The 50,216-nt window shown below is 64.2% G+C and carries 44 protein-coding genes, 1 tRNA gene and 1 pseudogene; 29 read left to right on the top strand and 17 right to left on the bottom strand.

Features of this window, described 5'->3' with window-relative positions; genetic code table 11:
- Positions 1-157 precede the first annotated feature (157 nt).
- The 3 genes from rplI to rpsF are packed head-to-tail and all read right to left on the bottom strand — an operon-like array spanning position 158 to position 1,428.
- Complete coding sequence (rplI, locus tag BV95_RS15140) at positions 158-754, bottom strand: 50S ribosomal protein L9 (protein ID WP_037453621.1); 597 nt, start codon at positions 752-754, stop codon at positions 158-160.
- A gap of 13 nt (positions 755-767) precedes the next feature.
- Positions 768-992, bottom strand: coding sequence for a 30S ribosomal protein S18 (rpsR, locus tag BV95_RS15135; protein WP_004212076.1), 225 nt, complete (start codon positions 990-992; stop codon positions 768-770).
- A gap of 13 nt (positions 993-1,005) precedes the next feature.
- Positions 1,006-1,428, bottom strand: coding sequence for a 30S ribosomal protein S6 (rpsF, locus tag BV95_RS15130; RefSeq protein WP_037453617.1), 423 nt, complete (start codon positions 1,426-1,428; stop codon positions 1,006-1,008).
- 342 nt (positions 1,429-1,770) lie between these two features.
- Between rpsF and BV95_RS15125 the strand changes: the two genes are divergently transcribed.
- Complete coding sequence (locus BV95_RS15125) at positions 1,771-3,174, top strand: GntP family permease (RefSeq protein WP_037453615.1); 1,404 nt, start codon at positions 1,771-1,773, stop codon at positions 3,172-3,174.
- 39 nt (positions 3,175-3,213) lie between these two features.
- Here BV95_RS15125 and BV95_RS15120 read toward each other — a convergent pair whose 3' ends face one another.
- On the bottom strand, positions 3,214-3,576 hold the full coding sequence (locus BV95_RS15120) for an RcnB family protein (RefSeq protein ID WP_037453646.1): 363 nt from the start codon (positions 3,574-3,576) through the stop codon (positions 3,214-3,216).
- Positions 3,577-3,795: 219 nt separating this feature from the next.
- Here BV95_RS15120 and fabD point away from each other — a divergent pair, with 219 nt between their 5' ends.
- The 6 genes from fabD (at position 3,796) to mltG (ending at position 9,267) form a co-directional block, all read left to right on the top strand.
- Complete coding sequence (fabD, locus tag BV95_RS15115) at positions 3,796-4,731, top strand: ACP S-malonyltransferase (RefSeq protein WP_037453642.1); 936 nt, start codon at positions 3,796-3,798, stop codon at positions 4,729-4,731.
- Between the two features lie 8 nt (positions 4,732-4,739).
- Positions 4,740-5,546: a crotonase/enoyl-CoA hydratase family protein gene (locus BV95_RS15110; RefSeq protein WP_037453639.1), complete on the top strand. Its 807-nt coding sequence runs from the start codon at positions 4,740-4,742 to the stop codon at positions 5,544-5,546.
- Between the two features lies 1 nt (position 5,547).
- Positions 5,548-6,288, top strand: a complete 741-nt coding sequence (fabG, locus tag BV95_RS15105) for a 3-oxoacyl-[acyl-carrier-protein] reductase (RefSeq protein ID WP_037453612.1) — start codon at positions 5,548-5,550, stop codon at positions 6,286-6,288.
- Positions 6,289-6,612: 324 nt separating this feature from the next.
- Positions 6,613-6,846, top strand: coding sequence for an acyl carrier protein (locus tag BV95_RS15100; RefSeq protein ID WP_007689016.1), 234 nt, complete (start codon positions 6,613-6,615; stop codon positions 6,844-6,846).
- 179 nt (positions 6,847-7,025) lie between these two features.
- Entirely contained in the window at positions 7,026-8,285 is a 1,260-nt protein-coding gene (gene fabF, locus BV95_RS15095) for a beta-ketoacyl-ACP synthase II (RefSeq protein WP_037453610.1), read from the top strand.
- 10 nt (positions 8,286-8,295) lie between these two features.
- The gene (mltG, locus tag BV95_RS15090; protein WP_037453607.1) at positions 8,296-9,267 is read left to right on the top strand and encodes an endolytic transglycosylase MltG; all 972 of its coding nucleotides are present in this window, start codon (positions 8,296-8,298) and stop codon (positions 9,265-9,267) included.
- A 170-nt stretch (positions 9,268-9,437) separates the two neighbouring features.
- Here the strand turns inward: mltG and BV95_RS15085 are convergent, their stop codons facing one another.
- Positions 9,438-9,857 carry a hypothetical protein gene (locus tag BV95_RS15085; protein WP_037453636.1) on the bottom strand — a complete coding sequence of 140 codons (420 nt, stop codon included), beginning with the start codon at positions 9,855-9,857 and terminating at the stop codon, positions 9,438-9,440.
- Positions 9,858-9,946: 89 nt separating this feature from the next.
- On the opposite strand from BV95_RS15085, the gene BV95_RS15080 reads away from it, so the two are divergent.
- Entirely contained in the window at positions 9,947-10,450 is a 504-nt protein-coding gene (locus tag BV95_RS15080) for a 2'-5' RNA ligase family protein (RefSeq protein ID WP_037453605.1), read from the top strand.
- A gap of 29 nt (positions 10,451-10,479) precedes the next feature.
- On the opposite strand, the gene BV95_RS15075 is transcribed toward BV95_RS15080, so the two are convergent.
- The 4 genes from BV95_RS15075 to BV95_RS15060 form a co-directional block, all read right to left on the bottom strand.
- Positions 10,480-11,706, bottom strand: coding sequence for an NAD(P)/FAD-dependent oxidoreductase (locus BV95_RS15075; protein WP_037453602.1), 1,227 nt, complete (start codon positions 11,704-11,706; stop codon positions 10,480-10,482).
- Between the two features lie 104 nt (positions 11,707-11,810).
- Positions 11,811-13,691, bottom strand: a complete 1,881-nt coding sequence (gene htpG, locus BV95_RS15070) for a molecular chaperone HtpG (protein ID WP_037453599.1) — start codon at positions 13,689-13,691, stop codon at positions 11,811-11,813.
- A 73-nt stretch (positions 13,692-13,764) separates the two neighbouring features.
- A complete protein-coding gene (gene chrA / locus BV95_RS15065; RefSeq protein ID WP_037453596.1) occupies positions 13,765-15,129 on the bottom strand; it encodes a chromate efflux transporter in 1,365 nt (454 codons plus the stop codon).
- A complete protein-coding gene (locus BV95_RS15060; protein ID WP_081873401.1) occupies positions 15,126-16,076 on the bottom strand; it encodes a chromate resistance protein ChrB domain-containing protein in 951 nt (316 codons plus the stop codon). Before BV95_RS15060 ends, chrA begins: the two co-directional genes overlap by 4 nt.
- A gap of 304 nt (positions 16,077-16,380) precedes the next feature.
- Between BV95_RS15060 and BV95_RS15055 the strand changes: the two genes are divergently transcribed.
- The 6 genes from BV95_RS15055 to BV95_RS15030 all read left to right on the top strand — a co-directional run bounded on the left by BV95_RS15055 (position 16,381) and on the right by BV95_RS15030 (position 24,429).
- Positions 16,381-18,798: a TonB-dependent receptor gene (locus BV95_RS15055; protein WP_037453593.1), complete on the top strand. Its 2,418-nt coding sequence runs from the start codon at positions 16,381-16,383 to the stop codon at positions 18,796-18,798.
- Positions 18,798-20,021 (top strand): dipeptidase, encoded by a 1,224-nt coding sequence (locus tag BV95_RS15050; RefSeq protein ID WP_037453590.1) that lies wholly within the window; start codon positions 18,798-18,800, stop codon positions 20,019-20,021. Before BV95_RS15055 ends, BV95_RS15050 begins: the two co-directional genes overlap by 1 nt.
- Positions 20,022-20,366: 345 nt before the next feature.
- Positions 20,367-20,813 (top strand): Csu type fimbrial protein, encoded by a 447-nt coding sequence (locus tag BV95_RS15045; protein ID WP_234703203.1) that lies wholly within the window; start codon positions 20,367-20,369, stop codon positions 20,811-20,813.
- A 25-nt stretch (positions 20,814-20,838) separates the two neighbouring features.
- Positions 20,839-21,567: a fimbrial biogenesis chaperone gene (locus tag BV95_RS15040; RefSeq protein WP_081873400.1), complete on the top strand. Its 729-nt coding sequence runs from the start codon at positions 20,839-20,841 to the stop codon at positions 21,565-21,567.
- Between the two features lie 82 nt (positions 21,568-21,649).
- Entirely contained in the window at positions 21,650-23,959 is a 2,310-nt protein-coding gene (locus BV95_RS15035) for a fimbria/pilus outer membrane usher protein (RefSeq protein ID WP_051749805.1), read from the top strand.
- Positions 23,956-24,429 carry a Csu type fimbrial protein gene (locus BV95_RS15030; RefSeq protein WP_037453581.1) on the top strand — a complete coding sequence of 158 codons (474 nt, stop codon included), beginning with the start codon at positions 23,956-23,958 and terminating at the stop codon, positions 24,427-24,429. The genes BV95_RS15035 and BV95_RS15030 overlap by 4 nt, the downstream gene beginning before the upstream one ends.
- Here BV95_RS15030 and BV95_RS15025 read toward each other — a convergent pair.
- The gene (locus BV95_RS15025) at positions 24,423-25,379 is read right to left on the bottom strand and encodes a PAS domain-containing protein (RefSeq protein WP_037453578.1); all 957 of its coding nucleotides are present in this window, start codon (positions 25,377-25,379) and stop codon (positions 24,423-24,425) included. The genes BV95_RS15030 and BV95_RS15025 overlap by 7 nt on opposite strands.
- 292 nt (positions 25,380-25,671) lie before the next feature.
- Between BV95_RS15025 and BV95_RS15020 the strand changes: the two genes are divergently transcribed.
- Entirely contained in the window at positions 25,672-28,131 is a 2,460-nt protein-coding gene (locus BV95_RS15020) for a YadA family autotransporter adhesin (RefSeq protein ID WP_062792000.1), read from the top strand.
- Positions 28,106-28,906, top strand: a complete 801-nt coding sequence (locus BV95_RS15015) for an OmpA family protein (protein ID WP_037453572.1) — start codon at positions 28,106-28,108, stop codon at positions 28,904-28,906. Before BV95_RS15020 ends, BV95_RS15015 begins: the two co-directional genes overlap by 26 nt.
- A gap of 85 nt (positions 28,907-28,991) precedes the next feature.
- On the opposite strand, the gene BV95_RS15010 is transcribed toward BV95_RS15015, so the two are convergent.
- From BV95_RS15010 to BV95_RS14985, 6 genes and pseudogenes are all read right to left on the bottom strand, one after another.
- Positions 28,992-31,220, bottom strand: a complete 2,229-nt coding sequence (locus BV95_RS15010) for a TonB-dependent receptor (RefSeq protein WP_037453568.1) — start codon at positions 31,218-31,220, stop codon at positions 28,992-28,994.
- A gap of 67 nt (positions 31,221-31,287) precedes the next feature.
- Entirely contained in the window at positions 31,288-31,572 is a 285-nt protein-coding gene (locus tag BV95_RS15005) for a hypothetical protein (RefSeq protein WP_051749804.1), read from the bottom strand.
- 2 nt (positions 31,573-31,574) lie between these two features.
- A pseudogene (locus BV95_RS15000) lies at positions 31,575-31,757 on the bottom strand (nitronate monooxygenase); the annotation flags it as partial.
- 369 nt (positions 31,758-32,126) lie between these two features.
- Positions 32,127-32,201 (bottom strand) — tRNA-Glu (locus BV95_RS14995).
- A 291-nt stretch (positions 32,202-32,492) separates the two neighbouring features.
- The gene (locus BV95_RS14990; protein WP_013846304.1) at positions 32,493-33,281 is read right to left on the bottom strand and encodes a SapC family protein; all 789 of its coding nucleotides are present in this window, start codon (positions 33,279-33,281) and stop codon (positions 32,493-32,495) included.
- 132 nt (positions 33,282-33,413) lie between these two features.
- Positions 33,414-34,853, bottom strand: coding sequence for an FAD-binding oxidoreductase (locus BV95_RS14985; RefSeq protein WP_037453563.1), 1,440 nt, complete (start codon positions 34,851-34,853; stop codon positions 33,414-33,416).
- Positions 34,854-34,931: 78 nt separating this feature from the next.
- Here BV95_RS14985 and BV95_RS14980 point away from each other — a divergent pair, with 78 nt between their 5' ends.
- Positions 34,932-35,366 carry a hypothetical protein gene (locus BV95_RS14980; RefSeq protein ID WP_037453560.1) on the top strand — a complete coding sequence of 145 codons (435 nt, stop codon included), beginning with the start codon at positions 34,932-34,934 and terminating at the stop codon, positions 35,364-35,366.
- Positions 35,367-35,477: 111 nt separating this feature from the next.
- Positions 35,478-36,842, top strand: a complete 1,365-nt coding sequence (locus BV95_RS14975; protein WP_037453555.1) for a DEAD/DEAH box helicase — start codon at positions 35,478-35,480, stop codon at positions 36,840-36,842.
- 117 nt (positions 36,843-36,959) lie between these two features.
- Here BV95_RS14975 and radC read toward each other — a convergent pair whose 3' ends face one another.
- On the bottom strand, positions 36,960-37,655 hold the full coding sequence (gene radC, locus BV95_RS14970; RefSeq protein WP_037453552.1) for a RadC family protein: 696 nt from the start codon (positions 37,653-37,655) through the stop codon (positions 36,960-36,962).
- 140 nt (positions 37,656-37,795) lie between these two features.
- On the opposite strand from radC, the gene BV95_RS14965 reads away from it, so the two are divergent.
- The 11 genes from BV95_RS14965 (at position 37,796) to BV95_RS14915 (ending at position 49,567) form a co-directional block, all read left to right on the top strand.
- The gene (locus BV95_RS14965; protein WP_037453550.1) at positions 37,796-41,032 is read left to right on the top strand and encodes an intermembrane phospholipid transport protein YdbH family protein; all 3,237 of its coding nucleotides are present in this window, start codon (positions 37,796-37,798) and stop codon (positions 41,030-41,032) included.
- Positions 41,029-41,217 carry a YnbE family lipoprotein gene (locus BV95_RS14960; RefSeq protein ID WP_013846310.1) on the top strand — a complete coding sequence of 63 codons (189 nt, stop codon included), beginning with the start codon at positions 41,029-41,031 and terminating at the stop codon, positions 41,215-41,217. The genes BV95_RS14965 and BV95_RS14960 overlap by 4 nt, the downstream gene beginning before the upstream one ends.
- On the top strand, positions 41,214-41,615 hold the full coding sequence (locus BV95_RS14955) for a YdbL family probable chaperone protein (protein WP_037453548.1): 402 nt from the start codon (positions 41,214-41,216) through the stop codon (positions 41,613-41,615). The genes BV95_RS14960 and BV95_RS14955 overlap by 4 nt, the downstream gene beginning before the upstream one ends.
- Before the next feature lie 178 nt (positions 41,616-41,793).
- A complete protein-coding gene (locus BV95_RS14950) occupies positions 41,794-42,117 on the top strand; it encodes an AtpZ/AtpI family protein (protein ID WP_013846312.1) in 324 nt (107 codons plus the stop codon).
- A 48-nt stretch (positions 42,118-42,165) separates the two neighbouring features.
- Positions 42,166-42,951 carry a F0F1 ATP synthase subunit A gene (locus BV95_RS14945; RefSeq protein WP_013846313.1) on the top strand — a complete coding sequence of 262 codons (786 nt, stop codon included), beginning with the start codon at positions 42,166-42,168 and terminating at the stop codon, positions 42,949-42,951.
- A gap of 56 nt (positions 42,952-43,007) precedes the next feature.
- Complete coding sequence (locus tag BV95_RS14940; RefSeq protein WP_004207392.1) at positions 43,008-43,235, top strand: F0F1 ATP synthase subunit C; 228 nt, start codon at positions 43,008-43,010, stop codon at positions 43,233-43,235.
- A gap of 88 nt (positions 43,236-43,323) precedes the next feature.
- Positions 43,324-43,818, top strand: coding sequence for a F0F1 ATP synthase subunit B family protein (locus tag BV95_RS14935; protein WP_037453544.1), 495 nt, complete (start codon positions 43,324-43,326; stop codon positions 43,816-43,818).
- Positions 43,811-44,437 (top strand): F0F1 ATP synthase subunit B family protein, encoded by a 627-nt coding sequence (locus tag BV95_RS14930; RefSeq protein WP_037453541.1) that lies wholly within the window; start codon positions 43,811-43,813, stop codon positions 44,435-44,437. The genes BV95_RS14935 and BV95_RS14930 overlap by 8 nt, the downstream gene beginning before the upstream one ends.
- A gap of 329 nt (positions 44,438-44,766) precedes the next feature.
- Complete coding sequence (uvrC, locus tag BV95_RS14925) at positions 44,767-46,680, top strand: excinuclease ABC subunit UvrC (RefSeq protein WP_037453624.1); 1,914 nt, start codon at positions 44,767-44,769, stop codon at positions 46,678-46,680.
- Positions 46,681-46,887: 207 nt separating this feature from the next.
- Positions 46,888-48,498: a sensor histidine kinase gene (locus BV95_RS14920; RefSeq protein ID WP_234703202.1), complete on the top strand. Its 1,611-nt coding sequence runs from the start codon at positions 46,888-46,890 to the stop codon at positions 48,496-48,498.
- A gap of 283 nt (positions 48,499-48,781) precedes the next feature.
- On the top strand, positions 48,782-49,567 hold the full coding sequence (locus BV95_RS14915) for a hypothetical protein (protein WP_037453534.1): 786 nt from the start codon (positions 48,782-48,784) through the stop codon (positions 49,565-49,567).
- Positions 49,568-50,216 lie beyond the last annotated feature (649 nt).

The raw sequence follows: 50,216 nt of genomic DNA, 5'->3' as shown, positions 1-50,216 counted from the left end.
GACCTGCGTATCTTCCCCTCCACCACCGCTTTCAGCGGCGGTCCCCCTCCCCATCTATCGATGGGGAGGAATAGGATAGGTCTGCCTTTCCCCCTTCGGACACAAAAAAGCCGCCCGGTGAGGGGCGGCTTTTTCTATTTGGTCCGGTTTACGAAACTCAGGCTTCTTCGGCCGGGGCTTCTTCGGCTTCCATGGCGATTTCGCCGGGTTCCGCGTTCGGATCATAATCTTCGGTGAAGCCGCTCTCGTCCTTTTCGAACAGGTCGGCCATCACGTCCACGCCCTGCGACTGAAGCTCTGCTTCTTCCGGCGAGCGGGCGACGTTCACCGTGATGGTGACGGCGACTTCGGGATGCAGCGCGACCTTGACGTCGAACACGCCCAGCGTCTTGATCGCGCGTTCCAGCACGACCATCGCCTTGGTGACGTTGGTGATGCCTTCAGCGTGCAGCGCTTCGACGACGTCGCGGACGGCGACCGAACCGTAGAGGTGGCCGGCGTTGGACGACTGGCGGATCAGAACGATCTGCTTGCCGTTGACGCCTTCGGCAGCCTTTTCGGCGTCCGAGCGGCGGGCGGCGTTGTCCGCCTCGATCTTCGCGCGGTTGGCTTCGAAGACCTTCTTGTTGGCGGCGTTGGAACGCAGAGCCTTCTTGTTGGGCAGCAGGAAGTTACGGGCGTAACCGTCCTTCACGGTGACGACGTCGCCGATGGCGCCCAGCTTCTCGATCCGTTCGAGGAGAATGATTTCCATGAGTCTTACTCCCTCACTTCACGATGTAGGGCAGCAGGCCCAGGTGACGGGCGCGCTTGATGGCCTGGGCCAGCTCGCGCTGCTTCTTGGCGGACACAGCCGTGATGCGGCTGGGGACGATCTTGCCGCGCTCGGACACGAAGCCCTGGAGCAGACGGACGTCCTTGTAATCGATCTTCGGCGCATCCTTGGCGGCGAAGGGGCAGCTCTTGCGGCGGCGGAAAAACGGGCGTGCCATTGTTCAGATCTCCTTATTCGCCAGCCGGGGCTTCTTCGCGGTCGCGGCGCGGGCCACGATCTTCGCGAGGACCACGGTCGCCACGATCACCGCGCGGACCGCGCTCGGCACGTTCCTGCTTGCGCATCATGACCGACGGACCGGATTCCAGCTCATCGACCTTGATGGTCATGTAGCGGATGATGTCTTCGTTGATCTGGGTCTGACGCTCCAGTTCCGCGACGACGCCGGCGGGGGCGTCGATGTTCAGCATCACATAGTGCGCCTTGCGGTTCTTGGCGATCTTGTACGCGAGCGAACGCAGGCCCCAGGTTTCCACCTTGGTCACCTTGCCGGCATTTTCCTCGACGATCTTGGTGGCGGTTTCCGCCAGCGCGTCCACCTGCGCCTGTGCCAGATCCTGGCGCGCAAGGAACACATGCTCGTAAAGAGCCATGGGTATTGCCTCATCTGTTGGCCGATCGCTGACGCCCACCCCATGTGGAACGCCCCTCCGGCTGTCGTCTAAAAGCATTCTTCCACGCGACCGCGAGTTGCCCCGGAGTCGTGCGAAGCGGCGCCTATGACGGAAATGGGTGGGAAAGGCAAGGGTGGTTGGGATTTCGATCCTCCGTTCGGGCTGAGCGAAGTCGAAGCCCTTGCCTGAGCGAAGCGAAGGCGCTTCATTATGGTCAGCGAAGGGCTTCGACTTGCCAGAGGCAAGTTTATCCTGAGCGCCTGCCTTGGCAGGCAGGCGAAGGGCTCAGCCCGAACGGTTTGGGATAAGGGGGAGTATCTTATGGCGGTCGGGATCGCGGCCTTGTCGCTGATATTGCTGATGGTCGCGGCCTATCGCGGGATGAGCGTCATATTGATGGCGCCGTTGCTGGCGATGCTGGCGGTGTTCCTGACCGATCCGGCCGCCGTGCCTGCCGTCTTTTCGGGACTCTTCATGGAGAAGGTGGGGAGTTTCCTGAAACTCTATTTCCCGGTGTTCCTGCTGGGCGCGCTGTTCGGGAAGCTGATCGAGATTTCGGGCTTTTCCCGCTCCATCGTGACGGCGGTGATCGGGCTGGTGGGCGCGCAGAGGGCGATCCCGGCGATCATGCTGGTGACGGCGCTGCTGACCTATGGCGGGGTTTCGGTGTTCGTGGCGGTGTTCGCCGTCTATCCCTTCGCGGCCGAGATGTTCCGCCAGGGGGATATTCCCAAGCGGCTGGTGCCCGCGACCATCGGTCTGGGGGCGATCACCTTCACCATGGACGCGATGCCGGGGACGCCGCAGATCCAGAATATCATTCCCACCAGTTTCTTCGGGACGACCACCTGGGCGGCGCCGGTGCTGGGGCTGATCGGATCGGTGTGCATCATGGGGATGGGGCTGGCCTATCTCGGCTGGCGGCGCAGGGCGATGCAGGCGGCGGGCGAGGGTTATGGCGCGCCGGAGACGCTGGTGAACGAGCCGGACGCGGAGGAGGGCGGCGGGAAATGCGCGCATCCGCTGATTGCGCTGTTGCCGTTGCTGGTCGTCGGGCTGGGGAATCTGGCGCTGACCATGATCATTCCGCGCATGGTGGCGGGAGAAGAGGTGAGCGTGTCGCTGGCGGGCCTGACTGATCCGGTGGCGGTGAAGGTGGCGCAGGTCTCGGCGCTTTGGGCGGTGGAGGGCGCTTTGCTGGCGGGGATCGGGACGATCCTGCTGTTCGCCTTTCGGCCAGTGGCGCGGCGGTTTGCCGACGGATCGCGGGCGGCGGTGGGCGGGGCTTTGCTGGCGGGGATGAATACGGCGGTCGAATATGGATTCGGCGCGGTGATTGCGGCACTGCCGGGCTTTCTCGTGGTGAAGGAGGCGTTGAAGGCCGTGCCCAATCCGCTGGTCAATGAGGCGATCACCGTGACGTCGCTGGCCGGGATCACCGGATCGGCTTCGGGCGGGCTGTCGATCGCGCTGGCGGCGATGGCGGAGCAGTTCGCGGCGGCGGGCGATGCGGCGGGCATTCCTCGCGAGGTGCTGCACCGGGTGGCGTCGATGGCGAGCGGCGGGATGGACAGCCTGCCGCATAATGGCGCGGTCATCACGCTGCTGGCGGTGACGGGGCTGACCCATCGGCAGGCCTATAAGGATATTTTCGCGCTGACCCTGATCAAGACCTTCACCGTCTTCGTGGTGATCGCGGTCTATTATCTGACGGGGTGGGTGTAGGGAAACGCCCCGGAGGAGTGGCTACGGGGCGTTCCTGGCTTAATGGATGGCGCCGGCGACGACCGCGCCGATGATGCCGCTGGTGATCGCGATCAGCAGCGCGTCATTGCCGGAGCGGACCCAGTGATAGCCGCGCGGCGGGGCGTTCAGGCGGTAGCCGCGATAATTGTCGATCACCCGATAATGGTTCGCATAGCGGCGGTCGAAGCGCTGGCCCTTGGCCCAGCGGCGGTGATCGTCCTTGCGGATGACTGTCCGGTGCTTGACCACCGTGCGGCCGTGCGGGCCGTATTTGACGATGCGGCTGTCCTCCCGATGCGGGGCGGCCTGGGCCTGGGTGGCGATCATCGGGCTGGCGACCATGGTGGTTGCGGCCAGGGCCATCAGAAACTTCTTCATCATGTCGTTGCTCCTCATTCGAATTCCGCGCCGCTGTCCGGCGTTGAAAACAGATTTAGGAGGAGCTTGTCGCAGGGATGTGTCGCGGCGCCGGGGACTTTGTCGGAAATTGTAACGGAGGGCGATGCGATATCGCACCTTTTCCTTATACCCCGTCCTCGTTAAAGGCGGACCTTCGATGGGAAGCGCCGTTCAGGGCGCGCATGGGTCAGAAGGTGGATGATGAGGGCATTTCTTTTTCCGGGGCAGGGCAGCCAGTCGGTCGGCATGGGCAAGGCGCTGGCCGATGCCAGCCCGGCCGCGAAGGAGCTGTTTCAGGAAGTCGACGACGCCCTGTCGCAGCATCTGTTCCGCATCATGGTGGAGGGGCCGGAAAGCGACCTGACGCTGACGGAGAATGCCCAGCCTGCGATCATGGCCAATGCGCTGGCGACTTTGCGGGTGATGCAGAGGGAAGGCGGTTTCTCGCTGGCGGAAAAGGGTGATTTCGTCGCTGGGCACTCGTTGGGCGAATATAGCGCGCTGTGCGCGGCGGAGGCGTTCGATATCGGCACCACGGCGAAGCTGCTGAAGCTGCGCGGGCGGGCGATGCAGGCCGCCGTGCCGGTGGGCGAAGGCGCGATGGCGGCTCTGCTGGGCGCGGATATCGAGAAGGCGCAGGCCTTGGCCGATGCGGCTGCCGAGGGCGAGGTGTGCACCGTCGCCAACGACAATGACCCGACGCAGGTGGTGATTTCCGGGCATCGCGGGGCGATTGAGCGGGCGGTGGCGCTGGTGAAGGATCATGGCATCAAGCGCGGCGTGCTGCTGCCGGTGTCGGCACCTTTCCACTGCCCGCTGATGCAGCCTGCCGCCGAGGCGATGGAAGAGGCGCTGGGCAAGGCGGCGATCGATACGCCGCTGCTGCCGGTCTATGCCAATGTGCTGGCGAGCGCGATTGCCGATCCGGAAGAGATCAAGCGGCGGCTGGTGGAGCAGGTGACGGGCCGGGTGCGCTGGCGCGAATCCGTCGCGGCCATGTGGGACGCGGGCGTGACCGAGTTCGTGGAACTGGGCGGCAAGGTGCTGGGGCCGATGGTCAAGCGCATCGCGCCCGACGCCACCGTGCGCAGCATCGTGACGATGGACGATATAGAGGCCGCCCTGGGGGGGCTATGAGCAGCGACATGAGCGCCGATCCCGTCCTGACCAGCCGCGACGGGGCCGTGTTGACGGTCATGCTCAACATGCCGGACCGGCGCAATCCGATTTCCGATCCGGCGATGGTCGATGCGCTTTGCGCCGTGTTCGAGGAGGCGGAGCGGGATTTGTCGATCCGTGTCGCGATCCTGACGGGGGCGGGGAGCGCCTTTTCGTCGGGCGGCGACCTGAATGCGATGCGGCCCGATGCGGGCGGGTTGCGGGCGGGTCTGCCCGCGCAGACGCGGCGCAATTACCGGGCGGGAATCCAGCGGTTGCCGTTGCTGTTTCAGGCGCTTGAACTGCCGGTCGTGGCGGCGGTCAATGGGCCTGCCATCGGCGCGGGCTGCGACCTGACTTTGATGTGCGATGTCAGGATCGCGGCAGAATCGGCCAAATTCGCCGAATCTTTCGTGAAGCTGGGGATCATTTCGGGCGATGGCGGGGCTTGGTTGCTGCCGCGCATCATCGGCTTTTCGAAGGCGACCGAACTGGCGCTGACCGGGGAGACCATCGATGCGCGGGAGGCTCTGCGGATCGGGCTGGTGAGCGAGGTGGTGCCGGACGCTGATCTGCTGGCGGCGGCGCGGGCCGTGGCGGACAAGATCGCCGCCAATCCGCCCCATGCTACACGGATGACCAAGAGGCTGCTGCGCGCGGCGCAGACGGCGGAATTGAACCAGATCATGGAAATGGCGGGCGCGATGCAGGCGCTGGCCCATGCGACGGCGGATCATGACGAGGCGATAGACGCCTTTTTCGAGCGCCGGACGCCGAATTTCAAAGGAGATTAGAATGTTCGATCTGACAGGCATGACCGCGCTGGTGACGGGCGCTTCGGGGGGCATCGGGTCCGCCATCGCCAAGGCTTTGGCCGCGCAGGGCGCCACGCTGGCCCTTTCGGGCAGCAATGAGGAGAAGCTGAAGGCCTTCGCCGCCGAACTGGGCGGGGATCACAAGATTCTGGTCTGCAACCTTGGCGATCCGGCGGCGGTCGACGCGCTGATCCCGCAGGCGGTCGAAGCGCTGGGCGGGAAGATCGACATCCTGATCAACAATGCGGGCATCACCCGCGACAACCTGATCCTGCGCATGAAGGATGAGGAATGGTCGGACGTGATCTCGGTCAATCTGGAGGCGGCCTTCCGTCTCGCCCGCGCCGCGGCCAAGCCGATGATGAAGGCGCGCTTCGGGCGGATTATCTCCATCACGTCTGTGGTGGGCGTGACCGGCAATCCGGGACAGGCCAATTATGCCGCGTCGAAGGCGGGCATCATCGGCATGTCCAAATCGCTGGGCCAGGAACTGGCGAGCCGGGGCATCACCGTGAACTGCGTCGCGCCGGGCTTTATCCGTTCGGCCATGACCGACGCGCTGAACGACGCGCAGAAGGGCGCGATCCTGACGAAGATTCCGGCGGGCGACCTGGGCGCGGGCGAGGATATCGGCGCGGCCGTCGTGTACCTTGCCAGCAGGGAAGCCGGTTACGTCACCGGCCAGACGTTGCACGTCAACGGCGGCATGGCGATGATCTGAAGGGCCAATCGACATTCGCCCAGACGGGCCTGCAAAGCGCGATTTTTTGCGCTCCGGTGCTCGAAAATCCCACTTTTCGGCTCCGTCTGAACTAAATGTCGATCGGCCCGGATAGACCGTTGCGGCGGGCCTGTTCCGCCACGCCGGGAAATTTTGGGCATTTGCAAAGCCGCCGCCTTGTGCCATCGGGGCTGGAGAGCCGAACGCAGGTGGGCGATGCCACCCGATTGTCTCTTGCCTCTTGCCTCTCGTTGGGCTTGCCTCTAGGGCATGCCTTAACAGATATTCAGAACCATCAACGATACCCAGTAAGAAGGACCACTCATGAGTGAGACCGCGGATCGCGTAAAGAAAATCGTCGTCGAGCATCTGGGCGTCGAAGCCGAAAAGGTGACCGAGGATGCGAGCTTCATCGACGATCTGGGCGCTGACAGCCTGGACATCGTCGAGCTGGTGATGGCGTTCGAGGAAGAATTCGGCGTCGAAATCCCCGACGACGCGGCGGAAAAGATCGCCACCGTCAAGGACGCCATCGATTATATCGACAGCAAGCAGTAAGGGCGCCTAGCGGCCTGCCTAAAAACGGGTGGCCGCCGCGTTTGAAAAGGAAAAGGCTCCTCCTGTCCGGCGAAACCGGGTCTTGGGGAGCCTTTTCGCATCTGGTCCCCGTTCACAATCGCCTTTCGAATGGCTAGATGGGCGGCGTTGAGCCAAAGAGATTTTTTCGGAGCAAGCATATGCGTCGTGTTGTCGTAACCGGCCTTGGCATGGTCAGCCCGCTCGGCGGGAATGTGGAAACGACCTGGAAGAACATCATCGCGTCCAGATCCGGCGCGGCGACGATCACGCGCTTCGACGCCAGCGAATATAAGTGCCGCATCGCCTGCGAAGTGAAGCCTGCCGATCACGAATATGGCTATGACGCCGGGCTGGACGTCGACCACAAGATCCAGCGGCAGGTCGACCCGTTCATCGTTTACGGCATTTCCGCAGCCAGCCAGGCGCTGCGCGACGCGGGCCTGGACAATATGAGCGAGGAGGAGCGGCTGCGCGCCGGTTGCTCCATCGGTTCGGGCATTGGCGGCCTGCCGGGCATCGAAAGCGAATCGCTGGTGCTGGCGAACCGGGGACCGGGCCGGGTCAGCCCGCACTTCGTCCATGGCCGCCTGATCAACCTGATCTCCGGCCAGGTTTCGATCAAATATGGCCTGATGGGTCCGAACCATGCCGTCGTCACGGCCTGTTCGACCGGTGCGCACTCGATTGGCGACGCCGCCCGCATGATCGCGCTGGACGATGCCGACGTGATGCTGGCCGGTGGCGCGGAAAGCGCGATCTGCCCGATCGGCATTGCCGGTTTCGCCCAGGCGCGCGCTCTGTCGACTGCCTTCGACGACAGCCCGGAAAAGGCTTCGCGGCCCTATGACGTCAATCGCGACGGCTTCGTCATGGGCGAGGGCGCGGGCGTGGTCGTGCTGGAGGAATATGAGCGGGCCAAGGCGCGGGGTGCGAAAATCTATGCCGAAGTGGTCGGATACGGCCTGTCGGGCGACGCCTATCACGTCACCGCCCCGCATCCGGAGGGCAATGGCGCCTATCGTTCGATGGAAATGGCGCTCAAAAAGTCCGGCCTGGGCCTGGGCGACATCGATTATGTGAACGCGCATGGCACCTCGACTCCGCTGGGCGACGAGTTGGAACTGGGCGCTGTGAAGCGGCTGTTCGGCGATCACCTCGGCACCATGTCGATGAGTTCGACCAAGTCGGCCATCGGTCACTTGCTGGGCGGCGCAGGCGCGGTGGAGAGCATCTTCTGCATCCTGGCGCTGCGCGACCAGATCGTGCCGCCGACGCTGAACCTCGACGAGCCGAGCGAAAGCTGCAAGGGCGTCGATCTGGTCCCGCATGTCGCCAAGGAGCGCAAGGTGCGGGCCGTGCTGAACAATTCGTTCGGTTTCGGCGGGACCAACGCCTCGCTGATCATGAAGGCGGTCTGAGAAAAGACCCATGCGGCGGCTTGGCTATGGCATATTGCTGATCGGCCTGGCCGTCGCGGCCTTCGTGGCGTTCCGTTTCGTCTATGGCTGGACCGAGAAGGGACCGGCGACCGCCGATATCACGGTCGTCGTGCCCGATGGCGCGACCATCGCGGACGCCGCCGTGCTGCTCAAGCAAAAGGGCGCGGTGCGTTCCGCCGACGCCTTTCTGACCCGCGCCAAGGTCTTCGGGCGGGGCAAGTCGATCAAGGCTGGCGAATTCCTGATCCCCAAGGGGGCAAGCAACAGCGACATCTTCCGGATATTGGGCGGCGGGAAGACGCTGACCCGGCTTGTCACCATACCGGAGGGGATGCCCTCCATCCTGGTCTATGAACGGTTGAAGGCGAACGGGGAACTGACCGGCGATATCGCCGTGCCGGAGGAGGGCAGCGTGCTGCCCGACAGCTATGCCTTCGACAAGGGGGAGAGCCGGGCGGCGGTGTTGAAGCGCATGCAGTCCGCCATGGACAAGGCGCTGGAAGAATTATGGGCGGAGCGGGCGCCCGATACCGTCGCCCGGACGCCGCAAGAGGCGGTTATCCTTGCCAGCATCGTGGAGAAGGAAACCGGCGTGCCTTCGGAGCGGCCGATGGTGGCGGGGGTCTATGGCAACCGGCTGAAGGCCCGCATGATGTTGCAGGCGGACCCGACAATCATCTATCCGATCACCAAGGGGAAACCGCTGGGACGCCGGATCAGGAAATCGGAGATCGCGGCGGTCAACGATTATAACACATATGCGATGACGGGCCTGCCCAAGGGGCCCATCGCCAATCCGGGGCGGTTGTCCATCCTGGCCGTGCTGCATCCGGCGGAGACGAAGGCGCTCTATTTCGTCGCGGACGGCAAGGGCGGGCATATCTTCGCCGACACGCTGCAAGAGCATAATGAGAATGTGCGGAAATGGTTCGAAATCCGGCGGGCTCGCGGGGAGCTTTGAGCGACGAGTCTGCGGGTTTGGGCTTTCTAATTCCTCCCCATCGGGAGATGGGGAGGGGGACTAGCCGCAGGCTGGTGGAGGGGAAGGGCACGACCTGCGCATTTCCCCTCCACCATCGGCTGCGCCGACGGTCCCCCTCCCCACGCTGCGCGTAGGGAGGATTTGCGCACTCAGCGCAGGACGCCTTTCGCGATTAGGCGGCGGGCATAGCGCCATTGGAAGAGGGCGATGAACAGGATCACGGCCGGGAAGATCGCGGCGGTGAAGCCCTTTACCGCCAGCAGGTCGGTGCGGAGGAAGCTGTAGCCGAACTGTATGATCACGGCGACGATGGAGAGCAGGAACAGGGGCGCGGCGGCGGCCTTTCGGAGGAGCAGCAGGATCGCCCCCAGCGTCCCTGCGCCGACCGCAACCGCATAGGTCGCCCAGACCCAGTCGGGCATGGCGGCGAAGATGCGGGCGGTATAGGGATCGGTCTTCGTCAATTGGCTGAGGTCGGCGCTATATTGCATGATGAAGGCGGCCACCCCGATCAGGTTCCAGAGCAGCAAAAGGATGCCGATGGTTCGAAAGGATCGTCTTGCGGTCATGGTGTTGGCCCCTCCATCGGCGGCTTGCCTGATGGGGCCGCCGGGGTGGATCATAGCGGTTGAGGGGTTTTCGGGAAAGGAGAGAGGATTTGGCGGCGCCGATCATCGTGACGGCTTTGTTGGGAGCGGCGGATTTCGGCTGGGCCGACGGCTTGCGGCGCGCACATTTTCCGGAGGAGCGCAATCTGGTGCCGGCGCATGTCACGTTGTTCCATCATCTGCCGCCATCGGTGCTGGAGGAAGTAGCAGCGCGGTTGAAGCGGCTCTGCGCGGGGTCGCCGCCCGCCGCACGACTGGCGGAGGTGATGCTGTTGGGGCGGGGAGTCGCCTATCGGGTGGAAAGTCCGGGTCTGATGGCGATGCGGGAGGAATTGGTGGAGGCCTTTGCAGGCTTGCTGACGCCGCAGGACCAGGGGCGGCCGCGTTTCCATATTACGGTACAGAATAAGGTCGATCCCGCAGAGGCGAAGGCGCTGGCGGCCGAGTTGCGTCGGGGCTTTGGTCCAAGGCCGCTCGCCATTGCCGGGCTTGCGGCATGGCATTATCGTGGCGGTCCTTGGGAGTTGGCGATGAAGGCCAGCTTTCGGGGCTGACCTTCATCCACCGGTCAGGCATCCACCGGTCAGGAGAGGCCGACTTCCTTGAGGGGGACGGTTGCGTCGGCCAACTGCGCCTGATCCAGCACCGCGCCGGAAACGACATGGGCGCGGCCCTGCACATAATCCTTGACCGCATTGACGCAGTCGAGCGCGATCAGCTTGCCGCCCTTGAGGTACAGGACGGAAAAGCTGCGGGTCGCCGGATCGCCGCGCAATATGGTCTGGTCGTGGCCAGTCGACAGGCCCACGGTCTGGAGCTTCAGATCATATTGGTTCGACCAGAACCAGGGCACGGCATGATAGGCCTCTTCCTTGCCCATGATATGGGCCACGGCCGTCTTCGCCTGGTCATTGGCGTTTTGCACAGATTCAAGGCGGATCTGCGCGCCCCGCGCGAAGCTGTTGGCATGGGCCGCGCAATCGCCGACCGCATAGATGTCGGGCAGGCTGGTGCGGCAAAATTCGTCCACGTCGACGCCGTTGCCGCCCGCAGCGCCCGCCGCGATCAGCGGGCCGGTTTCGGGGATGATGCCGATGCCGACGATCACCATGTCGGTCGCGATCCGCTCGCCATCCTGCATCAGCACGGCGGTGGCCTTGCCATCCGTGACTTCGATGCAGTCCATCCGCGCGCCGGTGCGCAGGTCGACGCCATGGGCGCGATGCTCCGCCTCGTAGAAGCGCGACAGTTCCTCGCCCGCGACGCGGGCCAGCACGCGGTCCAGCGCTTCCAGCAGCACGACCTTCTTGCCGAATTTCGACAGGACGGCCGCCGCCTCCAGCCCGATATAGCCGCCGCCGATCACGGTGACATGATTGATCTGGTCGATCTTCGCCATCATCGCGTCGACATCGTCGCGGCGGCGGACGGCGTGGACGCCGGAGGCATCGGCGCCGTTGCAGGTCAGCATGCGCGGGGAGCCGCCGGTCGCCCAGATCAGCTTGCCATAGCCGATTTCCCGGTCGCCCGCCGTCACGAACTTGCCCACCGGGTCGACCGACTTCACGCGCAGGCCGAGCAGCATGTCGATCTTGCGCTCTTCCCAGAAACTGGCCGGGCGGATCAGGATGCGGTCGAAGCTCTTGTCGCCCGCGAAATATTCCTTCGACAGCGGCGGACGTTCATAGGGCGGGTCTTTTTCATCGCCCACCATCGCGATCGAGCCTTCGAAACCGAGTTGGCGCAGCGAAATGCCCGCCTGCGCCCCGGCATGTCCGGCGCCCACGATCAGAACGTCATAATAGCTCATCGACGCGCTACCCTCTCATTTTTCCTGTTGCCGGGTGATTGGCCCGCTTTCGCGGGGCTGGCAAGCGGATATTGGCGGCCGGATTCAGACCGGCCGCCGTTGCTTCATTGGATCGCGCCGCCGATCATGCGGGCGAGGCGGGCGGAAAAGGCGCGGGGGTCGGCGGGAAGCTCTCCATCCGCGATGCGCGCTTCGTCCAGCAGCAGGTGTGCCGCATCCTCGCGCAGGGCGCTGTCTTCCGCCAGCGTGCCGAGTTTGGCGATCAGGTCGTGGCGGGGATTGATTTCCAGCACGGGTTTCGCCGCGCTGTCGATCCGCCCGGCCCCGGCCAGCAGCTTTTCAAGCTGGCGGTCCATCGCATTGTCGGGCGCGACGAGGCAGACGGCGCTTTCCGTCAGCCGTTCCGATGCGCGGACGTCGGACACTTGCTCGCCCAGCACGGTCTTCACATAGGCGATGAAGCCGTCGACCTCCGCCGACGCCTGCGCGGCGGGCGCTTCGCCCTCTGCTGGCGGGATCAGGCTGAGGTCGGCCAGGCCCTGGGTCACCGACTTGAACGGCTTGCCCTGATAGTCGACCCCGGCCGTGACCCAGAAGCTGTCGACCTGATCGGTGAGCAGCAGCACTTCGATGCCGCGGGCGCGGAAACCCTCCAGTTGCGGGGAGGAGGCGAGGCGATCTAGATCGGGGCCGGTGGCGTAGTAGATCGCGGTCTGATTGTCCTTGATCGCCTCGATATAATCCTTGAGCGAGCGCCAGCCTTCGCCGGTGGTGGATTTGAAGCGGGCGAGGCCCAGCAGCGTCTCGCGACGGGAGAAATCCTCGTACAGGCCTTCTTTCAGGACGGCGCCGAAATTGTTCCAGAATGTGAGATAGGCTTCGCTATCCTTCTCGGCCAGCTTGTCCAGTTCGGAAAGGATGCGGTTGGCGACCCCCTTCTGGATGGCGGCGAGGACCGGGCTTTCCTGGATCATCTCCCGCGAGACGTTGAGCGGCAGGTCGTTGCTGTCGACCAGCCCGCGTACGAAGCGCAGGTAGCGCGGCAATATCTGCGCCTCGTCGGTGATGAAGACGCGGCGGACATAGAGTTTCATCCGCCCGGCGCGATCCGGATCGAACAGGTCGAACGGACGCATGGAGGGCAGGAAGGCGAGGACCGAATATTCGTGCAGCCCCTCTGCGCGATAATGCAGCGTCAGCGCGGGTTCGTCGAACTGACCGGCGGTGCTGCGGTAGAAGTCGGTATATTCCTCCGCCGTGATGTCCGATTTCGGGCGGGTCCAGAGCGCCGCGCCGTCCGCGATCTGCTTTTCCTCCGCATCCGGCTTTTCCTTGAGGAAGATGGGGACTGGGACATGGCCCGACTGGGCGGTGACGATGCGCTGGGTGGTGAAGGGTTCGGTATAGCTGGCGGCGTCTTCCTTCAGGTGGAGGACGATGCGGGTGCCGCGTGTCGGGGCCTGCGCGGGGTCGACTAGCTGGATGGTGTAGCTGCCCAAGCCGTCGGAAGCCCAGTGCGACGCGGTGTCGGACCCGGCGCGGCGGGAGAAGACGTCCACCCTGTCCGCGACCATGAAGGCGGAATAGAAGCCGACGCCGAACTGGCCGATCAGTTGCGCGCCTTCTCCTTCCTTGGCCGCCGTGACCCGTTCCATGAAGGCGCGGGTGCCGGATCGGGCGATGGTGCCCAGCGCTTCGGCCAGTTCGACCTCGCTCATGCCGATGCCGTTATCCTCGACGATCAACTGGCGGGCGTCGGGATCGAGCGTGACGGTGATGCGCGGCTGGCCATCGTCGCCCGCGAGCGCGGGATCGCTCAGCAGTTCGTAGCGCAGCTTTTCGCAGGCGTCGGCCGCGTTCGAGATCAACTCGCGCAGGAAGACGTCCTTGTCCGAATAGACGGAGTGCACCATCATGTGCAGCAGCCGGGCGACGTCGGCCTCGAAGGAACGGGTTTCGGGTGCGGTGTCGGTCGTGCTGGTCATGGCGGTAACGAAATCTCTCCCCAATGGAAATCGAGCCGTCAAATGGCGGGAGCGGGGGCGGCTTTCAAGTCCCTCAGGCGATCAGAATATAGGCGGCGCCCAGGGCGGCGCAGGCGGCCAGCACCGGCAGCATGCCGACCTTGAACCGGAACATCGCGACCATCGCGCCGATCGACAGCAGCAGGGCGGGGATGTTGACGCTGGACAGCAGCGGCAGGTCGACGCCGCCGATACGCTGCACCTTCCCGAACAGGGTGTGGATGGCGAACCAGATGGCCAGGTTCAGGATCACGCCCACGACGGCGGCGGTGATTGCCTTCAGCGCGCCTGAAAGCGCCGGATTGCCGCGCAGCCGCTCGATGAAAGGCGCGCCCGCGAAGATCCAGAGGAAGCAGGGGACGAAAGTGACCCAGGTGGTGAGGATCGCCCCCAGCGTCGCGGCGAGCAGCGGATGCAGCACGCCGGAATCGCGGAAGGCGGCCAGGAAGCCGACGAACTGCGTCACCATGATCAGCGGCCCCGGCGTCGTTTCCGCCATGCCCAGACCGTCGAGCATCTCGCCCGGCCGCAGCCAGCCGAAAGTCCCCACCGCCTCCTGCGCGACATAGGCGAGCACGGCATAGGCGCCGCCGAAGGTGACGACCGCCATCTGGCTGAAGAAGCTGGCGATATGGGTGAATATATTGTCCGGTCCCAGCGTCAGGAACAGCGCCAGCACCGGTCCCAGCCAGAGCAGCAGAAGCACCGCCGATATGCGCAGCGACCAGCGCAGATGGGGGCGGGCATGTTCGGGCAATTGTTCGCCCAGCGCGGTGTCGCGGTCATGGACGACATCGCCGCCCGCCGGGCCATGGCCGCCGCCGCCCTGAAACGCCGAAAGGCCGCTGCGTCCGCCGATGAATCCCGCCAGCCCCGCCGCCAGCACGATCAGCGGGAAGGGTGCGCCAAGGAAGAAGATCGCCACGAAGGCGGCGGCGGCGATCCCGCGCATGACGTTGTTCTTCAATGCCCGTGATCCGACCCGGACCACCGCCTGCATCACGATGGCCAGCACCGCCGCTTTCAGGCCGAAGAACAGCCCTTCGATCAGGGGCACATGGCCCAGCAGGACATAGATGTAGCTGAGGCCCAATATGGCGAGGAATCCGGGCAGCACGAACAATATGCCCGCGATCAGCCCGCCCTTCGTCCTGTGCAGCAGCCAGCCGATATAGATGGCGAGCTGCTGCGCCTCCGGTCCCGGCAGCAGCATGCAATAGTTGAGCGCGTGGAGGAAGCGTTCCTCCCCGATCCAGCGTTTCTCCTCCACCAGCAGGCGGTGCATTACGGCGATCTGCCCCGCCGGGCCGCCGAAGCTGAGCGCCGCGATCCGCGCCCAGACGCGGGTCGCTTCGCTGAGCGGAATATTGTGATGGCCGTCCGCTGCGCTGGCCTTCATCGGTCCGTCTTCCTGTTGCTGAAAAAGGCGTGGAACTGGTTGAGCGCGTCGCTCGCCATGGCGATGCGCTGGAGGTCGTCGTCGGTCGAGGCGCAGACGCCCGACAATATGGCGCTGAGGCCGGGCGTTTCGGGGCGGGCGAACTTGCCGTCGCCAATGTCGAGATCATGGATGATCTGCCCGATGGCGACCAGCGCGGGATCGTCCAGCAGCTTTGCCCGCAGCAGTAATGTTTCGAAGCTGCACCGGTCGCCTTCATGGGTGAATTCGGCGTCCGCCATGTCGAAGCGCAGTTCGCCGTCCGCCGGGTCGTGATGGCGGCTGTCGACGAAACGGAAGCGGGCGTCGGGGTCGATGAAGCGGCGAATCAGCCAGGCGCAGGCGATGCGGTCGACATGCACGCCGCTGCGCGTGACCCAGATTCGGTTGGCCAGATCGATCGTTTCGCTTTGGTCCGCGGGATCGGCGCGGCTGACGTCCGGATGCCGGTAGCGCTGGCTGTCGAGTATTGCGAGCGCGGCCTCCGCCTCCTGACGTCCATGGGCGCCGAAGAAATCGAGACTGCCGATATCCTCCATCCGCTTGCGCAGCCGGGCAATGTCCGGGCCGCTGGCGGGGCCGGTTTCCAGGAGGCGGCGGGCCGCCTGCGCGACCTCTTCATAATCAGCGTTGCGGGCGGCGTCGAACAGAGCGCGGACTTCGCTGTCCGATTGACCGGCCAGCAGGTGCGCCTCGATCAGGGTGGCTTCGCCGCCATTGGCGGTGATTTCCGCCATGAGGTCGCGGAAAGCGGCCGCACCCTCCGCCGAATGGGGCAGGACATGGACGGCGTTCTTGAGCGGGACCGCGCCGATCCCTTGCAGCCGCCGCCATATCTTCACCCGCAAATAGGGCGGTTTGGCGGGAAGTTGGTGCAGCAGGGCCAGCCAAAGAGGAGTATTGGTCATGATGCATGTGTATCAATAGGGGGGAAGTGTAGAAATAGGAATATCATGGCGCGGCCCGTTTTTTGCAGCATGGGCTTTGGGTCGACCGGCATCCCGGCGAATTTCGTTACGGATTGAGAATTACTCATTTGCCGGTAGCGGATTTCCACCATCATTTCGTTTCACAAGAAAACCGAGAAAATCGGCTGGTCGCAGCGATGCGTCGGCTTGCTTGCTACATGGAGAGATGCAGCGCCCACGCCATGCGCGGGGCGCAGCCTGGACGGCCCATAACTGCCCGAAAAGGGCCGAAAGGGAGCCATTTATGCAGAAGTTCTTGTCCGTTCGCCGTGCCGCCCTGCTGCTGTCATGCTGCGCCGCCACCATATCGCCCCATGCCTGGGCGCAGGAGCCGGATGCCGAAGATGCGGGGACGATCACCGTCACCGGCCGCCGCATCTCCCAATCGGCGGAGGCCATCGGCGAGGACAAGGTGAGCAATGTCGTGGCGGTCACGCGTGAGGCCCTGCTCTCGGCACCGTCGGGCATTTCGGGGTTGAAGATGCTGGAGCAACTGCCCGGCTTCAACGTGCAGACCGACGGCGCGCTCGGCCTCTATGAATTCGGCAACAGCGTCCAGACCCGCGCCTTCAACCTTGACCAGATCGGCTTCGTGGTCGATGGCATCCCGACCGGGCGCAGCGACGCTTTCGGCGGCAGTCCGGTGTTCCGCTATGTCGACAACGAAAATCTCGGCGTGGTGGAAGCCGCCATCGGCGCGGGCGATGTGGGCCTGCCCAGCTATTCGACACTGGGACCGGTGGTGCAATATAACAGCATCGCGCCGCAGGATGATATGGGCCTGTTCGTATCGCAGAGCTTCGGCGATTTCGATATGAAGCGCACTTTCATCCGCTTCAGCACCGGCAAGGTGGGGCCGTTCAAGGCCTATGTCAGCCGCACCAAGCTGGACAGCGACCTGTGGCGCGGCCCCGGATCGGTCGACCGCGAACATTGGGAAGGGCAGATTCACGCCGATCTGGGTGGCGATAGCTGGGCGCGGTTCAAATTCGTGTCGAACGACTTCTTCGATTATGACTCGCCTACCATTTCGCGGGGGCAATATAATTGCGCGGCGCCAAATCCCTTGGGCCAGTGTGGGCGAGATTTCGCTAATATTGAAAATGTACCCAATACTACTGTAGTCAACGGCAGGACGCCATTCGCGCCAACCGTCGCGGGAATTTATTATTCCAATTCTAACTATACGAGCGTTTATAATCTAGCCATCAACGTGCGTAAGGACAAACTTTACGGGGCGACCTTCCACGCTGGCATCGCTGATGGGGTTTGGGCCGAATCAACTCTTTATTATGAGGATAAGGACGGTTACGGCGTGTCACCCGACTCCTATGGTAGCATTACGCGGGGCGCGACGCCTGGCAGCTATCTGCGCTATCTTTATCAGTCGGAGGCTGGCCTTCCGGTCGTAGCGCCCAAGGGCGTACAATATGGCTTGTCGGGCGTAGGTGGGGATCGCTACGGCATCACCAGCAAGCTGCATTGGGAAATCGGCAGCAATAGTGTGGAAGCGGGAGTCTGGGCCGAAACTGACAAATATCACCGTACCCAGGCTCGCTACAATACGGTCGATGGTGCGCCCAATAGTGCGCCTAATCTGAACGAACTAGTCTATCTGCGCCGCGATTACCGGTCCAAGCGCGACATATTGCAGGTGTTCGTGAAGGATACGCTGAAACTCGCGGACGAGCGGCTGATCCTCGACCTCGGTTTCAAGGGGCTGTCGATGGACTATGTCCAGCGCGGCTATCGCGACTTTGACGATTATTACCGCACCCGGACGATTGGCGGCGTCCTCAGGGGCATTCCGGGGTGGGGTCCGCAGGCCAACACCGCGCATTATACGGATATGTTCCTGCCCATGGCGGGCCTACTCTACAAATTTGACGGACGGACGCAGGTCTTCGCCTCCTATGCGGAGAATATGGCTCTGCCCAAGGGTATGGACGACATCTATTCGGTGACGCGTCCCGGCACGTCGGCACTGGTGCCGCAGCCCGCGCCTGAACGGTCGAAGAATATGGAACTGGGCATCCGCACCAACCAGGGACAGCTCTATGCGTCGTTGGCGGCCTTCTACACGAAGTTCGAAAATCGCATCCAGTCGATCACCAGCTTCGTGCAGGGCGGTGGCTCGTCGACGGAAACCTTCTACCAGAATGTCGGCCGGGTGCGTTCTTATGGCGTGGAATTTGCCGGCACCTACAAACCGTCCTTCCTGGACGGCCTCGCTTACGGCAACCTGAACGCCACCTACAACAACGCGAAGTTCAAGGACAACATTATCGGCTCGACCGTCATCCCCCTCGCTGGCAAGTTCCTGCCGGATAGCGCCAAGTGGATCGTCAGCGGCGGTGTGACGGTGGAACCGGCGAGCTGGCTGGTCGCCAACTTCTCCGGCAAATATACCAGCAAGCGCTGGTCGACCTTCGTCAATACGCCGGGGTCGAGCGTGCCGGGCTACACTGTCTTCAGCGCCTATGTCGACATTGGGGACGGCCTCAGCTTCGGGCCGGTCAAGGGAATCAAAGCGCGGTTCAACGTCGACAATATCTTTGACAAGGACACGCTTTCCTACATATCTGCCCAGCCATCGGGCGACGGCTTCTTCCGGCCGCTTTCTCCCCGCACTTTCCAGTTCACCATTTCGGGTGAGATTTGATGCTGAAAAGGATGATGGCGGGGGCGGCGCTGATGGCGCTGCTCCCGTTCGGGGCGCAGGCGCAGGAGGTGCCTAAGAAGGTCTATCAACTCCATCAGCGGCTGCTGACGCTCGACAGCCATCTCGATACGCCCGCCTCGCTCGACCTGCCCGGCTGGTCGATTGAGGAGGAGCATGGCGTGCTCAGCGACTATACCCAGGTCGACCTGCCGCGCATGAAGAAGGGCGGCCTGGATGGTGGTTTCTTCGCGATCTACACGCCGCAGGGGCCGTTGACGGAGGAAGGATTCCGCAGGGCGAGGGACTTCGCGATCATGCGCGGCGTATCGATCCGCCAGATGGTGGCGGCGGACCCAGCGAATTTCACGCTGGCGCTGGAGGCGAAGGATGCCGCGCCCATCGCGGCGTCGGGCAAGCGGGTCGTCTTCATGTCGATCGAGAACGCCTATCCGCTGGGCGAGGATGTGTCCTTGCTCAAGACCTTCTACGATATGGGCGTGCGGGTCGTTGGCTTCGCGCATTTCGCGCATAATCAGTTTGCCGACAGCTCCACCGATCCGTCGAAGAAGCCGCGCTTTGGCGGTCTCAGCCCGTTGGGGAAGGATTTGCTGAAGGAGATGAACCGGCTGGGCGTGGTGCCGGACGCGTCGCACAGCAGCGATCAGGTGCTGGACGATCTGCTGGCGCTATCCACTACGCCGGTCCTGCTGACCCATTCGGGCTGCAAGGCGGTCTATGACCATCCGCGCAATATCGACGACGCGCATCTGAAGGCGCTGGCGGACAAGGGCGGCGTGATCCAGATGAACGCCTTTGGCGCCTATCTGCGCGCTTCCAAGCCCAATCCGGCGCGGCAGGAGGCGTTGAAGGCGCTGTTCGGCCAGTTGCGCGAGGATGCGAAGCTGTCGCCGGAGAAGCGGGCCGAACTGCTGGCGAAACGGCAGGAGATCGACCGGCTCTATCCCGAAACGGACCGGGCGACCTTCGATGATTTCATGGCGCATATGCTCCACGCGCTGAAGGTGGCGGGGCCGGATCATGTCGGCATCGGCCTGGACTGGGACGGCGGCGGCGGGGTCGTCGGCCTGGAGGATGTGCTCGACCTGCCCAGGATCACCGCCGCCTTGCTCAAGGCGGGATATAGCGAGGCGGATGTCCAGAAGATCTGGTCGGGCAATGTCCTGAGGGTTCTGGCCGCGGCCGAGGCGGCGAAGGGGTCTTGAACCGTCCGTCAGGCGGCCTGTCCTGATCCGGGCAGGCCGCTTGGGCAAATTCGGAATGTCGGGAAATGGCGTGACCTGCGTATTTTCCCCTCCACCAGCCGGCTGCTGATCCCCCTCCCCATCTCTCAATGGGGAGGAATAGGATAGGTCCGCCATCCATCCAAAATCGCTCAGTCCGGCGAGCCTTGAATTGGTTCACGCTGCCTGGCCAATTCGTTGCGAAAACGGAACGGTAACGCTTCACTAACCTTTTTCGATCAAAACTTGCGCTGGATAAGACGTATCAACTTTAGGTTGGGGGATGGCGTCATGCGCAAGATAGGCGCGTTAATCGTTTTGATCCTGGTGCCCGGGACAGCGAAGGCGGCGGATGCCACGACGACCATGGGGGTGTCGGCGACGGTATTGAATGTCTGCCTGGTGTCCGCCACCAACATGGCCTTTGGCACCTACGATCCCACCTCTTCGGTTCCGACCGACGCGACCAGCAGCGTCAGCGTGACATGCACGCCGGGAACGCTTTTCAACGTCGGATTGAACGCAGGAGCCACTGGGGGCGCGACAGTCACCACGCGGCAGATGCTGAAAGGCGCCAGTCCGCTCAACTATTCCCTCTACAGCAACGCCGGGCGCACCACCAATTGGGGCAATACGTCCGGTTCGGACACGGTTTCGCAGACATCGGCGGGCATCACGCCCATGGCGTTCACCGTTTATGGCAGGATTCCTGCGCAGCAGAGCGCGGCATCGGGCAACTATACCGATACGATCACCGTCACGGTCAGCTATTAACTTCAGCCATTAACTGAGGCCAGTCATGACAGGAAAAGGGCATGGGGCCGGAATCTTCGGGATTCTGGCGGTGGGATTGTGCGCGCTGCTTTCCGCGACGGCGACGCCCGCGGAGGCGGCGGCTCTGCGCGTCCTGCCGGTGCGCATCGAACTGGCCGCCGACAAGCAGTTTTGCGCCCTGACCGTCGCCAATGACGATGCGGCCGCCACAACCATCCAGATCAGGGGCTATGGCTGGCGCAAGGATGGGGAAGGCAATGACCGGCTGGATCCGGACGCCGGGCCGGCGGTCAATCCGTCCATCGTCAGCATCCCGGCGGGGGAAACGCGCCTCATCCGGTGCAGCCTGCCCGCCGGAGGGGGAGGGCGCGAGGAAAGCTACCGATTGGTGATCGACGAATTGCCCACCGGACCGGTCGCGCCCGGCATGTTGCGGACATTGCTGCGCATCAGCATCCCGCTCTTCCGCGCACCGGCCGGTGCGGCGCCGATGCTCGACTGGGCGATGGTGAAGGGCGGCGGGGGGCAGCCCCGGATCGCCATCGCCAATCGGGGGGACCGGCATGTCCAGGTCGCGGGGGTCAGCCTCTATCCCTCCGGCTCCGGCAAGGCGGCGACGCTGGAGCGCGGTTTCTATCTGCTGGCGGGCGGGCGCATCGAATTGCCGCTGGAAACGCCAGCCGCCATCGCCAGGGTGGAAGTGCAGACCACCAAAGGGACGCTGGTCGCGTCCCGGGCCGACGGCGAGCGGTGAGGGCGCGCGGCGGATGGGGCGCGCTGCTGTCCGAAAAATCGGAGCCTGGGAAGGCGGCAGGCGCTCCGGCCCTTTCCCGGTCATGCTGGCGATTATCCTCTGCCCGCCGCCCGCCGCCATGGCGTCCGATCTGCCGGTCGCCGTCACGGCGTCGGTCCCCGTTCCGGCAAGGATATGGGCGATGCCCGTCGGGGTCGTCGTCAACGGCCGTTCGCTGGGCGACACCGGACTGGTCGTGCTGAGCCAGGGCCAGTTGTTCGTGCGGCGGGACATGCCGGGCCAATGGGGGCTGCGCCTGCCGGAAGGGCTGGCGCGTATCCGGGTCGAAGGCGCCGACTATGCTTCGCTGGAGGGGGTGCCCGGCCTTTCCGCGCGACTGGACGGCAGCGGATCGACCTTGTTGATCGACGCCGAACCATCGCTGTTTTCCGCCACGCATTTCGGCCCTGCCCGGCAGGCCCCGCCCGTCATGGAGGCGGTTTCGGCGCAATATCTCGGCTATGACCTGATCCTCTCGCGATGGAGCGGGAAGTGGGCCGGGTCTACCCTGCTGGATGCGGGGGCGTCCGGCGAATGGGGTGTGGTCGGCACCACCGCCCTGCTGCAACAGGGATTGGGCGGCCCCGGCGCGGTCCGGCTGGACAGCAATTATATCCGCGATTTTCCCGACCGGCGGCTGCGGCTGACGCTGGGGGACACGGTGACGCGGGGCGGCGAATGGAACCGGCCGATCCGTTTCGCGGGGATCAGGCTGGGCACCGACTTCGCCCTGACGCCCAGCGACATCACCTATCCGCTGCCCCGGCTCTCCGGCTCCTCTACCCTGCCGTCGGTCGTGGAGCTGGCGGCGGTCAGCAGCCGCCAGAGCATGGCGGTGCAGCCCGGCGATTTCGCCATCGACTATCAGCCGGTCTTCACCGGCGCGGGGGAAGTGACGATGACCGTCCGCGACATGAATGGCACGGCGCGCACCGTGACCCAGAGCTTCTACACCAGCCCGCGCCTGCTGCGCGAAGGACTGGACGATTTCTCGCTGGAGGCGGGCGTGGCGCGCAGGGATTTCGGCGGCAGCAGCTTCGCCTATGGCGAACCCTTCGCCGCCGGATTCTGGCGCCATGGGCTGGGTGGCGGGCTGACGCTGGGCGGTCGGGCGGAGGCGAGCGGCGACGTGCGGATGGCCGGGCTGGGGCTGGGCGCGATCCTCTCCTCCTGGGGGGAGGTCGCCTTGTCGGCGGCGGCGGCGCAAAGCCACTGGGGCACCGGCCTGCTCTGGCGGGCGCAGGCGCAGCGCATCACCGCCCGCTATTCCGTGACGGCCAGCTACACGCGGGAGGATGCCGACTTCGTCCAGGTGGGCGCGGACGGCCCCCCGCCCGGCAAGCGGCGGGAATTGATCGTTGCGGGCAGCCTGACGCTGGGAAGGCGGGGCAGCATCAACGCCGACTATCTGGAAAATGACGCGGACGGCGGCTATCGCTTCGCCACCAGTTCCCTGTCCTATGCCGCCAGCCTGGGTCCGGCCTGGATCACGCTGGGGGCGCGGCGGACGCGCTTTTCCGACAGCCGGAACGACAGTCTTTTCGGATCGTTCACCTTGCCCCTCGGCTCCCGGTCGAACGCGGGTCTGTTCGTGCAGGGAAGCCGCGCCGCCGCCAGTTTCAGCCAGACGCCGCCGCCCGACAGCGGCTGGGGCTACCGCTTGCTGGCGGCGCGCCAGCGGAATGACCTGTCGCAATGGGAAGCGGGCGCGACATGGCGCACGGGGGCGGGGGATATCGATCTGTCGATGGCGCGCATGGCCGGGGCGGGCGGCGTGCGGCTCCAGGCCCATGGCGCGCTGCTGCGGGCGGGGGGAAAGATCGTCGCGGCGCCGCAGCTCGACTATGCCTTCGCCGTGGTGGATGTGGGCGCGGATCAGGATGTGACGGTCCTTTTCGAGAACCGCCCCGTGGCGCGCAAAGCGGGGCAGGGCAGGCGGGCGGTCGTCACCGGCCTGCAACCCTATGCCGCCAACCGCATCGCCGTCGATCTGGACGACCTGCCGATCGACACGGCGGTGACGTCGGCCGAGCAGGTCGCCGTTCCGGGATATCGAAAGGCCGTGGCGATCCGTTTCGCCCGGACATCGGCCCGTCCCGTCACATTGCGGCTGGTAGACGGGGACGGCGCCCCGGTCGAGCAAGGGCTGACCGTCATCGTCGAGGGGTCGGAGCCGGGCATTTCCGGCCATGACGGCGAAATATTCCTGGCCGATGCGCGGGAGGGGCAGGGCATCGTGCTGACCGGACCGGGCATGACCTGCCGCGCCGTCGTCCCGGCCTTGCCCGACCGGCCCGGCACGGGCAGGATCGCCCCGGTACGCTGCGCGCCGGATGGGGAGGGGGGAAGATGAAGCCTGTCGGATATATGCTGGCCGCCCTTGCCGCCATGGCGGTGGCGACCCCGGCGCGGGCCTGTACCCTGTGCACCTGTTCGGCCTCCACGACCGGGATCAGCTTCGGCGGCTACGACCCGACCTCGCCGGTTCCAAAGGATGGGGCGGGCAGCGTGACGCTCAGTTGCACGGGCCTAGTGTCGCTAGCCGGGACGATCGATATCGCCATCAGTCCGGGGTCTTCGGGCGACGCCCTGGCGCGGCGCATGACGCAGGGCGGCGCGGCGCTGAACTATAATCTCTATACCAGCGCCAGCCGCACCACGGTCTGGGGCACGGGTTCGGGCGGCACCGGCATCGTGAGCGCGCCGTTGAACGGGCTGCTGAGTTTCAGCCAGACCGTGCAGGTCTATGGGCAGATACCGGCGGGGCAATGGCCGCAGGCGGGCCCCTATTCCGACAGCGTCATCGTGACCATCACCTATTGAGGCGCGCCGCCGGGCAGCGCGCATAGCGGGTTCGTCCCGATCAGGAAGACGCCGCCCGCCTGCCCGTCGGCGGACAGGAGAGGGGTCGCGCCGACCCAGACGGTTCCGCTCCCCGCGCTTCCCACCAATCCGGCCGCCATGCCGAACGGCTTGCCGGATGTCAGCAATTCTTCCACCGCGTCGCTGATCGCGCTGCGGCTGGAGCCGTCGAACAGGGCGGCGAAGCGGAGGCCGACGATCCGGCTTTCGTCCGTCCCCACCAGATCGGCCAGCGCCGGGGACATATCCGTGACCATGCCCCGCACATTGAAGGCGCCGCGGGCCAGGCCCGGCAGGCCGTCGGTCAGATTTTCATAGGCCGCGATCCGCGCATCCTGCGCCCGCAGCGACAGCCGGTCGGTCATTTCATCCGCCAATATGGCGAAGCCGCCGGGAAAGGCGGAGATCTGGATGCGATAGACCAGCGGCGGGCCGCCGGTGAAGCTTTGTTCGAATTCTTCCGGCACGCCCGTGTCGCGCACCCTTTCCAGCGCCCGCAGGACGAAATGATGATCCGGCCGGGTCAGAAGCTGCGAAAGCGGCGCGCCGCGCACCTCCTGCTCGCTGACCTCCAGCCGTTTCCGCGCCGCCAGGTTGATGCGCAGCAGGTTCAGCCCCTGGTCGGCCAGAATGACCTGCGTCGGGATCATGTCCAGCAGCACGTCGAGTTGCGCGGCGGGATGATCGGGGTCGGGGCGATTCCGGTCGCCGGACAGGCGAAGGAAGGATTCGGTCGAAATCAGGGTCAGCCCGACATGGCCGTGGTTGAGGATATGGACGGGTTCGGTCAGCGCCTGACGCGAATGCACGGCGAAATGCCGAATCAGCGCGGTGGCGGTGACGACCTGGCCGGGCGGCAGATCGTCCGCCTTATTGTCTGTCCCTCCACTCGTGCCGTTCGGTATCCGCATAATATGTTCGACCCTTTCGGTTCTATCAAAACGGAATCGTAATGAATTCCGGTGGTCGGATCAAATGTTCACTCGACTCGACGGCGCGCCGGAAGAACAGGGAAATTGTCTGGCGAACAGTGGCATGGCGGGCGGGGGCGGGATACATATTTTGCGTAAAATGCCGGTTTGCGGCCTTGGCGGGCCTTTAGCCGCGATGCCTTCATCTTCAGCCCCGGGGATGCGGGACGCCATGTTTGCGCGGCCGTGAAAAGCGGCGCGGAAGGGCGATCCCACGAACAGGGGCGGAACTATGATGGGCGAAGCATCGCGGCATTTGTCCGTGCCGTCGCGCGGTCGATGGCTGGCGGCGGCGGTTCTGTTGGCGGGCGCGGGGCAGAGCGCGACCGCCCATGCCAATAATGTGGTGAGCGCCTGTTCGGGCGTCAGCCTGCCCAAATCGGTGCTGACGCAGACCATCGGCGACGTCATCACGCCGGTTCTGGCGCCGGTGGAATCGACCCTGAACGCCTTGACGTTCGGAACGATCAATTTGGGCATCAACTCCGCCCTGTCGAACGCGGCGGCGGGCGCGCCGATCGAACTCAAGGTGCTGGACATCAACGGCAATGCCGTCGACCTGGCGACGGACCCGACTTGCGAAACCACATCCGACAGTTTCAGCCTGGTCACGCCGAAGGGCATATCCTTTGGCGGCAACAAGATCACCGGCTTGGGATCGCCCGGCCTTGAGGCAAGCGCGGGCGAGCTGGACGCCATCGCCATCGGCAATCTCGCCAGCACGTCGGTCGGGGCGTTCGGCGCGGTGGCGATCGGGGCGGGCGCATCCGCATCCCATGCGGGCAGCGTCGCGCTGGGTTCCGGATCGGTCGCCAATGGGCTGACGCTCAACCTGCCTGCCTTTCTGGTCGGCGGTACCGCGAGTGCGGAGGTGAATATCGGAGGGCGCCGCCTGACCGGGCTGGCGGCGGGGGCGAATCCGACCGACGCGGTCAATGTGGCGCAGTTGCAGGCGGTCAACGATGCGGTCGGGACGCTGTCGGACAATGCTGTGCAATATGACGGCAGTTCGCGGTCGCTGGTGACGTTGCAGGGCGCCGCCGGCACCGGCATCACCAATTTGAGCGCCGGGGCGGTGAACGCCACCAGCACCGATGCGGTCAACGGGTCGCAACTTTATGCGACCAATGTGCAACTGGCCTATAATCTGACCGCGATCACCGACCTTCAGGAGGGACGGGCGGGCTATCTTCAGGTGAACAACAGTTCCGGCTATGCCAAGCCGGTCGCGAGCGGCGCGGACACGATGGCCGCCGGGGCTGGCGCGGTGGCTTCCGGGGACGGCAGCCTGGCCGTGGGAACGCAGGCCCAGGCATTGGCTCCGTCGAGTGTCGCGCTGGGTTCCGGATCGGTCGCGGACGGCCTGACGCTTGGTTCCTCCGCCTATCTGGTGGGGGGAACCGCCAGCGCGGAGGTGAATATCGGCGGGCGCCGCCTGACCGGGCTGGCGGCCGGGGCGAACCCGACCGATGCCGTCAATGTGGCGCAATTGCAGGCCATCAACGACGCTGTCGGGACGCTGTCGGGCAATGCGGTGCAATATGACGGCGGAGCGCGGACAGTCGTGACGCTGGGCGGCGTCACGGGCACCCGCATCACCAATCTGAGCGCCGGGGCGGTGAACGCCGTCAGCACCGACGCCATCAACGGATCGCAATTGCAGGCGACGAACGACCTGGTCGCCCAGAACAGCGCGGCCATCACGCAACTCAGCTATGATCTGGCCATATTGAACGATCTGGCCGTCAAATATCAGGACGGGACGAAATCCTCTATCCTTCTGGGCGGCTCAAGCGGGACAAGCATCGCCAATCTGGCGGCGGGTAGCGCGGGCAGCGACGCGGTCAACCTCTCGCAACTGGACGATGCCGTCGGAGGAATCGCGCCTCAGGACGCATTGCCCTATGATCCGGCGATCCAGGCCTATAATGCGGTGCGCGGCGGCGTCGACCAGAAGATCGGCGGGGTAGCGGCGGGCCAGTTGAGCGCGACCAGCAGCGACGCGGTCAACGGCGCGCAACTTTACGCGACCAATGTGCAACTGGCCTATGGCATGACCGCGATCACCGACCTTCAGGAAGGACGGGCGGGATATTTGCAGGTCAACAACAGTTCGGGCTTTGCCAAGCCGGTCGCGAGCGGGGCGGACACGCTGGCGGCGGGCGCGGGCGCGGTGGCTTCCGGCAATGGCGGACTGGCGCTGGGCACGCAGGCGCAGGCGCTCGCGCCGTCCAGCGTCGCGCTCGGCTACGCCTCCGTCGCGGATCGGGCCAACACGGTGTCGGTGGGCAGGGAAGGGGCGGAGCGGCAGATCGCCCATGTCGCCGACGGCGTCGCGCCGACCGATGCGGTCAATCTGCGCCAGCTTCAAGGCGGGATGGGGCAGGCGGTCGATGCCGCTACCGCCTATGCCGACCTTCGCTTCAACCTGCTGGACAGGGGCTTGCGTGATTTGCGCCGCGATGCGGAGGGAGGGACCGCCGCATCCATGGCGATGGCCGGCATACCGCAATTTTCCGAAGCGGGCGGCGGCACGCTGGGCATGGGCGTCAGCACGTGGCAGGGTGAACATGCGGTCGCCATGGGAATATCGAAGGTGTCGGACAATGGCCGGCTCATCATCCGGGCGTCCGCAGCCTATAACAGCCGCAATCAGGGAGGCGCCAATGCTGGCATGGGCATCGCGTTCTGAACCGCGCCGGCATGCCGCTGTGCTGGCGTTGCTGTTGTGCATGTCGCCAGCCGGGGCCGCCGGGCCTGTTTTCCTGCCGGACATTGCTCCCTCGTCGGAGTTTCCCGATCCCGGCCGCGCCACCCGCCGGGAGGGGGTTTTCCTGCCGCCGGAAACGCCGCGCCTGCTGACGCCCGGCATGACCAAGCGACAGGTCTATGCGCTGCTTGGCGTGCCGCATTTCCGTGAAGGGCTGATCGGCGAGCGGCAGTGGGATTATATCCTTGATTTCTACACCGGGTCGGGGACCGAATATCGGGTCTGTCGCCTGCAATTGCGCTGGGACCGGAAGATGCGGCTCGAAAAACTGGCGTGGAGCGACAGCGAATGCCGGGACATGGTCTATCGGCCCGCACCGGTGCGGGAGGTCGCCGTCGATCCGAAGCCGATGGTTGCGGCTTCACGGGAATTGGCGCTCACCCTCTATTTCGATTTCGACAAGGCGGAGGTCAGGGAAGAGGGCCGCCGGGATCTGACGGCGTTCATCGAAGCGAACCGCCGTCAAAGGCTGAGCGTCACGGGTTTCACCGACAGCGTGGGCCAGGAAGCCTATAATGACAGGTTGAGCCTGATGCGGGCGGACGCCGTGGCAGGGATATTGGTCGCTATGGGCGTACCCTTGCCGGATTTGCAAGTTTCCGGAGCGGGAGAACGCTCTCCTGCGCGTCGGCCCGAACATGTCCCGGACGATCCTCTGAACCGGCGCGTGGTGGTGAGGGTCATGCCCGGCGGATAGGAAAGTGGTGAACCCCTGTTCGGCGGTCGCAGATCAAAAAAAAGGGGCGCTCCATGAGGAGCGCCCCCTTTTCCGGGGGTAGTCATCAGAAGCGCTGGGATACGGTGAACGTGTAGGACCGGGGCGGAGCGAAAATGCGCACGCCCAGATTCTGGAAGCTGATATGGTGCACCGAATATTGCTCGTTCGTCAGATTGTCGGCGCTCAGCGATAGTTTCAGGCCCGACTCGCTTTCCCAGGAAGCAAAGCCATTGAGCACGCTGTAAGCCTTCTGAAGACCCGCAACGTCGTTGGACGGATTATAGAAAAAATCGCTCTGGAAGGCTTGGCTCAAACGCACCAGGCCCCTGCCGCCGAACATGTCTTCAGAGAGTTCGACATAGTTGCTGACCTTGTAGCGCGGCGCGCGCGACAGGCGGTTGCCCTTATACGCAAGCGTCGCGCCCGCGAATTGCGGATTGGACGTGAACTTGCCGTCGAGCAAGCTCGCATTCATGCCGACGTTGAGATTGCGTGACGGCGCGATCACGACCTGGATTTCGGCGCCCTTGATCCGTGCATTGGCGTTGGCAAGGATGAAGTTCAGATTTGCGCCGAACTCGAACACCTGAAGCTTCTTATAGTCTAGATAGAAGAGGTCGGCGTTCACCCGCAATGTATTGTCCAGCCATTGGGTTTTCGCCCCCAGGTTGAAGCTGTCCAACTGTTCGGGCTTTACGAGGAAGGTTGCCTGGGTGGCGTTCTGGGCCTGGCTGGTGAAGGTGCCCGACTTATAGCCGCGATCATAGCTCAGGTAGAAATGCTTGTCCGGGCTCGGTTCCATGGCCAGCGTCGCGCGCCAGGTGGGCTTGGTGAAGCTGGCGGATGCGGGCACCGCGTAAAGCGAGCCAGGGAAGAAGGGAAAGCCAAGCCCTTGGCCCGCCGGCGCATTATGCACCGCCTGCTGGAAGACTTCCTTCTTGTCGCGCGAGATGCGGGCCCCAAGCGTCAATTCGAAGATGCTTGCGAACGGTATCGTGACCTGCCCGAACGCGGCATAGCTCTTCGTGCTGGCATTCTGGAGAGCGGTGTTGTCGCCGCCCAATGCGGTCGGCAGCGGCGCCACCGCTGTGACGACAAAGCGCTCCTGGCGATCGATGCTGTCGGAATAATAGAAGAGGCCGGCGACCCACTGGATCTTCGAGCTGGACGGCGAGGTCAGCCGCAGTTCCTGGCTGAACTGGTGCGATGCCTCATTGACCCGGTCGTCAGTCTGGAAAGGAAAATTCGTTTCGCCCACATAGTCGGCGCGCAACGAATAGAGATTGTTGCGATAGGCGGTGAGCGAAGTCAGCGTGGCCCAATCGGCTGCATATTCGACCCGCCCAACGAGTCCGTAATTGCGGCGACGCTGGAAGGTGCCGGGGATCGTCTCACTCTCCCAGACATTCTTGCGGTCCGCGTTGGAGGCGGCGGCCAGCCGTGCGAAAGTGGGGCTGGCCAGGTAGGTCGACACGATCGAACGGGAGTCGCCGTCGAGATTATCCTTGGAATAATCCCCTGTCAGAAGGACGGTCCATGCGTCCTTTTCGGCCTGGAACTGCAGTCGGCCGCCATAGCGCTCGCCGCCCTGAAGATGCTTGCCGGTCAGCAGGTTATATGCATAGCCGCGGCTGTCGGAATATTGACCGGCGGCGCGGAACGCCATGCCGTCGCCGACCGGCAGGTTGACGATGCCCTTGCCGCCGAAGGTGCGGAAGCTGCCGGCAGATGCCTCGACACTACCCTCGAACACATTTGTTGGACGGTTCGAATAGAAGCTGATCGTGCCAGCGGACGCATTTCGTCCGTAGAGAGTTCCCTGCGGACCGCGCAGCACCTCCACCCGGTTGGCGTCAAGAAACGCAATTGAAGTGGCGCCGCCGCGGCCGATCGCCACTTCGTCCATTGAGATCGTGACCGACGATTCAGAAGCGGCTGAATCCGTCTGCGATCCGACGCCGCGAATATAGGTCTGGGGTTCGCCGATATTGAACTGGGTCATGGTGACGCCGGGCGTCAACGCCGCGACATCGAGAACCGAGGTGATATGCGCGCGCTCCATGGCGACAGAGCCGAGTGCGGTGACCGCGATCGGAACATCCTGGAGATTTTCAGCGCGCTTCCGCGCTGTCACGACGATATCGGCAACACCGATTGCGGCCTTTTCTTCAGCCGGCGCGCTCGCCGCCGGGGCATTTGCGACCGCTGTCCCTTGAGCAAAAACCGGCGCTGCAACACCGGCGGCAGCGGTGCACAGCAGGCGCGACAATAGGCTGGCGAAATTACCTCGCATAACATCCTCCCTCTCTATGTAACCGGCGCCGCCCTCCCTCCTGTCAGACGGCTTCCGGTTGCAATCTTCAATTCACTTCAAACAACCCTCCGGCGCCCATGCAGGCGCCGATGACGACATCGTCGATCCCGGCCGGATCGATCATCCCAAAATCGGTGATTTCGTAGCGCTTCACGAACCGTGTGATCCCGTGGGCGTCATAATCCATCTTGTTCTGGATGGGCGCGAAGGCCGCCATAGGTAGGCGACTGGTCGCCGTCCGCGTTTCAATGCCGGGGATGACCCGATGGCGCAGATAGGCGTTCGGGCTGCCGAAATCGAAAAGGAATTCAACTGTCGTCTTGTCGCTCACCAACTTTGCACGCCCGCATGATCACGGGCGCCCGTTGCGACAACGATAAGGCCATCGGCGCCCTTGGAGATCGCTCTCTGCGCAAAATTCTGATCCATGACGTCGCGCATCACGATGCCGCCATAGGAATGGGCCGCGTCGTTAATGTCCTCGCGCGCGCCGAGCGACGTGATGATCAGCGGCAAACCGACGGCCGGCAATCTGAGACCGCGCTTGAGCGAATCTGGGATTGTCACGGTTTATTCCTCCCCCCTCGGTTGGCCGCGCCATTGGTGTCTGGAAACCGTGTATGTGCACTTTTTAAAAAGCGGTCAACAGGATTGTGATTGAAGATGATTGATCCCGCAGCCAAACGACGTCAGCGGGACCGCATCCATATCGACGCGAACCCGGTGTAAGATTTATATCGCAATGCTTATTCGAGCTGCATTTCTCTTGGGTCTGCGACCCAGGAGGAGGGCCGCATCAACCAGTTGACTGGCGAAGCGCATCGCAGAAAGCTTATAGAAAATAGCCATTTACGAGGTGTAATGGCACCTTCGGAGACGGGAAGGTGGTGACCCCTACGGGAATCGAACCCGTGTTTCAGCCGTGAGAGGGCCGCGTCCTGACCGCTAGACGAAGGGGCCGCTGGTCGCACCGGGCGACGGGCAGGGGTGGCCTTTAAGTGGGAGGGGCGTCGTCGTCAAGCGAAACCCATGGCGTTTCCATGGTCCTATAAAAAACCACCCCATGCATTCGCATGGGGTGGCCAAGGTTCAGGGAGGAGACGCCTCCAAAAGGGGGAGGCGCCCATACGACACACCCGAAAGGGGGGCAGGTGCATCGCATGTTTCGTAGATAGAGAAGGTCGCGGGAAGTTTCAAGTGGCTTTCCGCAACCTTTTTCCTTAAATATCTGTCATAAATGCTTAATTTCCGTTAGGCTTCAGCAGCTTGCGGAACGGTCGGGATGGCGATCGGTCCCTTGCCCTGCGCCACCTGGGATTCGAACACTTCGCGCATTAACTGAAGCGAGAAGAGGTGGGCGTGGATCAGCGGGAGCATCCCGTTCTGGCTGATCTTGCGCAACTGGTCGCCGCGCATGTCGCGCAGCTTTTCCTCATTCACCATGCGGAAGCCGCGATAGACGAAAGGCTGTTCGTTGCCGGGCACCTGGATCGCGACTTCGCCGTCCATCAGCAGGTCGAGATCGGCCAGATCCTTCATGAACTGGCCGGTGCGGGCGGCAGCCTGTTCGAAATCCTCGCAGAATTTGAGGACGCCCTGGGTCAGTTCGCTGGGCTTGCCGTCCTCGAACAGCGGCTGGCCCTCCTCGAACGTGCCGATGGCGTCGCTGGTCGGGTCGAAGCAGAGCGACAGTTCGTCGCTGTCGGAGCGCAGCTTGGCCAGCATCCAGGGATAGCGGCGAACATAAGCCGGGACATAGGCCGGGCCGCGCAGCTTGCCTTCATCGTCCAGGAAGGTGTTGACGCCCTCGTTCAGGCCCATCAGCGCCAGCGGAACCGGCTCGTCGCCGGAGGAGAAGATGATCGGCACGAAGCGCTGGGCGGCGACGAATTCGTCCACGGTCAGCGGAATGGCGTGCTGCGTGGTGAGGAAGGGGGCCGAATCCACCGAGCGGCTGCGATAAGCGGCGTGATCGACGCTGCTGAGGGGAATGAGATCGTTGTAGAAGACGGGAAGGCCGTTCGCGGGCGCGCTTGCCATGATGTGGTAGTCCATTTCTAACAAAAAGCGGCGCATCTTCCTGAGCGCCGCTGGCCTGATACTAGGGCGAGAGGGATAAAGCCCTTGGCCGCTGGAGGCAATGCCCGATATCGGCCCGACATGGACCCGCCGTCAGCCTTCTTCGGGGCGCGGGATCAGTTTGTCCGGGTTCATGATGCCTTGGGGGTCGAAAGCGGCCTTGATGGCGCGCAGGGCATGAAGACGCGCCGGGCTGGCGAGGCGGCCCAGTTCGGCGCGCTTCATCTGGCCGATGCCATGTTCGGCGGAGATGGAGCCGCCCGCCGCGACCACCGCGTCATGGACGAAGGCGTTGATCGCCTGCCCCTCCGCCGCGATCCAGGCCGGGCCGTCGCTTGTGCCTTTAGGCGCGCGGACATGGAAATGGACATTGCCGTCGCCCAGATGGCCGAAGGAGGAGGCGGTGGTGCCTGGGAAAGTCCTTTCCGCTGCCGCCGCCGCATCGACCATGAAGGAGGGCATGCGGGGGACGGGGACGCTGATGTCGTACTGGAGCGCCGGTCCCTGGGCGCGTTCGGCTTCGGAGAGCGATTCGCGGATGCGCCAGAAGGCCTCGGCCTGCGCTTCGTTGGCGGCGATGGCGGCGTCGGCGGCGATGCCCTGTTCCAGCGCCTCGGCCAGCGCGCCTTCCAGCCGTTCCGCCGGGCCGGGTCCGCCGAGGTCGCCATGGTCGACCTCTATCAACACATGCCAGGGCGTGCGTGTTTCGATCGGGCAGCGGGCGCCGGGGATGTGGGAAAGGACATGGCCCAGGCCGTCGTCGGCGATCACCTCGAACCCTTCCACGCTGTCGCCCAGCCGCGCCTCGCACAGGCGGAGCAGGGCGAGCGCCTGCGTGGGGGAGGGGACGCCGACCCAGCCGACGGCGCGGGCGGCGATAGCGGGCACCAGGCGCAGCGAGGCGGCGGTGACGATGCCCAGCGTGCCCTCCGCGCCGATCAGCAATTGCTTGATGTCATAGCCGCGATTGTCTTTTTTGAGCGCATCCAGGCCATGGAAGATGCTGCCGTCGGGCAACACCGCCTCTATCCCTTCGACCAGCGCCCGCATCGTGCCGTGGCGCAGCACCTGCGTGCCGCCCGCATTGGTGGAGATGAGGCCGCCGATGGTGGCGGAACCCTTGGCGCCAAGGCTCAGCGGGAAGCGCCTGCCTTCGGCCGCGGCGGCATCGTGCAGGTTGGAGAGGATGACCCCGGCCTCGCAGATTGCGAGATTGTCGTCGGGCGAAAGGCTGCGGATGCGGTTCATGCGGCGGAGCGACAGGATCAGCGCGGAGCCGTCGGCGGGCGGCGTGGCGCCGCCGACCATGGAGGTGTTGCCGCCCTGCGGCACCAGCGGCACCCGTAATTTCGCGGCCAGCGCGACGGCGGCGGCGACCTGTTCGGTCGAGTCCGGCTGAAGGATCGCGGCGGCCGCGCCATGATAGCGGCCGCGCCAGTCGCTGAGCCAGGGAGCGATGTCGTCCGCATCCGCGACGACGCCTTTCGCGCCCAGAAGAGCCTGAAAGGCGGCGATAACCTCTTGTCCTATCATGGGACTGTCCTATGCCTTGAAATTCATCGACGGTTCAACCTTTGGCCCATAGCGTCTGCGTCCCAAAAGGGGTTCGACTTGCTTTATTCCGTCCTGCTGCTGATGAATGCGCCAGCCGCCGATCCTGTGCAATGGGCGCAGTTGTCGATTGAGCAGCGCATCATCATCCGCGTGCCGATGGCCAGGAAGGGGCGCGCGCCGTCGCGCCCCGTGCCGGAGTCGCGGGATGAATGGAAGGAGAAGAAGGGGCCGCGTTGCATCGCTCTGCGCTCGATTCGATCGGCCAGCATCATCATGGACAATGCCATAGATTTGCTGCTGGCGGACAATCACCGCTATCGCGCCAGATTGGCGCGGGGCTGCAACAGCATGGGCTTCTATTCAGGCTTCTATGTCGAGCCGGACGATGACGGGTCGCTCTGTTCGGGGCGGGACGAATTGCAGGCGCGCAGCGGCGCCAGTTGCGCAATCGACAGTTTTCGGCGACTGGAACAGGCCGAACCGGACGATTAGTCGCGTCATTTTCGCGATTTTCTTGACAAGAGAGCGATATTTCCGCAAGGCGCGCGCGATTTCCTCCGCGTGTTTTCGCGTGGCGGAGAGCCTCCTGTCCCGGACATCTGAATGACTTTTGCCGATCTCGGCCTTTCCGACGAATTATTGAAGGCCGTAAGCGAGGCCGGATATGACACGCCCACGCCCATCCAGGCGCAGGCCATCCCGCCCGTGCTGATGATGAAGGACATTATCGGCATCGCCCAGACGGGGACGGGCAAGACCGCCAGTTTCGTGTTGCCGATGATCGACATATTGGCCCATGGCCGCGCCCGCGCCCTGATGCCGCGGTCGCTGATCCTGGAGCCGACGCGGGAACTGGCCGCCCAGGTGGCGGAGAATTTCGAGAAATACGGGAAGTATCACAAGCTCAACATGGCGCTGCTGATCGGCGGCGTGCAGATGGGCGATCAGCTCAAGGCGCTGGAAAAGGGCGTCGACGTGCTGATCGCGACGCCGGGCCGGTTGATGGACCTGTTTCAGCGCGGCAAGATATTGCTGAACGGCTGCAACATGCTGGTGATCGACGAAGCCGACCGCATGCTGGACATGGGCTTCATCCCGGATATCGAGGAAATCTGCACCAAGCTGCCCGCCCAGCGGCAGACCTTGCTGTTTTCCGCGACCATGCCGCCCGTGATCAAGAAGCTGGCGGACCGTTTCCTCAGCAACCCCAAGTCGATCGAGGTGGCGCGGCCCGCGACGGCATCCACCAACATCACCCAGCGGCTGGTGAAGGTCGATTCCCGCAAGAAGCGCGAAGCCCTGCGCGCCATGCTGGAGGCGGAGGACGTGCTGAGCGCGGTGATCTTCTGCAACCGCAAGACGACCGTGCGGGATTTGAACAAGAGCCTTCAGCGCCATGGCTTCAAGTCGGGCGAGATTCATGGCGATATCGACCAGTCGGCGCGCATCGCGGAACTGGAGCGGTTCCGGGCCGGTTCCGTCAATATATTGGTGGCGTCGGACGTCGCGGCGCGGGGGCTGGATATCAAGGGCGTCAGCCATGTGTTCAATTTCGACGCGCCCTGGCATCCGGACGATTATGTCCACCGCATCGGCCGTACCGGCCGGGCGGGGGCGAAGGGGGTCGCTTATACCTTCGTGACGGCGGACGATGCCGAAGCGATCGACAATATCCAGAAGCTGATCAAGCAGCAGATCGAGACGATTGACGCGCCCGCGGCGGCGGCTCCGGTCGAACGCGCCGTCGAGGAGCCGCGCAGGGCGGACCGGGATCGGCGGTCGGATCGCAAGTCTGAAAAGCGCCGGGACGAGCGGCGTCATGAAGAACCGCGCGCGGCTCGACACGAAAATACCCGTCAGGAAAATAATGGCGCCCGCCCGCGTCGGCGCGAGGCGGTGGACGAGGGGCCGGACGACGGCTGGAACGGTCCGGTGCCGGAGTTTCTGTCGGTGGGTTTCGGGGCTTAGTGGCTATTCTGAGCGGCCCTGTGAGGGCTGCAATTGGTCAATCCAAGACATTCCCCCTCCCGCCTGCGGGAGGGGGAATGTCTTAAACCCACCCTTTCCAGTCCTGTAACGATCCCCCTAAATCAGTCCCTTAGCGCGCAGGCTCGTGTGCCCTTGCGCTCCGATGATGATGTGATCGTGCACGGCGATGTTCAGCCGCTTCCCCGCCTCGGCGATCTGGCGGGTGATTTCTATGTCCTGCCTGCTTGGCTCCGGGGAACCGCTGGGATGGTTGTGGACCAGGATCAGCGCCGCTGAACCCAGGTCGATGGCTCGCCGGATCACCTCCCGCGTATAGATAGCCGCCTGGTCGATCGAACCGTCACCCATATGTTCGTCGCGAATCAGCATGTTGCGGCTGTTGAGGTGCAGCACCCGCACCCGTTCCACCGTCAGGAAAGCCATGTCGGCGCGCAGATAATCCAGCAGCGCCTGCCAGCTTGCCAGCACCGGCTTTTCCGCCACTTCGTTCCGCAGCGTCCGCAGCATCGTCGCCTGGACGATCTTGATCGCTGCGATGCTGGTGTCGCCCATGCCGGGCACGCGGGCGATGGCCTGCCAGTCCGCCGCCATCAGCCCGCCTATGCCGTCGAATTCGCGCAATAGCGCCTTGGCCAGCGGCTTGGTGTCGCGGCGGGGAATGGCGAGCGCCAGCAGATATTCGATCAGTTCATGATCGTGCAGCGCATCCCCGCCGCTGTCCGCCAGTTTCCGGCGCAGCCGCGCGCGATGTCCCACGCCGTCATGGGCCGCCTTCAAATCCTTTTCCGGCAATGTCTTACCCGTCCCCCATTTTGCGGAGCCGAACGCTATTCATTGCGCATTTATCGGGCAAGGATATTTAAGGGGTGTCGGACGTTGTGCAGGCGTTACGGACTGAACAGCGCTTTTGAAAGCCGGGGTTGGCGATAGGCATGGACGATGATGACGGCGAAAAGGAGATTCGCCGGGGCTGGCTCCGCTGGCTTGGAGTGGGGACGGGATCGCTCGCGCTGGTCCTTGCCGCGCTGTGGACGCAGCGCGCGCCCATCGCCGAAAATTTCATCGGCCGCGAACTCAACAGGCGCGGGGTCGAAGGCAGCTATGATCTGACGGACATCGGCCTGCGCACCCAGCGGATCGAGAATATCGTGCTGGGCGATCCCGCCCGTCCGGATCTGACGGCGCGCTGGGTGGAGGTGGACATCGCCTTCACCGGCCTGACGCCGCAAGTGGCGGCGGTGCGGGCAGGCGGCGTCAGGATGCGCGGGGCGCTCCGCGATGGCGCGCTGCATTTGGGAGAGGTCGACAAATTTCGCGATCCCGCGTCCACCGCGCCGTTCAGCCTGCCGGACATCGTGCTGGGTTTGCAGGATGCGCGGCTGCGGCTGGATACGGACGCTGGAACCATCGGCATGCAGATTGACGGGCGGGGGAATTTGCGGTCGGGCTTCCGGGGCAGGCTGGCGGCGGCGATGCCCAATGCGGGCAGCAAGGGCTGCGGTCTGGCCGGTCTGCGGGCGATGCTGGACATCGCCATGCGGGACGGGCGTCCGCACCTCTCCGGCCCCGTGCGCGGCGGAGCGCTGGCCTGCCGCGATGCGGGCACCGCGATGGCGAAACCGGCGGCGGATGTGGATGTCTGGCTGGGCAAGGCGCTGGACCGCTGGAGCGGCCATGTCGATCTGGCGGGGGAGGCGCTCAGGTCCAACGGCATGGTGCTGGCGCGGCCCGCGGGCCGGATCGATTTCGACGGGACGGCTACGGCCACCGCGGGACGGGCGCGAATCGGGGCGACGGCCCTGTCGGCGGCGGGCGCATTGGCGGGGCCGGCCGACTTTCGGGGCGCCTGGCATGTCGGCAAGGATGGCGCGGGTGTGCAGGGACGGCTGTCGGCCCGGCAGTTGCGCCTTGCCGGACGCGATCCGCTGGCGGGCATCCGCGAATCGGCGACCGGGACGCCGGTGGGACCGTTGGCGGCGCGGCTGGCCGATGCCGTGCGGCGGGCGGGGGAGGATAATGTCCTGCAAACCACCCTGGCCTTCGCCCAGCGGGGGAAGGGCGGCAGTCTGGTCCTGACCGGCACCCGCTTTTCGGCGCGCAGCGGGGCGCGGGCGGAAATTCCGGGCGAGGGGCGGGTGACGATAGGCTGGCCGGGCAAGGCTGGAGCGGCCATCGATTGGGCGCTGGACGGCGCGATCACGACGGAGGGCGGCGGGCTGCCCAGGGCGGCGCTGCGGCTGGGGCGGCGGCCGGGCGGCGGCTTTGGCGGCCAATTATTCCTGGAACCCTATGCGGCGGGCGACGCCCGTTTGTCGCTGGAACCGGTGCGCTTCGTCGCCGGGCCGAAGGGGGACACGCGCTTTTCGACGAAGGTGCGGCTCGACGGACCGCTTCCGGCGGGCAGGTTGCGCGGATTGACGGCGCCGGTCGAAGGGCAATGGAGCGCGGACGGCAGGCTGGCGGTCAATCCGCGCTGCGTGCCGGTCTCTCTGATCGAGGCGCGCTATGGGAGCTTTTCCGTCGGGCAGACGCGGCAGACCCTCTGCCCCATCGGAGAGGGGCCGCTGCTCGCCATCGGGCCGTCCGGCGCGCGGGGCGGGGCGGAAATCCGCAATCTCGCGCTGGCGGGCAGAAGCGGCGACAGCCCGATGCGCCTTGCCGCCGACAGGGCGCGCTTCGCCATCGGGCAGGACGGTTTTGCGTTCGCCAACGCCGATCTGTCGATTGGATCGGGGGATTCGCCGGTCCGTCTGACCGCCGCCGCCCTTGAGGGCAAGATAGCGGGCAAGGGATTCGGCGGCACTCTGACCGGCGCGGGCGGTAGGATCGGCGCGGTGCCGCTGATCGTCGAGAATGGGGCGGGCCAGTGGAGCTTCGCGGGCGGAGCGTTGAAGCTGGCGGCGGTGGTGACGGTGCGCGATGCGCAGACGCCGGGGCGATTCGAGCCGCTGAAAGTGCCTGATTTCGCGCTGACGATGAAGGATGGAGGGATCGCGGCCACGGCTTCTCTGCGGGCGCCGCGCAATGACGCGCTGGTGGCGAAGGCGGTGATCTCCCATGATCTGGGCAGCGGCAGGGGCAAGGCGGATCTGGTCGTGCCCGCCTTGTCCTTCGGTCCAGACTTGCAGCCGGAGGATGTGACCCGGCTGGCGCTGGGCGTGGTCGCCAATGTGAATGCGACCGTCAGCGGGGAGGGGCATATAGGCTGGGATGGCACCCATGTGACCAGCAACGGCCGATTCCGCACCGATGACGCCAATCTGGCCGCCGCCTTCGGCCCGGTCGAGGGATTGTCCGGCGAACTGGTTTTCACCGACCTGCTCGGTCTGGTGAGCGCGCCGGGGCAGGAGGTGCGAATCAGGTCGGTCAATCCGGGCGTGGAGGTGCGCGACGGTCTGGTCCGCTACCGGCTGGGGGCTGGCCAGAAAGTGCATATAGAGGGCGGCGGCTGGCCCTTTTCCGGGGGGCAGCTCATCCTTTTGCCGACGACCATGGATTTCAGCGCCGATGTCGACCGTTACCTGACTTTCCGGGTCATGGGGCTGGATGCGGGGGCCTTCATCCAGGCGATGGATCTTAAGAATATCTCCGCGACGGGCACGTTCGACGGCATCATGCCTCTGATCTTCAACGCCCAGGGCGGGCGCGTGGCGGGCGGCGTGCTGACCGCGCGGCAGCAGGGCATGCCGCCGCTGATCATGCCGGAAGGGGTGCTACCGGTGATTCCCTGCGATCCGGCGCGTCAGTCGGGCACGCTTTCCTATGTCGGGCCGGTGTCGAACGAGCAATTGGGCGCGATGGGGCGGCTGGCCTTCGATGCGCTCAAGAATCTGCAATATAAATGCCTGACCATATTGATGGACGGCGCGCTGGATGGGGAGATGGTGACGAACGTCGTCTTCAACGGCGTCAATCGCGGGCAGATTGGCGGCGCGCCCGCCGGGCTGGCGCGCAATTTCACCGGCCTGCCCTTCATCTTCAACGTGCGGATCGCGGCGCCGTTCCGGGGGCTGTTGGGAACCGCACAGTCCTTCATCGACCCGTCAACGCTCATACAAAACAGCATAGGCGACCAGATGCAGGAAAAGATGCGCCTGAAAATGAGCGAGGAAGGGGTTGCAGTTCAGCCTGCCGAAAGCGAAACTATGCGAAACGGGGAGCAGAAATGAAGAAGCGAACGATCATGACGGCGGCTTTCGCCGGTTTGGCCCTGGGAGGCTGCATCCAGGTGAAGGCCCCGGACAAGCCGATCGAAATCAACCTGAACGTGAAGATACAGCAGGAAGTCGTCGTCCGCCTGCAGCGCGATGCGCAGGACCTGATCCAGAATAACCCGGAGTTGTTCCCGCAATGACACGCAAGTTTTTGATGATCGCCGCCACCGCCGGGATCGCGCTGGCGACCGGGCTGGTCATGACCGCTCCGGCGCGGGCGCAGTCCGGAACCGTGGCCGCCGCCATGAGCGCGGGGACGGTAGGCGAACAGGCCGACGGCTATCTCGGCATCGCCGGGTCGGTCAGCGACGCGGTGCGGCAGGAAGTCGAATCGATCAATATCAAGCGGCGGGCGGCCTATACCGACCTTGCGGGCAAGCGCGGCGTGACGGTGCAGGATGTCGCCGCCGCGACCGGATGCCAGACGCTCAGCAGCCGCGTGAAGCCGGGCCAGGTCTACCGCGTCGGCGCGGGCGCGTGGCAGACGAAGGGCGCCGGACCGATCGCTCTGCCGGGCTATTGCGCGACGGCGGGCTGATTTTTCCCCCCGCTGGCGGACTTTCCGGCCAGCTTCGTTCGGACGGAAAATTCTCCTGTCCAACGACGGTTGACACTCCGGAAAGCCCTTTCTAAACGGGCCGCGCCTTGACGGGTGCAGCCGCAACCGCCATGCCGCCTGACGTTGGGTTTGAAAAGCTTGACGGAAAGGACGGTCGATGGCGGCGGATGCACCGGGGCAGGACCCGGCGGGTGAAGATGCGCGGATCGCCTCTTTGGAGGAACGGATCGCGCAGGCCGAACGCGCCGAAAAGGTCAGACAGGGGACACAGGTGCAGCAGGCGGACGATGGGTCGCGCCTGGGCAACAGGGTTCTCGCGGAACTGATCGGCGGTCTTGCTGGCGGTGCCGTGGTTGGTGGGACTCTGGACTACTTTCTGCGGACATCCCCATGGCTCCTGTTGGCATTCCTCGGTCTTGGGATCGTGGCGGCGTTCAGGAACATCATCAGATTGACGACGACGAAGCGTCCCGATCAATAGGGACGCTTTTGTCTTAGTCTTTGAGATTAGGCGTTACAGGGGTCCAGCGTGGCAGAATCCGGCAAAATCGATCCGATGCACCAGTTTGCGATCGAACCGCTGTTCGGTACGGATCATCTGTCGTTGGGCGGCTTCAACATCGCCTTCACCAACAGCGCCCTCTACATGGTGGCCGCGGCGGTGGTGCTGTGGATCTTCGTGGTCGGCGGCATGAAGCGGGAACTGGTCCCCGGCCGCTGGCAGATGGCGGTCGAATATATGACCGGCTTCATCAAGAGCCTGCTGATCGCCAATGTGGGCGAGGGCGGCAAGAAGTACATCCCTTACGTCTTCTCGCTGTTCATGTTCATCCTGCTGGCGAACCTGCTCGGCCTGTTGCCGCTGGGCCTGGTCGGCCTGCACCCCTTCACCTTCACCAGCCATTTCACCGCGACCGGCGTGCTCGCGATCATGAGCTTCTCGATCGTGCTGGCGGTGGGCTTCTACAAGCATGGCCTGCACTTCTTCTCGCTGTTCGTGCCGCACGGCACGCCCTTGCCGATGATCCCGGTCATTTTCCCGATCGAGCTGATCTCGTTCATGGTGCGTCCGTTCAGCCTGGGCCTGCGACTGTTCGTCGCGATGACTGCCGGTCACGTGCTGCTGAAGGTGCTGGCGGGCTTCGTCATCAACGCTTCGAACGCCGGCGTCGGCTTCGGCCTGACCGTCGGCAGCGCCAGCTTCATCCTGATGATCGGCATCAGTGCGCTGGAAGTGCTGGTGGCGGTGATCCAGGCCTATGTGTTCGCGCTGCTGACCTCGGTCTACATCAACGACGCCGAGAACCTGCACTAAGATTTTCCGTTATTTCACCCACGTTTGATTAGAGTTTGGAAAAGGGAGTTTACGACATGGACGCAGAAGCCGCAAAGCTGCTCGGTGCTGGCCTGGCCGCCATCGGTGCGGGCATCGCCGCCCTCGGTGTGGGCAACGTCTTCAGCTCGTTCCTGGAAGGCGCGCTGCGCAACCCCGGCGCTGCTGACGGTCAGCAGGGCCGCCTGTTCATCGGTTTCGCCGCGGCGGAACTTCTGGGTCTGCTGGCGTTCGTTATCGCCATGATCCTGGTGTTCGTGGCCTAAAAAGCTGCTTTGGGGCGGGCATCGGATGATTTTATGTCATCCATGCCCGTCCTCTGATTGACCGCGCCCTGATCGGACGGACCGAAAAATGCCTCAAATCGCGCAAATCGCCGAAACCTATTCATCGCAGATCTTCTGGCTGCTGTTGACCTTCGGCTTCGTTTTCTTCGTCGTCGGCCTGGGCATGGTGCCCAAGGTGCAGGCGACGGCCGATGCGCGCGACGCGAAGATCACCGGCGATCTGGATGCGGCCAAGGCGGCCTTCGCCCGCGCCGATGAAGCGGAGGCGGACTATCGGATCCGCGACGCCGAAAGCCGCGGGGCCGCCCAGGCCATGCTGGCGAAGGCAAAGGCGGAAGCGGCCAAGGCCTCCGAAGCCAGGCTCGCGGCCGCCGATGCGGAGATCGCAAGCCAGATCGGCGCGGCCGAAGCCCGCATCAAGGCTGCGTCCGACGCGGCCATGGCAGAGATTGAAACCGTCGCCGCTGACGCAGCGCGCGACATGGTGGCTCGCATTTCCGGCGTGGACGCGTCGGACGACGCAGCCCGCAACGCAGTAAAGGCGGCACTGGCCCATGGCTGAGGCAGCACAGCATAGCGCTGTAGAGCAGGGTGGGGCGGACGTTCCGCACCTGAACCAGGCGATCCATTCCGAAGGGATGGAACCTGTCGGCACCGTCGCCCATGAAGGCGTGGTTCCGCACACGGACCCCAAGGCGGTCGGCATGGATGCGACGGCCTGGGTCAGCCTGGCGATGGCGGTGTTCATCCTGATCCTGGTGATCAAGAAGGTGCCCGGCCTGATCGGCGGCGCGCTGGACGGTCGCATCGCGCAGATCAAGACGCAGTTGGAGGAAGCCTCCAAGCTGCGGGCCGAAGCCGAAGCGCTGAAGGCGGAATATGAAGCCAAGTTGACGGCTGCCGCTGGCGAAGCCGACGCCATGCGCAAGTCGGCCGAGCATGAGGCGGCGACGCTGCTGGAGGATGCGAAGGCCAATGCCGCCGCCCTCGTCTCGCGCCGTCAGAAGATGGCGGAGGACAAGATCGGCGCGGCGGAACGTTCCGCTATCGCCGACATCCGGACAAAGGCCGTCCGCGCCGCCACCAGCGCAGCAGCATCGCTGATCGCGCAGGGCCATGACGCCAAGGCCGACAAGCTGTTGGTCGATGATGCGATCAAGGGCCTTGGGCCTAGCGTCTGAAACCTGTTTGAAGGTTGGAAAAAGGGGCCGGTGCGGATCGTCGCGCTGGCCTTTTTGTTTGTCTGGTTGCCTTGGGACATTTGTGGCTTGGCTTGGCCAATCCAAGACGTTCCCCTCCCATGGACGGGAGGGGTTAGGGGTGGGCGCGAGCGAAGCGAGCTTCTGACTTAGCCGTTGCAAAACAACGCTGATGTTGCGCAAGCCCACCCCCTAACCCCCTCCCGCCTGCGGGAGGGGGAATGACCGTAATCCACCCGAACCCGCGCTATTTTGTCGAGCCGATCCGCCAGCGCCATTGCGATCCTTGCCGGGCCCGCTATTTCTGCCGCATGTCCGGCCCGCAATCTCCCGATCGTTTCCATGAAGACAAGGCGGCCTTCACCGTCACGGGCAGCCAGCCTGACATAGACGCGGGCGTGGAGGCGATCCGCACGACGCTGAAGACCCTGCCGACGCGTCCCGGCGTCTATCGCATGCAGGATGCCCGCGGAGATGTGCTCTATGTCGGCAAGGCGCGAGCGCTGCGCAACCGCGTCACCAACTATACCCAGGTCGACCGCCTGCCCAGGCGGTTGCAGCGCATGGTGGCGCAGACCCGGTCGATGACCATCGTCACCACCAACAGCGAGGCGGAGGCGCTGCTGCTGGAAGCGCAACTCATCAAGCGTTTCCGTCCGCCCTACAACGTCCTGCTGCGCGACGACAAAAGCTTCCCCTTCATCCTGCTGCGGGAGGATCATGCCTTCCCCCGCGTGCAGAAGCATCGCGGCGCGCGCAAATATAAGGGTCGCTATTACGGCCCCTTCGCCAGCGCCGGATCGGTCACGCGTACCATCAACGCCCTGCAGAAGCTGTTCCTGCTCCGAAGCTGCACCGACAGCTTCTTCGCCAACCGCTCGCGTCCCTGCCTGCTCTATCAGATCAGGCGCTGCTCCGCGCCTTGCGTGGGGCGGATCGACGACGCCCATTATGCCGAACTGGTGCAGGACGCGCAGGACTTCCTGGGCGGCAAGTCGACCGCCGTGCAGAAGAAGCTGGGCGAGGCGATGCAGGCCGCTTCCGACGCCATGGACTTCGAACAGGCGGCGGTGCTGCGCGATAGGCTGAAGGCGCTGACCTTCATCCAGGGCAGTCAGGCCATCAATGCGGAGGGGCTGGGCGATGCCGACATCTTCGCGCTGGCGACCAGGGGCGGGGCCATGTGCATCCAGGCCTTCTTCATTCGCGGCGGGCAGAATTGGGGGCATCGCAGCTTCTTCCCCGTCCACACGGCGGAGGTGGCGGAGGATGAGGTGCTCAGCAGCTTCATGGCCCAATTCTACGAAGAGGTGCCGCCGCCCAAGCTGATCCTGTCCGACCGCGCGCCCGCCGAATGCGAATTGATGGCGCAGGCGCTGACCGAGCGGATCGGTTCGAAGGTCCGGATCGAGGTGCCCCGGCGGGGCGACCGCACCCGCCTGATCAAGCAGGCGCAGCGCAACGCGGTGGAGGCGCTCGACCGGCGGCTTGCGGAGACCACCACCCAAGCCAAGATATTGGAGGAGATGGTCGAGACGTTCGGGCTGGACGGCGTGCCCGACCGGATCGAAATCTACGACAACAGCCATATTCAGGGCGCCCATGCGCTGGGCGCGATGGTCGTCGCCGGGCCGGAAGGTTTCCGCAAGAACGCCTATCGCAAGTTCAACATGAAGAATCCCGAAACGTCCAACGACGATTTCGCGATGATGCGCGAGATGTTCGAGCGCCGCTTTGGTCGGGCGGCCCGCGAAGACCCGGATCGCGACAGCGGCGAATGGCCCGATCTGGTGTTGATCGATGGCGGCAAGGGGCAATTATCCGCCGCCCGCGCCATATTGGAGGATATGGGCATAGAGGATGTCTGCATGATCGGCATCGCCAAGGGGCCGCATCATGGCCGGGAAGGGCGGGAGGTCTTTCATATGCCGGACGGGCGGGAAATCATGTTCCCGCTCAATCATCCCGTGCTCTTCTACCTCCAGCGCCTGCGGGACGAGGCGCACCGCTTCGCCATCGGCGCCCACCGGCAGAAGCGCAGCAAGGCGATTACCGTCAGTTCGCTGGACGAAGTGCCGGGCGTCGGCCCTTCCCGCAAGAAGGCGCTACTGATGCATTTCGGAACCGCCAGGGCGGTGAAGAGCGCGGCGCTGGAAGACCTGCTGAAGGCGCCGGGCGTTTCGAAGGCGGTGGCCCAGCAAATCTACGATTATTTCCACGGCTGACATGGCGGATCGCGGCCTCATTTCGGGCCGCGAGCAATCCCATGTCCAACTATCTTCGTTATATGCGGATCGGCATTTGACCGCGGCATGATTTCCTTTCCATAAGAGGCAACCTGAAAAGAGATAAAATATCGGGGTCGAACAGGGGATGTGCATCACGCTACGAAAGGGCGGAGCGAATCCGCCATGCGCTTGAGCTGTTGGGACATGCGCGCTTTGTCGGCGCTTCGTCCCTGGCGGACGCTGGATTTCGCCCGGCTGCTGCTGGCGGTCATCTATACGGTCGTCAGCTTCGCCTTCTCCAGCGCCCGGCATTGGGTGGAGATGGCGGAGCATGTGCTGGTCCTGCTCATGCTGTTGCTGGCGCTGTCGGCAGTGTATCTATCGTCGCGATCCTGGGTGACGGACATGCGCATCCGCGCGCCGGTCATATGCCTGGACACGCTGCTGTTCATCGCCCTGCTGCTGGTGACGAATCCGTCCAACAGCCCCTATTTCTCCGGCAGCTTCTTCGTGGCGGTGGAGGTGGCGCTGATCGTGCGGCGGCGATTTCACATGCTCGTCGCGCTGGTGGCCGGCGCGGTCGCGATCGGCTCCACATGGTTCGACGACATCGCCTTGATGCCGTCCGAACCCGAAGCGGAACGGGTCGTGCTTCGGGCCTGCTATTTGGCGGTGGCGATCCTGGTGACGGGCGTGCTGCTCGGCCCGCGCCGGGAAACGCTGCTGGAACATGAGGGGGACAGGCGGCTGCTGCATGGCGAATTGCCCGCGCCGAGGAGCGATCATGGCCCCTTCCTGCTCCAGGCGCTGAGGCTGGCCACCGGGGCTGACGCAGTCGCCGTGCTGTTCCGCATGGCCAGCCATGAACAGCCGCGCTTCGCAGGCAGTGACGGGCTGGAGGCCCCATCCGCCGGTTTCGGCGATCTGCTGGCGGCCGGGACCGGCTGGCACGACCGGTCCCGAAATGCGTCGATCAGTCTGTCGGATGACGGAATCGCCGCTTTGGGCAGACTGTCGCTGGGCGGGCAGGCGTGGACGGCGGTGCTGGAGGCTAATACGGTTCTGACCGTGCGGGTGACGATCGGCACGTTCGAAGCGGTGGGCGCGGCCTGCCTGAACGATCCCTGTCATGAGGACAATGCCGCCATCGCGCAGCGGGTTTTCGAAAGCGCCTGCGAGGAACTGACCGTCCGCAACAGCCTGGACCTTGCCCATGTCATCGCCGGAGCGCGGGAAAGGGAGCGGTTGCAGCGGGAATTGCACGACAGCGTCCTGCAGGCGCTGGCCAGCATCCGTTTCCAGATCGCACCGCTGCTGGGCGGCCAGCCGGTCGAGCCGCGCCTTGTCGTGGAGAATGTCGACCGCATCGCGAAGGACCAGATCGCCACCATCCGCTGGATCATCAACCCTGAAGTCGATGAGGAGGATTTCGCCTATCTGCCCGAAACGCTGGCGATGGTGGTGCGGTCGCTGGGCGAACAATGGGGCATAAGCTGCAATCTGAAGGTGGAGGACGGCAATTGCGCGACCAGCGCCATGATCGGCCGGGAACTGAGCTTTGCCGTGCGGGAGATCGTCGCCAATGCGGTGCGGCATGCGGGGGCCAGCGCCGTGGATTTCGTGCTGGAGCCGGACGGCAACCGCATCGCCCTGCAGGTCAGCGATGATGGCGTGCCCAATATGGCGCGGCTGGGATCGAGCGGAGCGGTCCCCTCGCGCTCGCTGATGCGGCGGATACAGATGCTGGGCGGCGAGGTGTTCCTGCAGAATATCGGCGGGCGCACGACCATCCGGATCACGGTTCCGCGGAAGTGAAGGGCGGCAGAGTCCTCCCCCTGCCCCCTCCCGCTTGCGGGAGGGGGCAGGGGGAGGGGCGAGCGCAGCGAGTTTCTGCCCTGTCCGCTGGAAGTGACGTCGATCCGACATTACCTCCCCTGACCCCTCCCGCCAGCGGGAGGGGAACTATGCCCCTTCCTCCTTAACTTTTCCGTTGACCTCCCCATATCATCCCCTGACCTTGGGCATGCATTTACCGGCCATTTACCAACATGGCCGATAGTCGCGGCCAGGCTCGGCATTCGGAGGAGGTCCGGTTTCCATGGTGCGAACGGTCAAGGATCATCTCTATCGCAAGAGCGTGGCCGTCGTGCTGTCGATGCAGGTCAATCTGGAACGGATCGTCGCCATCTGGATATTGGCCGCCGCCTTCGCCTGCGGCCTGCGGCTGGCCTTTCCCGCTACGCCCTATCAAGATACGCCCTGGACGACCGGAACGGGCCTGCTGCCCTATCTGCTGGTCGTGGGCGCACCAGTCGGCTCGCTGCTGCTGGGGTTGAAGCTGTTTCCCGCCGGGCGCGTCCATGCCCAGCCCGCCTTTCGGCTGGCGCAGGTGGGACGTTGGCGCAAGGTCGACTGCCTGAAGGCGCGGGAGATGTCGCAATTCGGCCTTTATGGCGTGATGGCGTCGCTGCTGGTGGGGATCGCGCTGAACGTGCCGGTGCGGACGCTGGAGTTTCTTGGCGCCATTCCGGCCCTGGGCAGCTATTCCCCGCCCTGGTTCATCGGACTTTACGGCGTGATGCTGGCCGATGTGGTGATCCTGTCCAGCCTTTACATGTTCGCCTTCGCCATGGCGCTGCGGCTTGTGCCTCTGTTTCCGCGCTTCCTGGTGATGGTGTGGGGCATCGATCTGCTGGCGCAGCTCAGCATCGCTCGGCTGGTGGCGGGGATCGACAATGTGCCGCATGCGGTGGACGCGGCGTTGCTCGACATGCTGACGGGCAATGTGAAGAAGGTGCTGATCAGCGCCGCGATCTGGCTGCCCTATCTGCTGTTGTCGGAACGGGTGAATGTCACCTTCCGCCAACGCATCAGCGTAAATTAACGCGGGCTTGCGTTTTTCCCGAAATGGGACATTTGTAAGCGGCTGAATTGCGCCGATCTTCCGGCAATGATTCGCGGCTGATTCGCGGCGTACCGCGCCGCCAGCGGGTTTTCCCGCTCAAGTCGTCCGTATTCCGCGACCCGAATAGTCTAGTACGAAGGTATTAGCCATTCAGGCAATTTCCCTTTCGCTTTCCAATCATGCGCCCAAATAGGTGTGCGATTGATCTATGATAGCCTTTCATTTGGTTGAAATAAAAATCCATAATTATTCATGTAACTTTGAATTTTATTTTGCGCAGAAAACGTAGATGAAAATCATAATCAGAGTAAAATATGAGATATTTTATGATTTTCCAAAGTCATATATCCAAAGATATACTTAAAATCCATGTTGTTTACTTACGGAAACAATATTGGTTTCCGGAAAAGGTTAACAAAAAATTGCCATAAGCCTTTGGAAAACATACGAATTTTTTACCATGTTGACTTGCATCAGCTTTGGTAGTGTGCGGGATGTTCTGCAAAATCCATTGAGGATTTGAGCGGCCATGGCAGGCTGGTGATGTTCAAAGTCGCCAACCCCAATGGAGCCCCACCATGACCAGGAATGAGAATAGACCATCGATAGCGGCCGTCAAAGATTTGAT

It is taken from the genome of Sphingobium chlorophenolicum (assembly GCF_000722875.1).
Taxonomy (GTDB): Bacteria; Pseudomonadota; Alphaproteobacteria; order Sphingomonadales; family Sphingomonadaceae; genus Sphingobium; species Sphingobium chlorophenolicum.
Note: the sequence above shows the minus strand (reverse complement) of the source record. Positions and strands in the feature narration are given on the sequence as shown.

Coding starts and splice junctions, on each gene's coding strand:
- BV95_RS15050 (WP_037453590.1), top strand. CDS start 18,798: ATGCTGAAAAGGATGATGGCGGGGGCGGCGCTGATGGCGCTGCTCCCG.
- BV95_RS15110 (WP_037453639.1), top strand. CDS start 4,740: ATGAGCGCCGATCCCGTCCTGACCAGCCGCGACGGGGCCGTGTTGACG.
- BV95_RS14920 (WP_234703202.1), top strand. CDS start 46,888: ATGCGCGCTTTGTCGGCGCTTCGTCCCTGGCGGACGCTGGATTTCGCC.
- BV95_RS14950 (WP_013846312.1), top strand. CDS start 41,794: ATGGCGGCGGATGCACCGGGGCAGGACCCGGCGGGTGAAGATGCGCGG.
- BV95_RS15030 (WP_037453581.1), top strand. CDS start 23,956: ATGAAGCCTGTCGGATATATGCTGGCCGCCCTTGCCGCCATGGCGGTG.
- rpsF (WP_037453617.1), bottom strand. CDS start 1,428: ATGGCTCTTTACGAGCATGTGTTCCTTGCGCGCCAGGATCTGGCACAG.
- BV95_RS14940 (WP_004207392.1), top strand. CDS start 43,008: ATGGACGCAGAAGCCGCAAAGCTGCTCGGTGCTGGCCTGGCCGCCATC.
- BV95_RS15085 (WP_037453636.1), bottom strand. CDS start 9,857: ATGACCGCAAGACGATCCTTTCGAACCATCGGCATCCTTTTGCTGCTC.
- BV95_RS14990 (WP_013846304.1), bottom strand. CDS start 33,281: ATGGCAAGCGCGCCCGCGAACGGCCTTCCCGTCTTCTACAACGATCTC.
- BV95_RS15120 (WP_037453646.1), bottom strand. CDS start 3,576: ATGATGAAGAAGTTTCTGATGGCCCTGGCCGCAACCACCATGGTCGCC.
- rpsR (WP_004212076.1), bottom strand. CDS start 992: ATGGCACGCCCGTTTTTCCGCCGCCGCAAGAGCTGCCCCTTCGCCGCC.
- fabG (WP_037453612.1), top strand. CDS start 5,548: ATGTTCGATCTGACAGGCATGACCGCGCTGGTGACGGGCGCTTCGGGG.
- BV95_RS14960 (WP_013846310.1), top strand. CDS start 41,029: ATGAAGAAGCGAACGATCATGACGGCGGCTTTCGCCGGTTTGGCCCTG.
- BV95_RS15040 (WP_081873400.1), top strand. CDS start 20,839: ATGACAGGAAAAGGGCATGGGGCCGGAATCTTCGGGATTCTGGCGGTG.
- htpG (WP_037453599.1), bottom strand. CDS start 13,691: ATGACCAGCACGACCGACACCGCACCCGAAACCCGTTCCTTCGAGGCC.
- BV95_RS15100 (WP_007689016.1), top strand. CDS start 6,613: ATGAGTGAGACCGCGGATCGCGTAAAGAAAATCGTCGTCGAGCATCTG.
- BV95_RS14915 (WP_037453534.1), top strand. CDS start 48,782: ATGGTGCGAACGGTCAAGGATCATCTCTATCGCAAGAGCGTGGCCGTC.
- BV95_RS15020 (WP_062792000.1), top strand. CDS start 25,672: ATGATGGGCGAAGCATCGCGGCATTTGTCCGTGCCGTCGCGCGGTCGA.
- BV95_RS14930 (WP_037453541.1), top strand. CDS start 43,811: ATGGCTGAGGCAGCACAGCATAGCGCTGTAGAGCAGGGTGGGGCGGAC.
- mltG (WP_037453607.1), top strand. CDS start 8,296: ATGCGGCGGCTTGGCTATGGCATATTGCTGATCGGCCTGGCCGTCGCG.
- BV95_RS15060 (WP_081873401.1), bottom strand. CDS start 16,076: ATGACCAATACTCCTCTTTGGCTGGCCCTGCTGCACCAACTTCCCGCC.
- BV95_RS15015 (WP_037453572.1), top strand. CDS start 28,106: ATGCTGGCATGGGCATCGCGTTCTGAACCGCGCCGGCATGCCGCTGTG.
- chrA (WP_037453596.1), bottom strand. CDS start 15,129: ATGAAGGCCAGCGCAGCGGACGGCCATCACAATATTCCGCTCAGCGAA.
- BV95_RS14975 (WP_037453555.1), top strand. CDS start 35,478: ATGACTTTTGCCGATCTCGGCCTTTCCGACGAATTATTGAAGGCCGTA.
- fabD (WP_037453642.1), top strand. CDS start 3,796: ATGAGGGCATTTCTTTTTCCGGGGCAGGGCAGCCAGTCGGTCGGCATG.
- uvrC (WP_037453624.1), top strand. CDS start 44,767: ATGTCCGGCCCGCAATCTCCCGATCGTTTCCATGAAGACAAGGCGGCC.
- BV95_RS15025 (WP_037453578.1), bottom strand. CDS start 25,379: ATGCGGATACCGAACGGCACGAGTGGAGGGACAGACAATAAGGCGGAC.
- BV95_RS15035 (WP_051749805.1), top strand. CDS start 21,650: ATGCTGGCGATTATCCTCTGCCCGCCGCCCGCCGCCATGGCGTCCGAT.
- BV95_RS14965 (WP_037453550.1), top strand. CDS start 37,796: ATGGACGATGATGACGGCGAAAAGGAGATTCGCCGGGGCTGGCTCCGC.
- BV95_RS15125 (WP_037453615.1), top strand. CDS start 1,771: ATGGCGGTCGGGATCGCGGCCTTGTCGCTGATATTGCTGATGGTCGCG.
- BV95_RS14985 (WP_037453563.1), bottom strand. CDS start 34,853: ATGATAGGACAAGAGGTTATCGCCGCCTTTCAGGCTCTTCTGGGCGCG.
- BV95_RS15075 (WP_037453602.1), bottom strand. CDS start 11,706: ATGAGCTATTATGACGTTCTGATCGTGGGCGCCGGACATGCCGGGGCG.
- BV95_RS14935 (WP_037453544.1), top strand. CDS start 43,324: ATGCCTCAAATCGCGCAAATCGCCGAAACCTATTCATCGCAGATCTTC.
- fabF (WP_037453610.1), top strand. CDS start 7,026: ATGCGTCGTGTTGTCGTAACCGGCCTTGGCATGGTCAGCCCGCTCGGC.
- BV95_RS14955 (WP_037453548.1), top strand. CDS start 41,214: ATGACACGCAAGTTTTTGATGATCGCCGCCACCGCCGGGATCGCGCTG.
- BV95_RS15010 (WP_037453568.1), bottom strand. CDS start 31,220: ATGCGAGGTAATTTCGCCAGCCTATTGTCGCGCCTGCTGTGCACCGCT.
- rplI (WP_037453621.1), bottom strand. CDS start 754: ATGGAAATCATTCTCCTCGAACGGATCGAGAAGCTGGGCGCCATCGGC.
- BV95_RS15055 (WP_037453593.1), top strand. CDS start 16,381: ATGCAGAAGTTCTTGTCCGTTCGCCGTGCCGCCCTGCTGCTGTCATGC.